This is a genomic window from Paenibacillus phyllosphaerae, from assembly GCF_014192105.1.
Taxonomy (GTDB): Bacteria; Bacillota; Bacilli; order Paenibacillales; family Paenibacillaceae; genus Paenibacillus_Z; species Paenibacillus_Z phyllosphaerae.
In genome coordinates this window covers 403,701-461,216 of sequence record NZ_JACHXK010000001.1, presented here as the reverse complement: position 1 = coordinate 461,216, position 57,516 = coordinate 403,701, and the positions used below count along the sequence as shown (strand labels likewise).

The 57,516-nt window shown below is 55.8% G+C and carries 54 protein-coding genes and 1 pseudogene (2 of these 55 running past the window's edge); 31 read left to right on the top strand and 24 right to left on the bottom strand.

Features of this window, described 5'->3' with window-relative positions:
• Together FHS18_RS01780 and FHS18_RS01775 are read right to left on the bottom strand one after the other, a co-directional pair.
• Window positions 1–1,413, bottom strand: partial view of an MMPL family transporter gene (locus FHS18_RS01780; RefSeq protein WP_183596286.1) — the 5' end (the start) only. It extends 1,767 nt beyond the left edge of the window; only the first 1,413 of its 3,180 coding nucleotides appear in the window; its start codon is at window positions 1,411–1,413; its stop codon lies beyond the left edge, outside the window.
• A 24-nt stretch (window positions 1,414–1,437) separates the two neighbouring features.
• On the bottom strand, window positions 1,438–1,887 hold the full coding sequence (locus FHS18_RS01775; protein ID WP_183596284.1) for a MarR family winged helix-turn-helix transcriptional regulator: 450 nt from the start codon (window positions 1,885–1,887) through the stop codon (window positions 1,438–1,440).
• A gap of 310 nt (window positions 1,888–2,197) precedes the next feature.
• Here FHS18_RS01775 and FHS18_RS01770 point away from each other — a divergent pair, with 310 nt between their 5' ends.
• Window positions 2,198–2,587 carry a hypothetical protein gene (locus FHS18_RS01770; RefSeq protein WP_183596282.1) on the top strand — a complete coding sequence of 130 codons (390 nt, stop codon included), beginning with the start codon at window positions 2,198–2,200 and terminating at the stop codon, window positions 2,585–2,587.
• A gap of 136 nt (window positions 2,588–2,723) precedes the next feature.
• On the opposite strand, the gene FHS18_RS01765 is transcribed toward FHS18_RS01770, so the two are convergent.
• From FHS18_RS01765 to FHS18_RS01730, 8 genes are all read right to left on the bottom strand, one after another.
• Window positions 2,724–3,965 carry an MFS transporter gene (locus FHS18_RS01765; protein WP_183596280.1) on the bottom strand — a complete coding sequence of 414 codons (1,242 nt, stop codon included), beginning with the start codon at window positions 3,963–3,965 and terminating at the stop codon, window positions 2,724–2,726.
• Between the two features lie 101 nt (window positions 3,966–4,066).
• Complete coding sequence (locus tag FHS18_RS01760) at window positions 4,067–4,912, bottom strand: carbohydrate ABC transporter permease (RefSeq protein WP_183596278.1); 846 nt, start codon at window positions 4,910–4,912, stop codon at window positions 4,067–4,069.
• A gap of 32 nt (window positions 4,913–4,944) precedes the next feature.
• Complete coding sequence (locus FHS18_RS01755) at window positions 4,945–5,847, bottom strand: carbohydrate ABC transporter permease (protein WP_183596276.1); 903 nt, start codon at window positions 5,845–5,847, stop codon at window positions 4,945–4,947.
• Window positions 5,848–5,935: 88 nt separating this feature from the next.
• Window positions 5,936–7,333 carry an ABC transporter substrate-binding protein gene (locus tag FHS18_RS01750; protein WP_183596274.1) on the bottom strand — a complete coding sequence of 466 codons (1,398 nt, stop codon included), beginning with the start codon at window positions 7,331–7,333 and terminating at the stop codon, window positions 5,936–5,938.
• Between the two features lie 650 nt (window positions 7,334–7,983).
• A complete protein-coding gene (locus FHS18_RS01745) occupies window positions 7,984–9,270 on the bottom strand; it encodes an extracellular solute-binding protein (protein ID WP_183596272.1) in 1,287 nt (428 codons plus the stop codon).
• 39 nt (window positions 9,271–9,309) lie between these two features.
• Window positions 9,310–10,317, bottom strand: coding sequence for a substrate-binding domain-containing protein (locus FHS18_RS01740; RefSeq protein WP_183596270.1), 1,008 nt, complete (start codon window positions 10,315–10,317; stop codon window positions 9,310–9,312).
• Between the two features lie 17 nt (window positions 10,318–10,334).
• A complete protein-coding gene (locus FHS18_RS01735; RefSeq protein WP_183596268.1) occupies window positions 10,335–12,149 on the bottom strand; it encodes a cache domain-containing sensor histidine kinase in 1,815 nt (604 codons plus the stop codon).
• Complete coding sequence (locus FHS18_RS01730) at window positions 12,149–13,765, bottom strand: response regulator (protein ID WP_183596266.1); 1,617 nt, start codon at window positions 13,763–13,765, stop codon at window positions 12,149–12,151. The genes FHS18_RS01735 and FHS18_RS01730 overlap by 1 nt, the downstream gene beginning before the upstream one ends.
• A gap of 374 nt (window positions 13,766–14,139) precedes the next feature.
• Between FHS18_RS01730 and FHS18_RS01725 the strand changes: the two genes are divergently transcribed.
• The gene (locus FHS18_RS01725; RefSeq protein ID WP_183596264.1) at window positions 14,140–15,249 is read left to right on the top strand and encodes a M24 family metallopeptidase; all 1,110 of its coding nucleotides are present in this window, start codon (window positions 14,140–14,142) and stop codon (window positions 15,247–15,249) included.
• Between the two features lie 119 nt (window positions 15,250–15,368).
• Here the strand turns inward: FHS18_RS01725 and FHS18_RS01720 are convergent, their stop codons facing one another.
• Entirely contained in the window at window positions 15,369–16,601 is a 1,233-nt protein-coding gene (locus tag FHS18_RS01720; RefSeq protein ID WP_183596263.1) for an aminopeptidase, read from the bottom strand.
• 182 nt (window positions 16,602–16,783) lie between these two features.
• On the opposite strand from FHS18_RS01720, the gene FHS18_RS01715 reads away from it, so the two are divergent.
• On the top strand, window positions 16,784–17,740 hold the full coding sequence (locus tag FHS18_RS01715; RefSeq protein WP_183596262.1) for a 3'-5' exoribonuclease YhaM family protein: 957 nt from the start codon (window positions 16,784–16,786) through the stop codon (window positions 17,738–17,740).
• Window positions 17,741–17,943: 203 nt separating this feature from the next.
• Here the strand turns inward: FHS18_RS01715 and yhbH are convergent, their stop codons facing one another.
• Together yhbH and FHS18_RS01705 are read right to left on the bottom strand one after the other, a co-directional pair.
• Window positions 17,944–19,098, bottom strand: coding sequence for a sporulation protein YhbH (gene yhbH / locus FHS18_RS01710; protein WP_183596261.1), 1,155 nt, complete (start codon window positions 19,096–19,098; stop codon window positions 17,944–17,946).
• Window positions 19,099–19,400: 302 nt separating this feature from the next.
• The gene (locus FHS18_RS01705) at window positions 19,401–19,868 is read right to left on the bottom strand and encodes a hypothetical protein (RefSeq protein ID WP_183596259.1); all 468 of its coding nucleotides are present in this window, start codon (window positions 19,866–19,868) and stop codon (window positions 19,401–19,403) included.
• A gap of 123 nt (window positions 19,869–19,991) precedes the next feature.
• Here FHS18_RS01705 and FHS18_RS01700 point away from each other — a divergent pair, with 123 nt between their 5' ends.
• Window positions 19,992–20,372, top strand: coding sequence for a DUF423 domain-containing protein (locus FHS18_RS01700; RefSeq protein WP_183597297.1), 381 nt, complete (start codon window positions 19,992–19,994; stop codon window positions 20,370–20,372).
• Window positions 20,373–20,526: 154 nt separating this feature from the next.
• Here FHS18_RS01700 and FHS18_RS01695 read toward each other — a convergent pair whose 3' ends face one another.
• Window positions 20,527–21,054: a hypothetical protein gene (locus FHS18_RS01695; RefSeq protein ID WP_183596257.1), complete on the bottom strand. Its 528-nt coding sequence runs from the start codon at window positions 21,052–21,054 to the stop codon at window positions 20,527–20,529.
• Window positions 21,055–21,224: 170 nt separating this feature from the next.
• Between FHS18_RS01695 and FHS18_RS01690 the strand changes: the two genes are divergently transcribed.
• Complete coding sequence (locus FHS18_RS01690; protein ID WP_183596255.1) at window positions 21,225–21,530, top strand: YunC family protein; 306 nt, start codon at window positions 21,225–21,227, stop codon at window positions 21,528–21,530.
• Window positions 21,531–21,794: 264 nt separating this feature from the next.
• Here FHS18_RS01690 and mtnA read toward each other — a convergent pair whose 3' ends face one another.
• Window positions 21,795–22,877 carry an S-methyl-5-thioribose-1-phosphate isomerase gene (gene mtnA, locus FHS18_RS01685; protein WP_183596253.1) on the bottom strand — a complete coding sequence of 361 codons (1,083 nt, stop codon included), beginning with the start codon at window positions 22,875–22,877 and terminating at the stop codon, window positions 21,795–21,797.
• Between the two features lie 16 nt (window positions 22,878–22,893).
• On the bottom strand, window positions 22,894–24,114 hold the full coding sequence (gene mtnK, locus FHS18_RS01680; RefSeq protein ID WP_183596251.1) for an S-methyl-5-thioribose kinase: 1,221 nt from the start codon (window positions 24,112–24,114) through the stop codon (window positions 22,894–22,896).
• A 185-nt stretch (window positions 24,115–24,299) separates the two neighbouring features.
• Between mtnK and FHS18_RS01675 the strand changes: the two genes are divergently transcribed.
• The 6 genes from FHS18_RS01675 (at window position 24,300) to sufB (ending at window position 30,220) form a co-directional block, all read left to right on the top strand.
• Window positions 24,300–24,881, top strand: a complete 582-nt coding sequence (locus FHS18_RS01675) for a DUF1802 family protein (RefSeq protein WP_183596249.1) — start codon at window positions 24,300–24,302, stop codon at window positions 24,879–24,881.
• Window positions 24,882–25,038: 157 nt separating this feature from the next.
• Window positions 25,039–25,818 carry a Fe-S cluster assembly ATPase SufC gene (sufC, locus tag FHS18_RS01670; RefSeq protein ID WP_183596247.1) on the top strand — a complete coding sequence of 260 codons (780 nt, stop codon included), beginning with the start codon at window positions 25,039–25,041 and terminating at the stop codon, window positions 25,816–25,818.
• A gap of 21 nt (window positions 25,819–25,839) precedes the next feature.
• Window positions 25,840–27,147, top strand: a complete 1,308-nt coding sequence (sufD, locus tag FHS18_RS01665) for a Fe-S cluster assembly protein SufD (protein WP_183596245.1) — start codon at window positions 25,840–25,842, stop codon at window positions 27,145–27,147.
• Window positions 27,144–28,370, top strand: a complete 1,227-nt coding sequence (locus FHS18_RS01660) for a cysteine desulfurase (RefSeq protein WP_183596243.1) — start codon at window positions 27,144–27,146, stop codon at window positions 28,368–28,370. The genes sufD and FHS18_RS01660 overlap by 4 nt, the downstream gene beginning before the upstream one ends.
• Entirely contained in the window at window positions 28,357–28,779 is a 423-nt protein-coding gene (gene sufU / locus FHS18_RS01655) for a Fe-S cluster assembly sulfur transfer protein SufU (RefSeq protein ID WP_183596241.1), read from the top strand. Before FHS18_RS01660 ends, sufU begins: the two co-directional genes overlap by 14 nt.
• Before the next feature lie 43 nt (window positions 28,780–28,822).
• The gene (sufB, locus tag FHS18_RS01650) at window positions 28,823–30,220 is read left to right on the top strand and encodes a Fe-S cluster assembly protein SufB (protein WP_183596239.1); all 1,398 of its coding nucleotides are present in this window, start codon (window positions 28,823–28,825) and stop codon (window positions 30,218–30,220) included.
• 87 nt (window positions 30,221–30,307) lie between these two features.
• On the opposite strand, the gene FHS18_RS01645 is transcribed toward sufB, so the two are convergent.
• On the bottom strand, window positions 30,308–31,378 hold the full coding sequence (locus tag FHS18_RS01645; RefSeq protein WP_183596237.1) for a ThiF family adenylyltransferase: 1,071 nt from the start codon (window positions 31,376–31,378) through the stop codon (window positions 30,308–30,310).
• Between the two features lie 61 nt (window positions 31,379–31,439).
• On the bottom strand, window positions 31,440–32,174 hold the full coding sequence (moaD, locus tag FHS18_RS34830) for a molybdopterin converting factor subunit 1 (protein WP_183596234.1): 735 nt from the start codon (window positions 32,172–32,174) through the stop codon (window positions 31,440–31,442).
• A 106-nt stretch (window positions 32,175–32,280) separates the two neighbouring features.
• On the opposite strand from moaD, the gene moaA reads away from it, so the two are divergent.
• From moaA to FHS18_RS01555, 18 genes and pseudogenes are all read left to right on the top strand, one after another.
• Window positions 32,281–33,282: a GTP 3',8-cyclase MoaA gene (gene moaA / locus FHS18_RS01635; protein WP_183596232.1), complete on the top strand. Its 1,002-nt coding sequence runs from the start codon at window positions 32,281–32,283 to the stop codon at window positions 33,280–33,282.
• A 60-nt stretch (window positions 33,283–33,342) separates the two neighbouring features.
• Window positions 33,343–33,828 (top strand): hypothetical protein, encoded by a 486-nt coding sequence (locus tag FHS18_RS01630; protein ID WP_183596230.1) that lies wholly within the window; start codon window positions 33,343–33,345, stop codon window positions 33,826–33,828.
• A gap of 24 nt (window positions 33,829–33,852) precedes the next feature.
• Window positions 33,853–35,301, top strand: a complete 1,449-nt coding sequence (locus FHS18_RS01625; protein ID WP_183596228.1) for a bifunctional metallophosphatase/5'-nucleotidase — start codon at window positions 33,853–33,855, stop codon at window positions 35,299–35,301.
• Window positions 35,302–35,359: 58 nt separating this feature from the next.
• Window positions 35,360–36,199, top strand: coding sequence for an undecaprenyl-diphosphate phosphatase (locus tag FHS18_RS01620; protein WP_183596226.1), 840 nt, complete (start codon window positions 35,360–35,362; stop codon window positions 36,197–36,199).
• Window positions 36,200–36,374: 175 nt separating this feature from the next.
• Window positions 36,375–37,487: an HD-GYP domain-containing protein gene (locus tag FHS18_RS01615; RefSeq protein ID WP_183596224.1), complete on the top strand. Its 1,113-nt coding sequence runs from the start codon at window positions 36,375–36,377 to the stop codon at window positions 37,485–37,487.
• Between the two features lie 200 nt (window positions 37,488–37,687).
• On the top strand, window positions 37,688–38,029 hold the full coding sequence (locus FHS18_RS34010; RefSeq protein ID WP_221401167.1) for a hypothetical protein: 342 nt from the start codon (window positions 37,688–37,690) through the stop codon (window positions 38,027–38,029).
• 12 nt (window positions 38,030–38,041) lie between these two features.
• Window positions 38,042–38,824: pseudogene (locus FHS18_RS01610) on the top strand (extracellular solute-binding protein); the annotation flags it as partial.
• A 4-nt stretch (window positions 38,825–38,828) separates the two neighbouring features.
• Window positions 38,829–40,526, top strand: coding sequence for an ABC transporter permease (locus FHS18_RS01605; protein ID WP_183596222.1), 1,698 nt, complete (start codon window positions 38,829–38,831; stop codon window positions 40,524–40,526).
• Complete coding sequence (locus FHS18_RS01600; RefSeq protein ID WP_183596220.1) at window positions 40,523–41,659, top strand: ABC transporter ATP-binding protein; 1,137 nt, start codon at window positions 40,523–40,525, stop codon at window positions 41,657–41,659. Before FHS18_RS01605 ends, FHS18_RS01600 begins: the two co-directional genes overlap by 4 nt.
• A gap of 23 nt (window positions 41,660–41,682) precedes the next feature.
• Window positions 41,683–42,309: a metallophosphoesterase gene (locus tag FHS18_RS01595; RefSeq protein WP_183596218.1), complete on the top strand. Its 627-nt coding sequence runs from the start codon at window positions 41,683–41,685 to the stop codon at window positions 42,307–42,309.
• A gap of 197 nt (window positions 42,310–42,506) precedes the next feature.
• On the top strand, window positions 42,507–43,448 hold the full coding sequence (locus tag FHS18_RS01590; RefSeq protein WP_183596216.1) for a LysR family transcriptional regulator: 942 nt from the start codon (window positions 42,507–42,509) through the stop codon (window positions 43,446–43,448).
• Window positions 43,449–43,564: 116 nt separating this feature from the next.
• Complete coding sequence (locus tag FHS18_RS01585; RefSeq protein ID WP_183596214.1) at window positions 43,565–44,428, top strand: hypothetical protein; 864 nt, start codon at window positions 43,565–43,567, stop codon at window positions 44,426–44,428.
• A gap of 195 nt (window positions 44,429–44,623) precedes the next feature.
• Entirely contained in the window at window positions 44,624–45,757 is a 1,134-nt protein-coding gene (gene yfkAB, locus FHS18_RS01580; RefSeq protein ID WP_183596212.1) for a radical SAM/CxCxxxxC motif protein YfkAB, read from the top strand.
• Between the two features lie 39 nt (window positions 45,758–45,796).
• Window positions 45,797–47,155 (top strand): hemolysin family protein, encoded by a 1,359-nt coding sequence (locus tag FHS18_RS01575; protein WP_183596210.1) that lies wholly within the window; start codon window positions 45,797–45,799, stop codon window positions 47,153–47,155.
• 25 nt (window positions 47,156–47,180) lie between these two features.
• Window positions 47,181–48,215, top strand: coding sequence for a sporulation integral membrane protein YtvI (gene ytvI, locus FHS18_RS01570; protein WP_183596208.1), 1,035 nt, complete (start codon window positions 47,181–47,183; stop codon window positions 48,213–48,215).
• Between the two features lie 662 nt (window positions 48,216–48,877).
• Window positions 48,878–49,096 (top strand): spore coat associated protein CotJA, encoded by a 219-nt coding sequence (locus FHS18_RS01565; protein WP_183596206.1) that lies wholly within the window; start codon window positions 48,878–48,880, stop codon window positions 49,094–49,096.
• A gap of 6 nt (window positions 49,097–49,102) precedes the next feature.
• Window positions 49,103–49,372 carry a spore coat protein CotJB gene (locus FHS18_RS01560; protein ID WP_183596204.1) on the top strand — a complete coding sequence of 90 codons (270 nt, stop codon included), beginning with the start codon at window positions 49,103–49,105 and terminating at the stop codon, window positions 49,370–49,372.
• A gap of 35 nt (window positions 49,373–49,407) precedes the next feature.
• The gene (locus tag FHS18_RS01555) at window positions 49,408–49,977 is read left to right on the top strand and encodes a manganese catalase family protein (protein ID WP_183596202.1); all 570 of its coding nucleotides are present in this window, start codon (window positions 49,408–49,410) and stop codon (window positions 49,975–49,977) included.
• A 122-nt stretch (window positions 49,978–50,099) separates the two neighbouring features.
• Here FHS18_RS01555 and FHS18_RS01550 read toward each other — a convergent pair whose 3' ends face one another.
• Window positions 50,100–50,417: a hypothetical protein gene (locus tag FHS18_RS01550; RefSeq protein ID WP_183596200.1), complete on the bottom strand. Its 318-nt coding sequence runs from the start codon at window positions 50,415–50,417 to the stop codon at window positions 50,100–50,102.
• 185 nt (window positions 50,418–50,602) lie between these two features.
• Here FHS18_RS01550 and FHS18_RS01545 point away from each other — a divergent pair, with 185 nt between their 5' ends.
• Both FHS18_RS01545 and FHS18_RS01540 read left to right on the top strand, forming a co-directional pair.
• Window positions 50,603–51,757, top strand: a complete 1,155-nt coding sequence (locus FHS18_RS01545; RefSeq protein WP_183596198.1) for a phosphodiester glycosidase family protein — start codon at window positions 50,603–50,605, stop codon at window positions 51,755–51,757.
• 88 nt (window positions 51,758–51,845) lie between these two features.
• Window positions 51,846–52,523, top strand: coding sequence for an HAD family hydrolase (locus FHS18_RS01540; RefSeq protein ID WP_183596196.1), 678 nt, complete (start codon window positions 51,846–51,848; stop codon window positions 52,521–52,523).
• A 34-nt stretch (window positions 52,524–52,557) separates the two neighbouring features.
• Here the strand turns inward: FHS18_RS01540 and FHS18_RS01535 are convergent, their stop codons facing one another.
• The 5 genes in view from FHS18_RS01535 to FHS18_RS01515 are tightly spaced (at most 34 nt apart) and all read right to left on the bottom strand, a layout consistent with a single transcriptional unit that may run on beyond the window.
• Window positions 52,558–53,775, bottom strand: coding sequence for a YheC/YheD family endospore coat-associated protein (locus FHS18_RS01535; RefSeq protein WP_183596194.1), 1,218 nt, complete (start codon window positions 53,773–53,775; stop codon window positions 52,558–52,560).
• A 34-nt stretch (window positions 53,776–53,809) separates the two neighbouring features.
• Window positions 53,810–54,241 carry a GNAT family N-acetyltransferase gene (locus FHS18_RS01530; RefSeq protein ID WP_183596192.1) on the bottom strand — a complete coding sequence of 144 codons (432 nt, stop codon included), beginning with the start codon at window positions 54,239–54,241 and terminating at the stop codon, window positions 53,810–53,812.
• Window positions 54,242–54,264: 23 nt separating this feature from the next.
• The gene (locus FHS18_RS01525; protein ID WP_183596190.1) at window positions 54,265–55,404 is read right to left on the bottom strand and encodes a YheC/YheD family endospore coat-associated protein; all 1,140 of its coding nucleotides are present in this window, start codon (window positions 55,402–55,404) and stop codon (window positions 54,265–54,267) included.
• A gap of 3 nt (window positions 55,405–55,407) precedes the next feature.
• Entirely contained in the window at window positions 55,408–56,781 is a 1,374-nt protein-coding gene (locus FHS18_RS01520) for a YheC/YheD family endospore coat-associated protein (protein WP_183596188.1), read from the bottom strand.
• Between the two features lie 24 nt (window positions 56,782–56,805).
• Window positions 56,806–57,516 carry the 3' portion of a YheC/YheD family endospore coat-associated protein gene (locus FHS18_RS01515; RefSeq protein WP_183596186.1) on the bottom strand. It continues 492 nt past the right edge of the window, so only the last 711 of its 1,203 coding nucleotides appear in the window; the start codon falls outside the window, past its right edge; it ends in the stop codon at window positions 56,806–56,808.

The window sequence follows — 57,516 nt, the reverse complement described above, 5'->3', positions numbered from 1 at the left end:
GGTCACCTGCAGATCTGCCAGCGCCTCGCCGGTTGGGCGGGTTGCGCTTCGGACCGACTTCACGCCGTCGACCTTCGCCAGCTCGCGGCTGATTTGCTCAATAGCGGCCAGACCTTCCGAATTGTCCATCGGCTGCTCGGACTTCATCACGACCGTGGATGGCAGGGAGTCGCCAGGTCCGAAACTGGCCGAGATGACGTTGAAGCCTTTGACGGAATCGTATTTGTCGCCGATCTCGTCGAGCGAGTTGAACGAAATCGAGCCCTTATAGGCCGCAAGGAAAGGAATGACGAGCACGGCCAGAATGACGATGGCCCATGCCGGGCGCTTCAAGGAGAAGCGGCCGACCGCGCCCCACAAGCGGCTTGGCTTGTGTTCGAGCGATCCTTTGGCCGGCCAGAAGATGGCCTTGCCGAGTACCGACATGAAGAACGGCACGATCGTAATAAGGGCGATCAGCATCACCGCGACGCCGACTGCGACTGCTACCGCAGAGCGATAGAGCACGAAGGTCGACAATCCGATCGAAGCAAAGCCGACCAGGACGGCGAGCCCGGAGTAAATGACCGTTTTGCCGGCTGTACGGTAAGTGGCCACGATGGCCTCGGTGCGATCCTTCGTATGCATCAGCTCTTCCTTATAGCGGCTGATGAGCAGAATGCAGTAGTCGGTGCCGATCCCGAATAGGACGGCGACCATGAAGATCTGCGTAAAGCTCGACAATGGGAAATCCCAATACTTGACGAGGAAGGAGACAACGGACTGGGACACCAGATAGCTGAATCCGACGGTCAAGAGCGGGATGAACGGCGCAACGACGGAGCGGAAGACGAGCAGTAGGATGCCGACGATGAAGACGACGGTGATCATCTCGGTCTTCTTCAGCCCTTCTTCGGAACTCTTGTTCACGTCTTCGGAGATCAGCCAGTTGCCGGTGAAATAATGCTCCACCTTCACGTCCTCGACCGCCGCATAGATGGCCTCGCCGGCTTCCTCCGGCGTTCGTTCGCCCAGGGCAACCGTGGTCAGTACGAGAACGGTCGTGCCGTCCGCCGAGACCATCTGGTCCTTGAGCTCCGCGTTATCGATATGGGACGTCACGCTCGTAATGCCAGAGGCCGAGCCGGCTTGCTTCAGCTCCTCGACCGCATGCTTAATCTCGGCCTGGTCGGCCTCGGTTAATCCTTGCTCATTATGAAAAACGAGGACGGTCGCTTCCCCGCTGTCCTCCTCGCCGGCGCTCATCGACGCTTGCAGGTCGGACGCAAAGGACGACGAGTAGCCGTCCGGAACGTTAATCTGCCCTTTCTCGCGGACCAATTCGGCCATATTAGGCGCAGTCAGCGCGAGTCCTACGGCAGCGGCAACCCACAGCGCCATGATGACCCAGCGCAGTTTAATGATTGTTCTCATCGCAGTTGATTTCTCCCCTAACCTCTATACTTCGTTCTCCGTGCTCAGCACACGGGCCAGCTTCTCGAACGTGGTCATGAACGCTTCCGCTTCAGCGGCGTCGAATTGGTTCAGATACCCTCGGAGCACGTTCTGAATGGAATCTTCCATCTTGGCCGTCGTCGTCAGGCCTGCGGGCGTCAGTTTCAAATACGTCACGCGGCGGTCCTTCTCATCCGGCACGCGCTCAATCAGATGCTTGTCGAACAGCCGGGTAATAATGGCGGTGATGGAACTTTTGCCGACGCAGAACATATCCGCAAGCGCCGAAGACGTACAGGGGCCATGATCGCGTATGTAGCGCAGCGTCGCATACTGGTCGGTCGTCAGTCCATCCGGCAGCTGGTCTTTCAGAATCGCGTTAATTCTCCGATTCACGGTAAAGAAGATGTCTTGGTAGCGTGAAATAAGGCTCTTCAGCTGCTCTTCCTTCATGGGAATCCTCCTTCCTGCGTCAAATAGGTTTCATAATCGTAATGTTCGACGATGAAATGGTTCGATAATAGAACTATATGTGATGAACGAGCTCGGCGTCAATCTATTCGTGGCTGGTAAATTTGACAAACTTGTGATCGGGGAGCGGCAGTTTTTCGTTCCACGATAACGGGGAGGTCTCGGGTATGCAGAAAAGGCGGGATGAGAAACGGACGTTAAGCTGGAAGCGCCTGTTCCAGTCGATGGGGTTCAGAATTGCGCTTATTATGGTCGCGGCCATAATAAGCGCTCGTCGCGGTTAACGGGGGCGGTGTCCTACCGGATTGCCAAGGGGGCGCTGGAACGGAAGGTGGTGGAAGCTTATGAAGCGACGGCGGTGCAGACGAGCAAGAAGCTGGACTTCCTGTACCGAAGCTACGACCAGCTGTTCATGACCATGATGGTTGACAAAGAACTGGTCGGCACCGTCACGGGAATGCTCACTGCGCCCGTTGATTCGTACGAATACGCCTCTTATGCAGAGAACGTCGATTCCCTGCTTCAGAATTATATGTACGCCGATCCGAATATTACCTCCCTGGAGCTGCTGACCATGGAAGGCTCGCTTGTGCCGACCAAATCCGGGCTGCTCAAGAACCGCAGTTATGCGGCAGACGGTTGGCTGCAATCCATTGTGAGCCAAGATGGTCAATCGGTCTGAGCAGTCGCTTGCTTCCTCCGAAGAGTTGGCCTCGCAGAGCGCCGAGCGGCTTGGTATAAGCGCAGAGCTTGTAAGGCTATCCGAGCAGCTCGAACGATTATCGCATGAATTAAAAGACTCCCTTGCCCGGTTTGAACTATAGACCGGGGAGGGAGTCCTCTTTTTGCTGCGAACGGCCGGCAGGGTTAGAAGGATCGAACGGTTCGTCGCCGCTTGCGCGCAAGGCTCGCTGCTGGAAGACCGGGATCAGCAGCAAGCAGGCGATCGTGATGAAGACGATCAGGACGAACAGCCAGCCGTGCATGTCTTCGAGGGCAAAAGCGAGCGTGAGCAGCAGGCATCTTGTGAGGATAAGCAGCGTCTCGCGCCAGACGAGAAAAGCGGCGCGTTCGGTCGGCCCCAGCGGCTGGATGCAGCGGAATTGCTGCGCGGACCAGACGGTGGAGAAGTAGAACATGCCGATCGCCGTAATCAAGTTGGAGGCGATCATCGTTCCTCGGTACGGCAGCAGCACGATGAGGAAACCGGCGGCGAGCAGCAACGTCCCGATCCACAGCCAGCGCGACTCGTTGACCGCCATGCGGCGGTACAGCCATAGTCCCAGTAGGGCGGCTAGCGTATACGCCACGTTGAGCAGGGCGATGAGCAGTTTGTTCTGCGTGACTGAGAAGGTAAAGAGCAAGGTGAACAGGTTCTGGAATTGGAGGAATATGCCGCCGGCCAGCAGGGAGAGGAGCATCCATTTGGCCCCGGGGAAGCCAAAAGCCGCTCGGAAGCGGAATCGTATGCTACCGGCTTGCGCCTTCTGTTCCGACGCATGGAGCAGGCCGATCTGCGGCATTCGCATCGCGAACAGCAGCATCCCGGTCAAGAAAATAAGCATCAGGGCAAACGAACCGCCATAGCCGAACCACTCGATGACGCCCGCCGATAGAATCGGAACGGCGAACGAGAGGATTTGGCCGATAATGCTGACGGCGGCGAAATAGCTTGCAAAATCGCGGCCGCGGCCTTGCAGCGAGACGCCGAGATTCTGCGCGGCGGAGGAGAGGCCGAACATGGCGCCTACGGGCAGCCCGAGCAGGGCGATCCACAATAACCGATTTTCGAGCGTGACGGTCATCAAGTAGGCGAAGGCGATCCCGCCCATCAGCGCGGAGCAGGCAAGCAGGACGCGAATCGACCAGCGCGTCAGCAGCTTCGCCCCAAGCCAGAAGGCCGCCCCCCAGCCGAGGAACATCACCAAGTTATAGAAGGAGACGTCGGATATCCTCGCGCCGTCCTCCCAGATATACAGGTTGACATATATGCCGATGTAGATGGAGATGACCGAGCTGACCGTATTCATGACGAGCAGCTTGCATATGTCTGTAGACACGTGGGCAACATCCTTTGTCGATGAGGATCGGGAATCTAGCGCAAAACAATAACCTTAGCGTAAGGGCGGGTTGCCCGGACTAAGGTTTGTTTGGCTTGCTGCTATTTGACGGCGCCGGCCGTAATGCCGCTGGCGATCTGGCGTTGGAAGATGATATAGACGATCAGGATTGGCACGATCGTGAACATGAGCGCCGCGAACAACGGTCCCCATTCCGTCCGGTATTGCATCTCGGCCTGCATAATGCCGATCTCGACCGGCAGCGTGTACTGCTCCGGGTCATTAATGAGGATCGTGCCGACGATGTATTCGTTCCAAATGTTCAGCACGTTGATGATCGCCACCGTGATCAGGCCCGGCTGGGACAGCGGCAGCATGACTTTGAAGAATGTGCCGTAGTAGCCTGCGCCATCGACGGTCGCCGCTTCCTCGAGCTCCTTCGGCAAGCCTTTGAAGAAACCGACCAGGACGAAGATGCCAAAAGCGAGCACGCTGGACGCGTATACCATCGACAGACCGTACCAGGTGTTGGTCAGATGGAGCGAGTTCATCAAGAAGAACAGCGGGATGAGCGCCAGGACGAACGGCACCATCATCGACGAGATATACAGCAAGTAGAGCGCGTTGCTGCCTCTGAACTTGTAGCGGGCGAGGACGTAAGCGGTCATCGCGGCCAGCAGGAGACCGAGCGTCGTCGATACGGTCGTAATGACGATCGAGTTCATGAAGTACCGGTCGAAGTTGTAGGTCGACCAGACATAAGAGAAGTTCTCCCACAGCAGCGGGAATTCGGGCAACGCCCAAGGCTTCTTGAAGAAGAATTGCTGGTTATCCTTCAGCGCATCCATCATCGTCCAGATGAGCGGATAGATGACGGAGATGCACCAGACGATGAGAATGGCGTAGCAGATGAATTTGATGAAGGGGTTGCGAATGCCCAGGTTCATAGTCGATTTCCTCCTAGTCCTTGCGTCTTCCTTTAGCCGAGCTCGACGGTTTCTTGGCGCATCAGGCGCTGCAGGATCACGGTCGTGACGAGCGAGAGCACAAGGATCAGGACACCGATTGCAGATGCGAAGCCGAAGTGATACTGGCGGAACGCCATTTGGTACAAATATGAGCCCATGACTTGCGTGGTGTTGTCCGGACCGCCCTCGGTCATAATCCAGACGATGACGAAGGAGCCGTTCAGCGTCGTCATCATGATGTTCAAGATCGATACTTTCATCTGCTCCCAGATGAGCGGCAGCGTGATCGTCCAGAATTGGTGCCATTGGCTGGAGCCCTCAAGGCTGGCCGCTTCGTAGTACGATTCCGGTATATTCTGAATGGCCGCGATCAAGAGCAGCATATAGAATCCGATGCCTGCCCAGATGGCCGGCGGAAGCAGCATCCAGATCGTGTGATGCTGGAACCCGAGCCATGTGATCGTAACCTGTTCTTTCGTAAACAGGGACAAGAAGGAGTTCAAGAAACCGATCTGCGGGTTGTAGATAAAGTTCCACAGGACGCCGATAACGACGACCGAGATGATGTTCGGAATGAAGAAGGTCGAACGGAAGAAGCTGGCAAGCTTGAAGTTGAAGCGCGTCAGCGCCACGGCGAAGAAGGTGGCGAGAATCATGATGCCGATGATTTTGCCCAGGACGAGAAAATAGTCGTTGCCGATCGCTCTCCAGATGATCGGATCCTTGAACAGATTGACGAAGTTGTCGAGCCCGATGAATTCCTTGTGCTGGGACATGCCCGACCAGTCGAAGAAGGAGTAGTACAACGCTTGCAGCGTCGGATAGATCGTGAACACGCCGAAGAACAGGAGCGTAGGCACGATGAAGGAAGCGATGAAGATCGTCCGCTGCAGCTTGGCCGTTCCTGAGTTCATAAGGTTCACCTTCCTTTCATGTAAATGGGGAGGATGACCAGGAGAGCCCGGCCATCCTCCGCTTAGCCTGTCATGGATGAACGCTTGCTTATTGCGCTGCTTTCTTCACGGCATCGGTGACGCGCTTGACCCAGTCGGCCGGCTCGATCGTGCCTGCCGCCAGCGCCGCGCTCGCATCTTGCATCGCTTTGTCGACGTCCGCGTTGTACGTGATTGTCGGAATAACGACCGTGTTCGCGTCGGTCAGGAATTTGGCCGCATCTTTAACATGGCTAGGCGCATTGGAAGCGCTGATGTCGCCCTTGATGTTGGAAGGCGCGCCGGACAGCTCCGCCCATTGGGACGCTTGCGCTTTGGAGAAGATGAATTGCAGGAACGCTTTGGCCGCTTCCTTGTTCTTCGCGTTCTTCGCGATCGCAACGGTTGCCGTGGACGTATTCGCTACCACTTTGCCGCCGTTGTCTTGGGCAAGGGAAGGAATGAAGCCGAACTCGAAGCCTTCCGGCACGTCTTTGGACATTTCGTTCGGCAGCCACAAGCCGTTCGCAATGAACGCATCCTTATGCTGCAGGAACAGCATTTGGGAATCGGTGTGGTTGATTTGGACCGAACCTTTGTCGATGAAGCCTTTGTCCCGCAGTTCGACGATTTTATTCAGCGCCGTCATGACCGCCGGGCTCTCGTAAGCTTCGACCTTGTTCGCCGCCATATCTTGCAGCACGGTGTAGTCGTTGTTGTTCGCCGATACGATCGCCGGGAACAGGAACGCGCCGTTGATGTAGTACGGGTATTTGCCGGTATGGATGAACGGCGTAATACCTGCGTCTTTGATCTTCGCGCTGACGTCGAGGAACGATTGGTAATCGGTCGGCTCGGTCCAGCCTTTCTCCGCGAAGAGTGCTTTATCCCAGAAAATGCCCCATGAGTTCAGGACGAGCGGAATATTGTACACTTTGCCGTCATATTGCTGAGGCGCTTGGGCCAGAATGTCGAGGATTTTGTCGCCGTCCACGTTCGTTGCCGTCTCGAGCCATCCGGTCAAATCTTCGAGCTGGCCGTCTTCCACGAGCTGGCGGTCGTTAAGCTCAGGACCGTCGATGTAGACGAAGTCCGGCGGGTTGCCCGCGATCCAGCGCGGTTTGTTCTGCTCGTTGATTTTGGCGCCGCCCATCGCTTTGATCTTCAGATCCGGGTTCGCGGCTTGGAAGTCGGCGATGACTTTCTTCCACCATGCGTCGCCGTAACCGCCGACGAAATATTGAATCTCGAAGTCGCCTGTCAGCTTCGTGCCGGCGTCCGTCGTCTCACCGCCCGTATTGGCGTTGTTCGTGTTCGTCGCCGTGTCGGTGTTCGTACCGCCCGAGTTGGCCGCGTTGTTCGCAGGCTTGTTATTGGTCGTTTCGTTGTTCGATCCACAAGCGGCAAGCGGCAGCGTCAGCATAAGTGCTGCAAGACCCATGGTCGCAATCTTTTTCTTCGAAATCATGGATGCAAACCCTCCTCAACAATTCTCTTAGTCACGCCAGTTGCGCGTTCCCCAGCGCCTAAGATCATCATAGAGAGATTCGCCTCTTCGCTGAATCGAATATCTTACAGGAAATCTTGAATAAATTCTTGAATCCTTGTTTTCGTCGTTTTTTCAAGTTTTTCGCGCAAAAGTGGCAGGATGTGCCAATCTGAAAGGCATGCACGTGAAATACGACGGCAGGATCGACTTCACGAGAGCTTAATTCAAATAGTCAAAAACAACAAAGCCTTAGTTCGGGATACCGGACTAAGGCTTTATTTTGTGGTCAAAACGTAAGCGTGTCCACAAAGTGGACGTCAAGCGAGGAATATTACTTCAGCTAGCTATGTGCTCGATTACATCAGGTCTCCTCCCAAAGGCACCCAAGCCGCGAACGAAGCTCGAACCTAGAGCTTTGTCCTAGCGGAGTGATGCATGCCGACTCTGCATGCAAGCCACTCCACAGGGCAAAAGCGGGCCAACCTCGAAAGGACAAATTGAAGACGGCCGCGTAACGAGCAACGCCACTTACGGGTACCCAGTAGGGCCGTGGCCCTCTGGTTCCCCTCCGATGGAGGGGGAAGGGGGAGGCACAAAACAAGGGGGTTCCAAAGGGGCGCAGCCCCTACTCACCGCACCATTTTGCTGCGCGCCACAGCAAACTCTTGCAACTGGTCAAGCGCCTCCTGCGGCGCCATATCATTCAGCAACACGGCGCTGCCCAGTTTGCGCGCCTTGTCCATAATCGCCTGCCATTCGGGCTGCTGGACCGGATAGAACTTCGCTTGGGCCAGCGCATCGAGGCTTTCCTTCATATACGGGTCGGAGGCGGCGAGCTTGCTGCCGACATCTTTTTTCACCGGGAGGAAACCTTCGCGCACGACCATCTGCTGGTAGATCTCGCTGTCGTACAGGAAGTCGAGAAACTTCGAGAGCGCCTTCGTATTCGTATGGTCGGTCTTGAATGAGACGAGTACGTCGTGCACGCCGAACGCGAGCGGCGCTTGACCGGCCTTGACGGGAATCGGGCCGACGCCCCAATCGAGATTCGGGAATTCCCGGGGGACGACAGTGGCGAAATAAGTGCCGGAGATCATCATGCCGAGCTTGCCGTCGCCAAGGATGCGCTGCTTCTCGTCCCGGATCGTCACCGTAGGCTCGGGATCGGTCAGTCCTTCCTGATACAGCCCTTTCAGGAAGGTAAGGCCCTCTACATTTTCCGGCGAGTTGATCGCCCATGCTCCGTCCTTAATCCAGCCGCCGCCGGCGCCCAGGAAGAAGTAGGAGAGGTACGCCTGAATCTCGTTGTCGGTAAGATCGACCCCGAATCCGCTCGCCTGGCCATTGGCCTTAATGTGCTGCGCAGCCGACTTCAGTTCATCCCACGTGGCCGGAGGCTTGGCGATTCGGGCTTCCGCGAATAGCGATTTATTGTAGTAAAGGCTGCGGATGGAAGCGACATAAGGGATCGCATATTGCTTGCCCTCGATCTGATCCATCTCCATCAGATTCGGATACAGCTTGTCCTTCAGCTCGGGCGACAGAATATCGTTCATATCGCTCAGCAGCCCGTCCGCGGCAAAATGGGCGTACACATTCGTGTTGAGCAAATCCGGCGGCTGATTGTTGCTGATCATCGTCGTGTAGATGCCGTCGAGAATGTCCCAATTCGCCACCTGCAGCTCCACGTTGATCGTCGGATTGTTCCGCTCGAATTCGCGCACGAGGCTCTCGAGCATCGGCTTCGTCTCGGTGCTGTACTCGGAGGCGACGAAGCGGATAAGCGCTGGCTCGGTGGTATTCTTGACCGGTGCGGGTACCGGCTGCTCGCTGGAGCAGGCGGCTAGCCCCAACGTCAGCAATAGACTGACGGTCATGATCGGGACATAGCGGCGTCGATAACGAATGGCTCGCATCGCTCGAATTTCGCCTCCTTTCACGTCTTGTTTGTGGTTCTATTCATTCTCGTTGAACGGGAACAGCAGCTTCTGATTCTCGGGCGAATACATGTTGAGCCGCGTCACGACAGTCGACTCGATATGCGTATCGGGCTCGACCGAACGTCCGGATTCCAGCTTAAGCGCCGACTTGAGCGCCAGATAGCCCATGTTAAAAGGGCGCTGCACGAGCGTGGCGTTCAGCACGCCGGCTTCGAGCAATTGAATCTCCTCGATCGAGCTCTCGAATCCGATCAGCTTCACCTTGCCGGCTTGGCCTTCTTCTTCGATCGCTTTGGCCGTGCCAAGCGTGGCCGATTCCGTCAGCGTAATGAACGTGTTGAAGGGCGTCTCGCCGCTGCTGAGCAGCGACTTGGCGATCAGATAAGCGCGTTCCTCGGAGTCCAGGCTGTAGTAAGTGCCGTAGATGCCGTCCGTATAGCCGAACAGCGCTTCCTCGATCCCTTTCTTCCGTTGGACCGAAGCGAGCACGTCGACATTGTCGCTGATAATGGCGGCCTTCGGATGGCCGCCGTTCATGCTGATCGCCGTCTCTCCGGCGAGCCGGCCGGCCCGCAGATGGTCATTGGAGATCGCGACGGGCGGGGATTCAATCTCGATCGGATTGTCGATCAACACGAGCTGGATGCCGGCCTCGCGGACGCGGCCCAGCACATCCTTCATCCGGTAGTCGTTGATCGGCGCGACGACGATCGCATGCGGCTTACGGAGGATGGCGGCCTCGAGCAAGCCGATCTGCGCGTTCGCGTCGGTCTCGGCGAGCGGTCCTTGAATCTCCGCGTTAACGACCATCTCTTTGGCCGCGGCTTCGATGCCTCCCTTGACCGCCTGCCAGAAGTCCGACCGCACGTTGCTCGTCTTCAGGATGACGATGACGTTCTTGTCCGCTTCGCCGGAAGACAGCGCCCAGTCGGCGACGCCCGTGAAGCGGGCATAGAAGAAGGCATAGATAAAGACAACGAGTACCATGACGGTGAACACGACGGTTAAGCGCGATTTACGCATAGAGGTCCGAATTCCTTTCAATCGAGCTTAGGGATGATAATCGTAACACAGGTTCCGACCTCCAGCTCGCTGCGAATCTGAATGCCGTAGGGTTCGCCGAAGAACAGCTTGATGCGCTCATTGACGTTGCTGATGCCGATCCCTTTGCCACCCGATCCGGACTGCAGGGGATCGGACAGCCCCGAGCCGCCTACAGGCTCAAGCAGCATCTCCAGCTTCTCCTCGGTCATGCCGAGACCGTCGTCCTCCACCTCGAACACGATCCGATCTTCTTCCTCGTAACCGCGAATCGTAATTAATCCCATCTCCGGTTTGTTGCGGATGCCGTGATAGATCGCATTCTCGACGAAAGGTTGGAGCAGAATCTTCAGCGACCGGTACATCATGATCGAAGGGGCGATGTCCAGGCGGTAATCCAGCTGGTTGTTATACCGCATCTTTTGGATGATCAAATAGTTCTTGATATGCTCGATCTCCACGCGGATCGGGACGAGCTCCTTCTCCTTGGAGATACTCGAGCGGAACAGCTTGGCGAGGGCGCTGGTCATCAGCACGACCTCTTCATGCTTCTTCTGCTCGGCCATCCAGATGATCGAATCGAGCGTGTTGTAGAGAAAGTGCGGATTAATCTGCGACTGCAGCAAGGCAAGCTCGCTCTTGCGCTTCTGCTCCTGGGTCAGGATCGCTTCTTCCATCAGGTTCTTGATCTGGCCGACCATCATATTGAACGTGCGCCCGAGCTGGCCGATCTCGTTCATCTGGCCGATCTCCGTCTTGATGTCGAAGTTGCCTTTCTCGACGAGCTTCATATCTTTCTGCAAGTTCTTGATCGGGCGGGACAGCTGATGGGACAGCAGCACGGACAGCAAGAGGGCGATCGCCAGACCGAAGAAGGCGTATAGGAACAGCGAGCGGCTGAGCGTATCTTTGTTCGCGATCAGCTCGTCCCCATAAGCGACGCCGACGATTTTCCAGCCGAAGTTCGTCCCTTGCACGGAATAGATCCGCTTGCCGTCGCCTTCGCCGGTCGTGAAGGAAGCGCCGCTGGCGGCGGCGTTCACTTCGTCGATCTTCTCGCTGGCCAGTCCGCTGTAGATGAGCTGCTGCTGCGGGTGGTAGACGATATTCCCTTCCTGATCGACGATGAATACGTACCCTTTGTTGCCGAGATTGATCTGTCTGCAAATATCGTTAATGACGCTCAAATTCAGATCGACGAGAAATATGCCTTCCGGCGAAATGCCGTCCGTGCTCCTCAGTTCGCGGCTGAGCGAGACGACCCAACGATATTCGTTCTGAATGATATTCTGCACATGCGGCGCGGAGATGACGGACTGGCCGCCGGCGGCCTTCGCGGATTTGTACCATGGCGCGTTCCGCACATCGGCGTTCGGGTTCAGGCTCGTAATTCGCCGGTCAGAGACGAACCGGTCGTTGTAGCCGAACACCATAATGGAGGCAATGTCCTGCCTCGTATACAGAATGGCCTGGAAGAGGTCCGAGATCCGTTTCTCGTAGACGCGGCGCTCTTCCGTACTGATGAAGTCATTGTCCGAGATATAGTATTTGACGTCCTTATTGGTCATGGCGAGCAGCGAGATGTTCTCCATGTTGTCGACATACGACTGGATATTGCTGTTGACCTGCTTAATGATTTCCTCGATATAGCCGGTTGCGTTCTGCTCGACCGCATCGACGGACAGCCGGTAGCTGATCAGGCTGGTGACGACGATCGTGACGAGAATAAGGCAGGAGAAGGCGAACGAGATGCTCGACTGGATGCTCTTGAGCGGGAATAAAGGCAGCAGCGGCCTCCGGTTGCCGAATAGCATCAGCCTGCGCTCCGTTCACGGAATTCCCGCGGCGTCATGCCGGCATGCTTTTTGAACAGGATGCTAAAATAATTCGGATCGCCGTAGCCGACCTTATCGGCAATCTCATAGAACTTGAGCGATGTGTGCGCGAGCAGCTCCTTCGCTTTCTCGACGCGGACGCGGGTAAGGAATTCGACGAACGTCTCGCCCGTATGCTGCTTGAATACAAGGCTAAAGTAGCTGGTGCTCATCAGCACATGCCGACATAGTTCCTGCAGCGACATTTTTTCATTCGCATAGTTGGTCTCAATGTATTCGATCGCGCGGCGAATCTGCATGCCCGTGAAATGGCTCCTGCTGCCCTCGATGACGTTCATCACGGTCTGCACGGCCTGCTTCAGCCACTGTTCGATCTCGTCGACGGTCTTGAAGCGGTAGACGTCGGTTAACATCAGCTGCGGGTCGAACGGTACGCTCTGTTCATGCGCCGATAGATCTTGAATCGTGTTGATGAGCGTCAGCACGATTCTCTGCATATGCAGCACGCAAGACTCGATCGGCACCATGGCCGCCTTGAGTTCCGCGACCATCAGCTCGATGAGGCGCTGCGCTTCCGAGACGGAGCCGGTCTTCACCGCTGAAGCGAGCTTCCGGTCCCAGTCGCTTGCGATCGGCGGCAGGGTGGAGGGCTTGCCTTCCAGATCAAGAATGCTCAGCACCCGGTTCTTGCCGAGCAGAAACCGATAGTCGAGCGCCGACAACGCGCTCTTGTAGGAATGGGGCAGACGCTCCACCGACATACTGGCCCGTCCGATGCCGATCGTAATCGTGAACTTCAGATAGCGCTCGATCTCATGGCGGATCTGTTCGGCCACGCGGAACGCTTTCTCATAGAGGGCGCTTTCCTCCGGAATCCTGTGGACGAGGGCCACCATCCGTTCTTCCCGGGTACGGAAGACGAGCACGTCTTCATTCATGCACACTTCGCTGACGATATCATAGGCGGCGAATCTTAACATCTCTTCATCGAACGCGTCAAAATCGAACGTTTCCCGCTCGCCGAAATCATCGATGTCGATGACCAACGCGACGATCATCGGCGTAAGCGGCGGCAGGCCGAAATAGGCGAAGCGCTCGGCAACTTCGGATTTCCCGAGCCCGTTAATGACCAGACGCTCCAAGAACCGCTCCTTCAGCAGCGGCAAGCTTTGCTTCAACTGGCTTTGCAGCCGGCTCAAGTCTTCGCGCCGCTTGGATTCTTCATCCATCTCCGCCCGGACCTTATTCAGCAGTTGGCGGATCTCAGCGGCGGTAATCGGCTTCACGATGAAGTCGGATACTTTGAGCCGGATCGCCTGTTGGGCATAATCGAATTCGTCGAACCCGGTCAGAATGATGATTTTGATATAGGGATAGCTGGCGCCTACGGCGGCCGTCAGCTCGAGCCCGTCCATGAAGGGCATGCTAATATCCGAAATGATCAGGTCGGGCTTGTGCAGCTCGACCGCTTCGAGCGCTTCACGTCCATTGGCGTAGTCTCCGATCAATTCGAAGCCGTGCTCCTGCCATTGAATCGTATTTTTCAAACCATCGCGCACGACGGCCTCGTCATCGACCAGAATGACCTTATACATTCGGTGTCCCCTCTCTTGCTTCAAGCCTTCAATAATGCGTCAAGTAATATGACATAATTATGCTTATTATAAAAGATGAACCAGCCGATGAACATGACAAAAGACACGCAATTGTTGCAAATACTGGACTAAAAGCTCGTATTTTGCAAATAACGCGATAGGTAATGTGACATATGTGGTTGGATAATCGCTATGCCAAAAGTATGGAAGCGCTCTCTATATGATATAGGAAAATTCGACAAGGTACAAAGCTGTTTTTTTTCCATTCAAGCCCTTCCCGGGCGCTTGCTGTAGCGGTCGCTCCGGATGAGCTATAATAGGAGCATATCGGCCAAGCGCCATCATTAACCTATCGTCACATGGGAGGACAATATATGAGCACAATCTATCGCACGCGCAGAGAACAGCTGCTGACCGCGTTCACGGAGCAGGGAATCGGGGCAGGGCTGATCACGTCGCCCACGAATGTCGCGTATTTGACCGGGTTTATGTGTAACCCGCATGAACGCTTCATGGGACTGCTGCTGAATGCGGACAGCAAGGAAGCGGTCTTGTTCGTGCCGTTGCTCGATCAGGATGCAGCCGTAGAGGCCGGCTTCGAGGGGGAGATCGTCCCGATCTCGGATACGCAGGACGCTTATGCGATCCTTGGCGGCCGCCTGTCGGCATCGCTGGGTACTTTCGGCGTGGAGAAACACGCGCTCAGCATGATCCAAGGGGAGACACTGGGGCTTCTGCTGCCGAATACGGATTTCGAGGATCTCGAGACGGCGATTCTGGGCTTGCGTTTATACAAGAGCGACGAGGAGATCGTGAAGGTTCGTCATGCGATCGATATTATTGAACGGGTCGTCGATTATGCCGCCGTCCATGCCAAGGTCGGCATGAGCGAGATCGATCTGACGGCGGAGCTGGAGTATCAGATGCGCAAGCTGGGCGCGGACCGTCCGGCGTTCGAATCGATCGTCCTGACCGGGACTCGATCGGCGCTGCCCCACGGAAAGCCAGGTGCGGCGAAACTTACGCATGGCGACTACTTGCTGATCGATATCGGCGTTCAGGCGGACGGTTATTGCTCGGATATTACGCGCACATTCGTGATCGGCGAAGCGACCAAGGAGCAGGAGCGGATCTACGAGACGGTACTGGCTGCCAACATGGCGGGAATCGCGCAGGCGGAGGCAGGCGTGACGCTGGCGTCGCTTGATGCGGCCGCGCGCGAGGTCATCGTGGAAGCGGGCTACGGGTCGTACTTCACGCATCGCGTCGGCCATGGCTTCGGCATGGACGTGCACGAGTCGCCTTCCTTGCACGGCAACAATCAAGAGCTCGTCCGGAATGGACTACTCTTCACGATCGAACCTGGCATCTACGTGCCGGAGATCGGCGGGGTGCGGATCGAGGATGACGTCTATATTCGCAGCGACGGCAAGGCCGAGGTGCTGACGAGTTATCCGAAGACGCTGCGCGTGCTTGGCGGTTAGCCTGCGGCCATTGAAAAAGACAGAAACACAAATACCCCTTGCAGGGGTTTGAGGACAAATCGCTGAAGCAGCGGTTCATCCTTCCCTGCAAGGGGTATTCGCTTATCTTGCCGATCTCATTAAATCGCCCAGTTGCCGTCGACGAATACGGCTTCTTCCTTGCCGTCAGCCGTAATGCCGGTTATCGATAGATCTTTCGAGCCGACCATGAAATCGGTATGCGCGAGCGAGCTGTTGATGCCTCGGGCAGACAGTTCTTCGCGCGTCATCTTGCTGCCGCCTTCGATGCATGCGGCATACGCGCTGCCGATCGCCAAGTGGCAGGAGGCGTTCTCGTCGAATATCGTTTTGTAGAACAGCAGGTTCGTATTCGAGATCGGCGAGTCGAACGGCACGAGCGCGACTTCCCCTAAGTAGTGGGAGCCTTCGTCCATCTCGACGAGGCCTTGCAGCGTCTCCGCGCCTTGCTCGGCGGTCCAGCCGACGATCCGGCCCTTATCGAACGTGAACGAGAAGTTGTCGATGATGTTGCCGCCATAGCTGAGCGGCTTCTTGCTGCGGACCGTGCCACTCACGCCGGTTGCGAGCGGAGCGGTGTACACTTCCTCGGTCGGAATGTTCGGCACGAAGGCGATGCCTTGATCGTTCGTCTTGCGTCCGCCGAGCCATACATGCTTATCCGGCAGTTCAATCGTCAGGTCGGTGCCTTCGGATTTGTAGTGCAGCTTCTTGTACGCTTTGTTATTGAGGAATTCCGCTCTGCGCTTCAACTCGCCCAGGTGCTTCTCCCAAGCGGCGATCGGATCGGGCTGATCGGCGCGCACCATGCGGAAGATGGCATCCCACAGCAGATCGACTTGCTCTTCCTGCGGCGCATCCGGGAATACTTTGGCCGCCCAGCCTTGCGACGGCGCCGTCGCAAGGCACCAGCTGAACTTGAACGCCTGGACGTATTCGCGGTACTTCGTCAACGCCTTGCGGGAAGCTTTCTCGGAATTGACGATGCGGTCTTTGGCTACGCCGCGCAGCAGGTCCGGATCCGACGAGCTGATCGTGACGGAAGCGGCGCCTTTCTCGACAAGCGCGATCTTCTCGGCGGCCGACCATGTCGGCTCCTCCAAGAAAGCTTCATCCGGAGCAAGATCATATTTGTAACGGGCAACGACATCGTCGGCCCAGAATACTTTCACTTGTGCGGCTCCCAGCTCGTAAGCTTTCTTCACCACAAGGCGGGTCAGATCCGCCGTATCAATATTCGCGTTCACGATCAGCGTCTGGCCTGGCTGGAGATGAACACCAATCTTGAGTATGATGTCGGCATAATTGCTTAGTTTGGTCTGAAAATCGAGCATCGGTTTCGTCCTCCTCATAAACGGCTATGTATATACCCCTACATGATAGGCGTTCTGCTTCCGTGACGCAACTTGGGCTGAACGATCACTTGCGCACTTTCGCGTATATTTTTGAAAATGATGCGTTAACGGCCGATTTTTCATTGTATAATGAACCTACGTATAGCTCAGGAGGACCCTAGATGACGCTGATTAAGCAGATGCAAGCCCAAGATGAATTTGTCGGGTTTTATTTATTGAAGGAGTGCGAGGTGAAGCAGACGAATGCGACGCCTCCGAAGGATTATCTGGACATCGTGCTGTGCGATGCGAGCGGCCAAATCACGGCGAAGCTGTGGGACGTCTCCGCCGCCGACAAGGAAACCTTCTTCCCGATGGGGCTGGTCAAGGTGCAAGGTCTCGTGCAGACCTATCGCGACAAACTTCAGGCGAAGATTCAACGCATGCGCAAAGCCAAAGACGATGACGGCGTAACGATAACCGACTTTATCCGTTCCGCGCCGATCCGGCCGATCGATCTCGTCTACACCATCAAGCAGGTTGCGGCAAGTATCGAGAACGCCGAAGTGCGGACCATCGTCGACTTTTGCGTTGCCAAAGTGGCCGACGAGCTCATGCATTATCCGGCTGCCAAGACGCACCACCATGCGTATTACGCGGGACTCGCCTACCATATCGTCCGTATGCTGGAGCTGGGGGAGTTCGTGTGCAAGCAGCGCCCGTTCCTCAATCCGGATCTGATCAAAGCGGGCATTATTCTACACGATATCGCCAAGCCCGAGGAGATGACGGCGCAGCTGGGCATCGTCTCCGATTACAGCAATCAAGGCAAGCTGATCGGCCATATCGCGCTCGCGTCCGGATGGATTGTCGAAGCCGCGATTCGGAGCGAGATTCAGCTCGACTCGGAGGTCGTGCTGGCTCTGCAGCATCTCGTGCTCTCCCATCATAATTTGGGCGAGTGGGGCAGCCCCGTCCAGCCGCAGATGGCCGAGGCCGTTGCGCTGCACCATATCGACTCACTGGATGCGAAGCTGCAGATGGTCGAGGATGCGCTCGATACGACGCAGGAGACGGAACCTTGGACGCCGATTATTCGAGGCCTCGAGAACAAGGCGGTCTATCGGACGAAGCTATAGCGCAAGTCCTTAGCACTTATAGATGCACGAAGATACGAAAGGATTGCCGGCGTTCGCGCCGGCAATCCTTTTTTGGATATCTAAGAATGTATAAGTTTCACGCTTATCCATCATCCACTATTCTCCGGAATGAAACGTAATGCGCCGCAAGAGGATGGCGTAAGCCGCTTTACCTTGTGCTCCGATGTATGGAGGCGAATCGATCAGCTCGGCACGCTGTCGCGCTTGCGGAAGAATGACTTCAGCGCGTTATAGACCTCGCCTTTCTCGCGAATGACATAGTGCATGAAGTTCGGGAAGTTAATATGCTTGTAAGCCGACATGAGCGTACTGGAGCGGTTGTACTGGTTGACTTCGCCGTAGCCGAACAGGTTGGCCCGTTTGAGCAGCTCGCCAATCAGCTTCACGCACCGTTCGTTGTCGCTCGTCAGGTTGTCGCCGTCGGAGAAGTGGAACGGATAGATATTGTACTGCGCAGGCGGGTACCGGCTGTCGATGATCTCGATGGCCTTGATGTAGGCTGAGGAGCAGATCGTGCCGCCGCTCTCGCCGCGCGTGAAGAATTCTTCCTCGGTCACTTCCTTCGCCTCGGTATGGTGGGCGATGAAGACGATGTCCACTTTCTCGTATTGATGGCGGAGGAAGCGGGTCATCCAGAAGAAGAAGCTGCGCGCGACGTACTTTTCGAACGAGCCCATACTTCCGGAAGTATCCATCATAGCTATAATGACCGCGTTCGACTGCGGCTTAATGATTTCCTCCCACGTCTTATACCGCAGATCATCCGGCGAGATCCCGTGGATGCCTGGCGTGCCGCTCGTGGCGTTGCGCCGCAGATTCTCGAGAATGGTCCTTTTCTTGTCAATATTGGACATAATGCCTTTCTTGCGGATGTCGTTGAACCGGATTTCCTTCGTCTCCAGTTGGTCGCGGTCCTTCTGCTTCAGATAAGGCAGCTCGAGCTCCTCGAACAGCATCGTCTCCAACTCTGCCAGGCTGATCTCGGCTTCGACCACATCGTCGCCCGGTTGATCGCCGGCGCCTTCGCCCTTGCCGCCCTTCTGGGCCGGCTGCGGATCCGTGCCGAGCACATCGCCTACCTGGCTGTCGCCGTCGCCCTGGCCGACATGTTTATTCTTGTTGAAGTTATAGACAAAGCGGAACTCATCCAGGCTGCGAATCGGAATTTTGATGACATGCTTGCCATCGGACATGACGATGTTCTCTTCGGATACCAGATCGGGCAAGTTCTGCTTGATCGCATCGCGTACTTTCTGTTGGTGCCGGGCTTGATCCTGATGTCCTTTGCGGTGAAGCGACCAATCCTCGCGTGACACGATGAAAGACGGCTCGGTCATGCAAGACACCTCCTCGTAGTGGTGAAGATGTACGAATTTTCGTGAAACTTCAAAAAGCAGGCGGCGTGAAGCTGCAACAAGCCTCTCGTGCCGGCGTAGACCTTAACCCTTCAGCCTTATAGCGAAAAAAGATTGTAACTACATATATTCAATTAAGCGGGGGGATATGTGGTAGTGGACGGGATTTTTGGTGAGCGGGAGGGCGAGCATGCCAAAAACCCGCCTCCGCCAAGATGCGTGCATGGCGGCGTAAAGCGGGTGAAGTGTTAGAGGATGGAGGGACAGTGGACGGTAATGGACCTTTATTGTAAGACGAGTCCGAGGCCAATGATCGAGATCGTCCCCATAACGAGCAGGCCGTTAAATACGACGCCGAGGATGCCGAACACCTTGCGGCGATTCTTCAGGCATACGCCGATAATGCCAAGCACCAGACCGATGAAGGCGAGCGCCAGGCAGCCGATCATCAGCAAGCCGGATAGAACGAGCAACGCGCCATCCGCCGAATCGACCAGCGCTGCAGCGTCCAAGGCCGGGTTGCCGTCCTCTGTAATTTGGTTCATAATGGAGGAGGCCGCGACTACCATGCTGGTAATGAAGGCAAGGATGCTCGTGATGCCGATGATGAACGAAGCGATACCAAGGCCGGCATGTTTCTGCTTGTGCTCCGGCGGGGCTGCGTCCGGCGAATAGCTGCCGAAGCTTTCCGCTGACTGAGCATGCGAATGGTTTTCTTCGGGCTGTTTCTGAAGGTTGAATGGGTCTGTCATTACGGGAAGAACTCCTTTATTAGATGAGAATGGTGATGATTCCAAATGCTTACATCATCGCGATTAGACCACATTGTACCTGATTAATGAACACTTGCAAAGATGAAGGGGCGAAAGATGACGATGTTTTCCAAATTCGGCGCGTTCGGCGCCGCTCATGCAGGCCTTGCCGTAATTCTTGGCGCGTTCGGCGCGCATAGTCTGAAGGACAAGCTGCCTGACGACATGCTGGCTGTATTCGAAACGGGCGTCCGCTATCATATGTATCATGCGCTAGGCCTTATCTTGGTTGCGATTATCGCGGATCGGATTGGGGAAACCAAAGGAATTCGCTGGGCTGGCCGACTGATGCACCTGGGCATCTTCCTGTTCTCCGGCAGCTTGTATGCGCTCTCGATAACCGAGCTTTCGCTGTTCGGACCGATTACTCCGCTGGGCGGCGTCTCGTTCATCGCGGCATGGGTACTGGTTGTGCGTGCATTGTGGACGAGCCGCAGAGCGTAATGTAGAACGAAGTTGAGGCGTACACCTGTGATGCAGGTGTGCGCCTTTTTGTTGTATCTATGCCTATCGGAACGGAATATGACACAATGACCTTGCATCCAATCTCTTTATAAAGAAAGGAGCGCTACTCATGCGAGGCGCTCCTTTAATGTATTCAGACGATGAAATCTTCAATCTCCGTCCACTTAAACGTATAGACCTGTTTCTCATCGACGTGATAAACGGTAGTCGTTTGTTTCTCTTCATCGAAGCTTAGCACCCGGCAAGGGATGCTGAGCATGACGCCTGCGCCGCGATTGACCTTAAGTCGGATCAGCCGTTTCTCGGCAATAACTTTCTCCATCCGGTCGGTAAAGAAGGTATATGTCGTTGGCATAACGGCAGCTTTGGTCGTTGTAGCTGGCTTCGCCGGTGGTGCAGGAGGCGCTGCCTGTTGTGCGCTCTGGTTGGCTGCGAACCGCTGCTCCAACTGCTGGAGACGTTGGCCGAGCTGGCTCAGTTCTTGAATTCTCAGCCCCAGATTGACGCCGGATTTTATTTTGAAATCATGAAAGTGAGCTTGATTAAGTATATGAAGAAGCCTCTCCATTGCAACCGCATTGGTTTCGCCCTCTACCATAATATCCACGTTGAACAAAAAGGCAGTCTGTCCGCTATGAGCCTCGTGATCGTTTGTTTTCATAATGCCTCCATATGACATGAATATCTCTAATCATACCATTTTCGTACTAGGAATCCTACAGGAGAAGTGAGGCTTTTATGCCAGCGCAACACCGAATCCAAACGTCCCGCATATAGTAGGGGGGAGTGGAAAATCGCTCGACATGCCCGCTATAAAGGAGGTGGTTTCGGATGATGCGAATGGTTCCAATCGTGCTCGACAATGGCGCAACCGTCCTTGGCGTGGAAGTGAAGCTGCCAAAGACGACGCTGCTCGCTGTTACAACGGATAAAGGCTACATCATGTGCGGTGCCTTGGACGTTGGCTTGCTGAATGAGAAGCTCAGCGACAGGAACATTATTGCCGGCCGTGCTGTCGGTGTCCGTACTTTGGAAGATCTGATGGCCGCTCCGCTCGAATCCGTCACCGGCGCGGCGCTCGCGCTCGGGATCAGCCCGGGGATGAAGGGTTCGGACGCAGTGGCGTTAATGCTCTAGACGATCTGTCGCTTAGCACATAACAGGGTTGCCGCCATGGTGCTAATTTATGCTCCAATGACGGCAACCCTTCTTAATTCTTTATTCTTGAAATAGAAGCATTCATAAGTTTCACGCTTATCAATCATCTTCTATTTCTCCGGAGTGAATCTTACTACGCCGCTAGAGGTCGGCGTCAGTCGTTTCACCTTGAAATAGAAGCATTTATAAGTTTCACGTTTATAAATTATCTTCTATTTCTCCGGAATGAAACTTACTACGCCGCTAAAGGTCGGCGTCAGTCGTTTCACCTTGTTCGAACAGTTTCTTCAAGTTGACATCGAATGGCGCTTGGACGATGCCCTTCTCGGTAATGATGGCAGTTACATATTCATGCGGCGTTACGTCGAACGCCGGGTTGAACACTTTCACGCCCACCGGAGCGGTCCGTTTGCCGAAGCCTTCCGTTATCTCTTCGGCGCCGCGCTCCTCGATCGGAATGAGATCGCCCGACGGTGTGTTCAGGTCGATGGTGGACAGCGGGCAAGCCACATAGAATGGAATGCCATGTGCCTTCGCAAGAACGGCAACGCTGTACGTGCCGATTTTGTTGGCGACATCGCCGTTCGCCGCAACGCGGTCGGTGCCGACGATTACGGCATTGACCCATCCTTTGTTCATCACCATGCCGGCCATGTTATCGCAGATGAGCGTCACATCAACGCCTGCTTGCTGCAGCTCGAAAGCCGTAAGGCGTGCGCCTTGGAGGACCGGACGCGTCTCGTCAGCGAACACTTTCAGGCTGATGCCGCGTTCTTGCGCGAGATAGAACGGTGCCAATGCGGTACCGTACTTGGCTGTTGCAAGTCCGCCTGCATTACAGTGCGTGAGCACGCCCATGCCATCTTCGAACAGTGACAGCGCATGCTCGCCGATGAGGCGGTTCGTCTCTTCGTCTTCGCTTTGGATCGCGATGGCTTCATCGAGCAGGGCGCGCTTCGCCGCTTCCAGCGGGGCGCCGCTCTCGACGATACGATCTGCCGCCGCTCTCATGCGGTCGAGCGCCCAGAACAGGTTAACGGCTGTCGGACGGCTCGTCGCCAGATGCGCGGAAGCAGCCTTGACCGCTTCGAGCCATTGCTCGATCGTCTCGCTGTTGCGGCCGCCGAGCACGACGCCGTAAGCCGCGGAGATGCCGATGGCCGGCGCGCCGCGAACTTTCAGGTGACGGATGGCTTCCCATACGTCCTCTACGGTGACCAGGGGAAGGTAGACGATCTCCTCTGGGAGTAGGCGCTGGTCGAGCAGATCAAGATGTTCGCCTGCCCAGATAACGGATTGCAGGGCGGTTGATGTCGATTGTGTCATGTTTACTTTCCTTTCCTTATGCCTTTACTGCCGAAGAGGCAGTAACTGCAGCGTCTATCAATTGTTCGATCGACTCTGCGCGACGATTCAGTTTAATGAGTGATTTGCCGATGGCAAGAGCTGTGCGTTGAGCGCGTTCGCGAACGGCTGCATCTTCAATGCGGTCGATATCTGCTACATGGGCAAGGCCAACGATGCGGCGGACCATCTTCGCGCCGGCGAATCCGATCGTGTCTTGAAGCAATCGCTTCATATATAGTTCCTTGTAGCCAGGGGCTGCCGATGCGATCCGGTCGATGCCGTGCTCATCCCATAGCTTGAGGAACTTGGCTTCGAATTGCGTCCAGATGTCACGGATCGTCGTAATCAGATATTCGCGATAATCGGCCGCTTCCGAATCCGATGCATGCCAACCGTCACGCGATGCGTAGTTCAGCAGCAAGTTCGCAAGAACGGCGCCGATGTCAAAGCCCATTGGCCCGAAGTAAGCGAATTCCGGGTCAATGACTTTAGTCGACTCCGGCGTGATGAAGATGCTGCCCGTATGCAGGTCGCCGTGCAGTAGCGCTTGCGCTTGCGTCAGGAACTTCTCGCGCAGCAGCGCAACTTCCAGATGAAGCTCGCCGTCGGTGCGCAGCTCTTCGGCTTCATCCTCGATGGCCGCATCGTAGCTATTGTTCGCCGACACCGTGTATGGATCATCGAAAATAAGATCTTCGGTTATTTTGCACAATTCAGGGTTAATAAAGTCGCGCACGCGAAGCTTCTTCTCTTGTTGGTTCATGCCCAGATCCGAGGTGAAGAACAACGTCTGCGCGAGGAAGGTGGAGATGTCCTCGGCAAAACGCGGATAACGTCCGCCTTCGATCAGGCCGCGGCGCATAATGACATGGTCGCTTAAGTCCTCCATGATCGTCAGCGCAAGCTCCGGATCATATTTGTACACTTGCGGGACGAGCTCTGGCGCAAGCTTCCCTTCGATAATGAGCGATTCGCTCTCGATGCGCGCGCGGTCAAGCGTAAGCGGCCATGATTCGCCAACTACCTTGGCGTAAGGCAGCGCTTGCTTCATGATCAGGCTCCGACCGCTATTCGGGTCGGTAATGTGGAACACGAGATTCAAGTTGCCGTCGCCGATCTCGCGGCAATGAAGCGTCTCCGCATTCGGCAGCACGCTCGTCAGAGAACGGGCGATCTCGATCGCTTCATTCTCGGTCAATGGATGATAAGTAGACATGGTTGTCCACCTCCGGTTCGTAAGGGTAGGGAAGAAGCTTGCATCGCCCCTTAAGAGAGGTAGAAGGCTGCTGCTTCCTGATGTGGTTTTGATCTGCAACAAGTATACCGAATATTGGTTCGCGTTGGAATACCTGCTCTGTTATAATGGGTAGGCACTTGTGTCAGGACGTGGGGGGATGGACGATGACGAGCCCGGAACAACGGTTGCCAGTCGCGCTTAAGGAATGGGCGGTCGCGGTTAAGGCGCTTTCCGAGGGGGAACAGATCATGGTGCTTCGCAAAGGCGGCATCGCGGAGGAGACTCGCGACTTTCAGCTGCGCAGCCCGCAATTTTACTTGCTGCCGGCTTACGAGCATCAGAAACCTGAGCTGCTGAAGGCGCCCTACCAGAGCGGAATACAAGAGACGCTGCAAGGCTATGCGCCCGGCGGCGATACGGTGAAAATAAACGCTTACGCGGAGGTCGTGGATGATATTGAAATCCGCGATCAGGATACACTGGATAAAGTCAGGGAATTCCATATCTGGACCGATACGTTCGCCGAGGAACGGCTAAAGTGGAAGCGGACGAAGCCGCTGCATCTGCTGCTGCTGCGCGTCTATGTGCTCGAGGAGACCGAGATTCCGCAGCGCCCGGCATATACGGGCTGCAAGTCTTGGGTAACGCTGGAAGACGGGATTCCGGCACGCGCGTTCAAGCCGGTGCTGGACGACGACATTTTCGCTGCGAAAGTGCAGGAAATCCGCTTGGCGCTAGGACTGTAGCGAGTCACCGGGAAGGTTGTAAGCAGAGGCGAAAGTTGATTTGGACACATATTTGTAATAAAATTAGATTGATAATCACTGAGAATCAGATTAGAATAATTATCAATAAGGAATTGTCACAAATGGGACAACCGACTAACGGAGGGAGCAGCACATTATGGCAACGCATTTCGTGATCGAAGGCTTGAAGGCTTCGATCGAAGATAAAGAGATTCTTAAAGGCATCAACATTGAAATTAAAGGTGGCGAAGTTCACGCCATCATGGGTCCGAACGGTACTGGTAAGAGTACGCTCGCTTCGGCACTGATGGGCCACCCGAAATATGAAGTAACAGAAGGCACTGCAACGCTTGACGGCGAAGATCTGATGGAGATGGATACGGACGAGCGCGCACGTGCAGGCCTGTTCCTCGCTATGCAGTATCCGAGCGAAATCGCAGGCGTAACGAACTCCGACTTCCTGCGCAGCGCAATCAACGCTCGCCGCGGCGAAGGCAACGAGATCTCGCTCATCAAGTTCATTCGCCAAATGGAAGCTAAGATGAAAGAACTCGACATGAACCCTGAGTTCGCGCACCGTTACCTGAACGAAGGATTCTCCGGCGGCGAGAAGAAGCGTAACGAAATTCTGCAAATGCTGATGCTGGATCCGAAGATCGTCGTACTCGACGAGATCGACTCCGGTCTTGACATCGACGCACTGAAAATCGTTGCAGCCGGCGTGAACAGCATGCGTTCCGAAGAGCGCGGCTTCCTGATCATTACGCACTACCAACGTCTCCTCAACTACATCAAGCCAGACTTCGTACACGTAATGATGCAAGGCCGCATCGTGAAATCCGGCGGTCCTGAACTGGCAGAGCGTCTGGAGAACGAAGGTTATGATTGGGTTAAAGAAGAACTGGGCATCGTGGACGAAACCGTCGGCCAGGCTTAAGCGGAGGAGGAGTAATCGACAATGAGTACACAACTATCAACTCCGGTTAACCGCCAAGCCGCCGAGGCGCTTTCCCTCAGCAAGGGCGAGCCGGAATGGCTCACGGCGCTGCGCGTTCAAGGCGCTGAGCTTACGGAAACGCTGGAATGGCCGAAACCGGAGAAAGTCCGGATCGACCGCTGGAATTTGAATGCAGTAGGCGAATACAAAGCACCGGCAGTCCTTGCGTCGGCAGACGAGCTTCCGGAGTCGCTGCGCACGTTGACCGGTGAAGGACAGGCAGGGTTCGTTGTTCAACGCAACTCTGGCGCTGTATTCAAGCAGCTGTCCGCCGAGCTACAAAGCCAAGGCGTCATTTTCACTGATCTCGAGACGGCAGTGCGCGAGCATGGCGATCTCGTTCAACAATATCTGTTCAAGGCTGTCGCGCAGGATGAGAACAAGCTGTCCGCGCTTCATTCCGCAATATGGAATGGCGGGGTGTTCCTGTACGTGCCGAAGAATGTTGAAGTAGCAGTACCGCTTCAAGCGCTTCTGTACAGCGACGATGCGCAAGCAACGTTCGCTCCGCACGTGCTCGTCGTAGCTGACAATAACTCCCGCGTGACTTACGTGGATAACGCAAGCAGCCTCTATGAAGGCGAGCAGCAAGCGCTCGTGCTTCAGAACATCGTCGAAGTATTCGTTAAGCCGGGGGCACATGTTCGCTTCGCAACTGTGCACCATATGGCTGAGAACATCATCGATCTGTCGATCCGCCGCGCTGTCGTTGAGAATGACGGCCGCATCGAATGGATCGTCGGCGATCTGCATGACGGCAATACGCTGTCCGAGACGCGTTCCGTGCTTCGCGGCAACGGTTCGACTTCGGATGCGAAAGTCATCAGCATCGGTTCCGGCAAACAGCAGATGTCGCTTACGACAGGCGCTGTTCACGTCGGCCGCAGCTCCGACAGCCAGATGGTAACCCGCGCGGTTATGAAGGATTCCGCAACGGCGATCATCAATGGCATTACCAAGATCGAGAAAGGCGCGACCAAAGCTAACGGCGAGCAGACCGAGAAAGTGCTCATGCTCAGCCCGAAAGCGCGCGGCGACGCGAACCCGATCCTTCTGATTGACGAGGATGACGTTACTGCGGGCCACGCAGCATCGGTCGGCCAAGTGAATCCAGAGCAAGTGTACTACCTGATGTCCCGTGGTATTTCGAAGCGTGAAGCGGAGCGTCTGATCATCAACGGCTTCCTGGCACCTGTCGTATCCGAAATTCCGATCGATGCTGTACAGGAACAGCTCCGACTGCTTCTTGAAAGGAAGCTGCAGGCATGAACATTGAGGCGATTCGGGAGCAATTCCCGATTCTGCATCAAAATATAAACGGGCATCCGCTCGTATATTTGGACAGCGCGGCGTCTTCGCAGAAGCCGCGTTCCGTCATTGATGCGGTCAAACGTTACTATGAGCTTGATAATGCGAATGTGCACCGTGGTGTTCATACGCTCGGTTCACGGGCGACTGACGCATACGAGGGAGCACGGGAGAAAGTTCGTGCTCTGCTGAACGCAGCGAGCGCACAGGAAATTATTTTCACGCGCGGCACGACGACGGCACTGAATCTGGTAGCCAGCAGCTATGCCCGCTCGGTCTGCGGCGAAGGCGACGAGATCGTCCTTACCGCGATGGAGCACCATAGCAACCTGATCCCGTGGCAGCAAGTTGCCAAGGCGACAGGCGCAACGCTTAAGTATATTCCGCTTCAGGAAGACGGAACACTCCGGATTGAAGATGTGGAGCAGACCATTACGGACCGGACGAAGATCGTATCCGTCGTCTATGTATCGAACGTACTCGGCGTTATCAATCCGATCAAGGAAATTACGGCGATCGCGCACCGTCACGGAGCGAAGATGGTTGTCGATGGCGCACAGAGCACGCCGCATATGAAGGTTGACGTACGCGATCTGGATTGTGATTTCTATGCTTTCTCCGGCCACAAAATGTGCGCGCCTACGGGCATCGGCGCATTATATGGTAAGAAGGAGCTGCTCGAGCAGATGGAGCCGGTCGAATTCGGCGGCGAGATGATCGACCATGTGGATCTGTACGATTCGACATGGAAGGAGCTGCCGTGGAAATTCGAAGGCGGCACCCCGATTATCGCCGGAGCTGTCGGCCTCGGAGCGGCGATCGATTTCCTGAACGAAATCGGTCTGGATGAAATCGCGCGCCATGAGCATGAATTGACAACCTATGCGTATAATCGACTAAGCGAGGTTAACGGGATTACGATCTACGGACCTGAACAGGACCGTGCGGGACTCGTCACGTTTAATCTGGATGACGTTCATCCGCATGATTTGGCAACCGTGCTTGACACGAAAGGCATCGCAATTCGTGCCGGCCACCATTGCGCGCAGCCGCTGATGCGCTGGTTGGAAGTTTCTTCTACTGCACGGGCTAGCTTTTATTTATATAATACCGAAGAGGACGTTGACCGGCTTGTGGACGCCCTCCACCAAACAAAGGAGTTCTTCGGTTATGCAATTGGATGATTTGTACCGCCGCGTCATTATGGATCATTACAAAAATCCGCGTAACCGCGGGACATTGGATGAGCAGGCTGTCACGATTAACCTGAACAATCCGACCTGCGGCGACCGCATTCAGCTTCAGCTTCAAGTCGAAGGCGATGTCGTCAAACAAGCGAAGTTCACGGGCGAAGGCTGCTCGATTAGCATGTCGTCCGCTTCGATGATGACCGAAGCCGTTAAGGATAAAACGCTTGGCGAGGCACTCGCTATGGCCGAGAAGTTCTCTTCCTTTATAAAAGGCGAGCAGGTTGAATTCGATGAGAACGAAGATATCGAGGCACTGTCCGGCGTAAGCAAATTCCCGGCGCGGATCAAGTGCGCGACACTTGCGTGGAACGCGCTCCGCAAAGGGATCGAACAGCAGTCTTAACTCGCGTGCCTAAGTACGCGCAGCATAGAAAGGGAGGCTTACCATGGCTAAAAGTATGCCTGAGATGGAAGAGTACAAATACGGCTTTCGCGATGAGCATAAAGCGGTATTCCAATCCGGTAAAGGATTGACGCCTGAGATCGTACGCACGATCTCGGAAATGAAAGGCGAGCCAGAATGGATGTTGGAATTCCGTCTGAAATCGCTCGAACAGTTCAACAAAATGCCGCTGCCGCGTTGGGGCGGAGAGCTCGACGATCTTGATTTCAATGATATTCAGTACTATGTCAAGCCTTCGGAGAAGCAAGGTAAAACATGGGAAGAAGTACCGCAAGAAATCAAGGAAACGTTCGACAAGCTCGGTATTCCTGAAGCGGAGCAGAAGTTCTTGGCAGGCGTATCGGCTCAATACGAGTCCGAGGTCGTTTACCACAGCATGCAGGAAGACCTTGAGAAGCAAGGCGTTATCTTCACGGATACGGACACTGCGCTTCGCGAGCATCCAGAGATCTTCAGGGAGTACTTCGGTACCGTTATTCCGCCGGCTGACAATAAGTTCGCCGCGCTGAATAGCGCTGTATGGTCCGGCGGCAGCTTCATCTACGTGCCAAAGGGCGTGAAGTGCGAAATTCCGCTTCAAGCTTACTTCCGGATCAACTCCGAGAACATGGGCCAATTCGAGCGTACGCTCATCATCGCGGACGAAGACAGCTTCGTTCACTACGTTGAAGGCTGTACAGCTCCCGTATACAGCACGAACTCGCTCCACAGCGCGGTCGTTGAGATCATCTGCAAGAAGAACGCGCGCGTTCGCTACACGACGATCCAGAACTGGGCGCCGAACATCTACAACCTCGTTACGAAACGTGCGGTTGCAGAAGAGAACGCTACGATGGAATGGGTCGATGGCAACATCGGTTCCAAGCTGACGATGAAATACCCTGCGGTTGTCCTTAAAGGCCGCGGCGCGAAAGGCATGGTCCTCTCGATCGCCGTTGCCGGCAAAGGCCAGCACCAAGACGCAGGCGCGAAGATGATTCACCTGGCACCAGACACGACTTCCACGATCATCTCGAAGTCGATCTCGAAGCATGGCGGCAAAGTAACATACCGCGGTCTGGCTTCGTTCGGACGCAATTCCGAAGGCTCCAAAGCGAACATCAAGTGCGATACGCTCATCCTCGACAACCAATCGACATCGGACACGATTCCGTACAACGAAATCTTGAACGATAACATTACGCTCGAGCATGAGGCAACTGTATCCAAAGTATCCGAAGACCAGCTCTTCTACCTGATGAGCCGCGGTCTGTCGGAGAACGAAGCGACACAGATGATCGTCATGGGCTTCATCGAACCGTTCACTAAAGAGCTGCCGATGGAGTACGCGGTCGAGATGAACCGTCTCATCAAGTTCGAAATGGAAGGCTCGATCGGCTAAGATCGCGCCTTACAAAATAAAAACTCCGGATTGCCTACTGCACGTGCAGCGGCGATCCGGAGTTTTCTTCTATTATGTGACTTGCGATCATAGACTAAATAACTCGGCGTAGACGCGTTTGGCAAGGATCGGATCTTCGGTCCCTTGGATGAGTGCCCGGCCATTCAGGAAGATGACCATCGTGATGTCTGCGTCACGCCGATACTTGAGGAGGAACGGATTCCGTTCCACTTCGCCAATGCGCCCGAGGCGTTGTTCCAACTCGTCGAAGGACAGGCTGGCCGGTTGGCCCGGCGTCACTTGAACGGTCATGCGGCCGCATAGCGCGACGGCCGCCGGCTCGAAGGTATGCTGCTCGAGAAATTCGTAGTGTCCCTTCGCGCAAGCCGGGCAGTCGTCGCGATGCGAATTGCCGACCTTCAGCGGCATCCATTGTTGATGCCACAGGTCCAGCTGCAGCAGCGTGTCGCGCATGGCTTGAGCGTTGCCGCTGAGCCACTTCAGCGCTTCGGCAGATTGCAGCGAAGCGACGACATCGACCGCCGGCGAGATAACGCCTGCCGTATCGCAGGTGTCGACCGCGCCGGATTGCGGCGGATTCGGGAACAGGCAGCGGAAGCATGGCGTCTTGCCCGGAATATAGTTCATCGTCATGCCGGTCGAGCCGACGACGCCGCCGTAGATCCAAGGGATACCGTGCTTAAGGCTGACATCGTTGATCAGATAGCGGACGGTGAAATTGTCCGAGCCGTCCACGATCAGATCCACCTCGCTGAGCAGCTCCTCGGCATTGCTGCTCGTCACGTCGGTCACATGCGGTTCGATCGTTACCGTGCTGTTCATGCTTTGCAGTCGGGAAGCCGCAGCTTCTGCTTTGGGCAGCATACGGAGCACATCGTCCTCCGTGTATAGCACCTGCCGCTGCAAATTGCTCCACTCCAGCACGTCACGGTCGATAATCCGAACGAATCCGACGCCGGAGCGGACCAGATGCTGTGCAGCTACCGAGCCGAGCGCGCCTAGCCCGACAACGGCGACGCGGCTGCCGGTCAATCGCTCTTGACCGGAGGGGCCGATCGGGGCGTAACGAATCTGCCGGGCGTAGCGTGATACTGCGGAAGCGTTAAGGTTGTCTTGCGAAGATTCATATGTAGTCAAGGGCGGATTACGCCTCCTTCTTGCGAGCGAGTCACTCCGTAAGCGGGTCGGATGGCTGAAACTACTTGAGGCTGACCGTAGGATCCCATGGACCCAACTGATGTCCTTTCCATTCCGAGCCGTCCTCCCAGATCTCCTTCTTCCAGATCGGGACGATCTGCTTCAATCGTTCAATGGCGTACCGGCTTGCCTCGTAGCATGTATCGCGATGCGGCGAGGAAACGGCGATGACGACGCTGATCTCGGCGATATCCACGACGCCGATGCGATGCGCGATGGCGGTCAAGGTGCCGGGCCACCGCTCGGCGATTTCATCTCCGATCTGTTCGAGCGTCTTCACGGCCATCGGTACATAGGCCTCATACTCCAACTTGACGGTACGCACGCCGTGCGTCCATTCGCGGGTTGTGCCGGTAAAGGTCAATGTAGCTCCGTTCGCGGCGGCGATGACCTGGCGCGTCACAGCATCGACGGACAACGGCTCGTCCGTAACGACAAAGCGGGGTGTCTCCGCGAGCGTCGGCTGCGGAGCTGCGGTCTCTTCGCCACCGGATACCGGCGGCAGCAATGCGAGCTCATCCTGAGCGCGGATAACGGCATCATCGGTTGCGTAGGACTGGTTGCAGGCGACGAACGATATGGACAGCAGCGAGGCCTGCTCGGGATACTGCTCGCTCAGAGCCTGCTTCAACTCGCTTACGGTAAGCTTCTCTTCAGGTAATGCAAGAGCTAAGGCAGGCGTGCCGAATCGGTCGGCCAAGCCGGCAAACAATTGGATCTTCCATTCTATAGTCATGGCAGTAAACCTCTCATTGTCGGATGTTAATGGTTCTATCTAGCATACCATAATCAAATTAAAAATGTTATGCTATTAGAAGTTCTAGAAAGGAGTGAGCCTGCTCATGACCGTTTTGACCGATCGATTTGGACGCGTCCATAATTATTTGCGCATATCGGTTACAGACCGTTGTAACCTGCGCTGCCTATATTGCATGCCGGAGGAAGGCGTCGAATTCGCGCCGTCCGAAGACTTACTTAGCTATGATTCGATTGTCGAAGTGGTGGAGACCGCAGCCAGCCTCGGGATCTCGAAGCTGCGTATTACGGGAGGCGAGCCGCTCGTCAGGCCCGGATTGGCTGGGCTAATCGCGCGCCTGTCCGCGATCGAAGGCATCCGCGATATCTCGCTGACGACGAATGGCGTGTTGCTGGCGGCACAAGCACAGGCGCTGAAGGACGCGGGACTTAACCGGGTCAACATCAGCCTTGATACGCTCGATCCGACACGGTTCCGTTTCATTGCCCGCCGCGGTGACTTGAAGCGCGTCATGGAAGGGATCGAGGCTGCCGCGAAGGTCGGCTTCTCGCCGATCAAGCTCAATTGCGTGCTGCTCAAAGGCGTTAACGAAGACGAGATCGCGTCCTTCCTGAAGATGAGCTACGAGCAGCCGCTGCACGTGCGGTTCATCGAATATATGCCGATCGGCCATGCCGACGAAGGTTGGCGCAATCATTACCTGCCGTTGTCGCGGGTACTCGAGATCGCCGAGGAATCCGGTTACAAGTTCGCGCCGAAGAGCGACGTGTTGGGCAACGGCCCGTCGGAGGATTATTTGATCGAGGGGGGCGTAGGCTCGTTCGGGCTTATCCATCCGATCAGCGACCATTTCTGCAAGAACTGCAATCGGCTCCGCTTGACGTCGGACGGCGGCATCAAGCCGTGCCTGTACTGGATTGATGAGCTCAATGTGAAGCCGGCGCTGGGCAATCCGGAGGCGCTGCATGAGCTGTTCATGCGTGCGATGGATATTAAGCCGCTCAATCATGAGATGGCCGAGAAGCTGGCGAATCAAGTGCAGACCCACGAGCCGACTGCTAGGCGCATGTCGCAGATCGGCGGATAACGCCGGACATCTCTAAACTTGCGAACACGCGCGTATGGACCGATGAGAGGACGGGGAAAGATGGGAGAACGCAATACTGGAGTTCCGGAGATCATCATCGATCACTTCGGATTGGAGCAGCAAGCGAGCACGCCTGAAGCGATGGCCAAATTGGCTGGCAGCACGTTTGCGCTCAGTGAGCGTGTCGATGATGCTGCAGGAGAGGCATTCGATTTTGCGGCATGGTATGCCGCTTGGAGGCTTGAACAAGGGATCGGCGCGGATCAGCCTCATCCGACGCATCTGAAGGTCGAAGCTGTCGATTCGTTCGAGGCGGTCATTCCGTGGAAGCAGTTGGAGTCTGCTGCCTTCCTGTTCCGAGTGGATGGAGCGCCGTTGGCAAAGGGCGGACCGCTTCGGTTGTTTACCCCGAATGGCAGCAGCGAATGCTTGAATGTCAAAAGCGTCGTCGTGTGCCGTTTTATCCAGGACGAGACGTTGGGCGACGAGTCGGTGTACGGCTTCAAGAGTACGTTCTCGCCGCAAGAGCTATTCATGAAACGATAACGAATCAGTATGCCGGAGGCTATCATGAACGAAACGAACTTTGACGAGCCAGCGGTCGTTCTTCTGCATAGCAATGATATTCATAGCCGCTTGGAGAATGCAGCGCGCATGGCCTCATATATCGCCGATACAAGGCGGCAATACGGCGCGGAGCATGTCCTGCTGCTGGATATCGGCGATCATATGGACCGGATGCGGCTGGAGACAGAGGGCAGTGACGGGGATGTCAATATTGCGCTCATGAACGCGGCTGGGTACGAAGCGGTGACAGTCGGCAATAATGAAGGGCTGACCTTCACGATGGAGCAGCTCGCGAACGCCTATGCGCTGGAAGCGAGGTTCCCCGTTATTTGCGCCAATATGAAAAGGTCGGGAGCATCGGATCTTCCGGAATGGATGCAGCCTTCCATTATTGTGGACAAGGGCGGACTGAAGATCGGCTTAATCGGTGCGACGGCGGCCTTCTCCGAGTTCTATACGCTGCTCGATTGGGAAGTGACCGAACCGCTGGCGGCTATCCGCACGGAAGTAGAACGTCTCCGCAGCCAAGTCGACGTCATCGTAATCATGTCGCATCTGGGCATACTGCTCGACCGGAAGATGGCGGAATCGATCCCTGGTATCGACCTGATCCTGGGTGGCCATACGCATCATCTGCTCGAAGAACCGGAGATTATCGGTCAGACGTATGTGTGCGCTGCCGGCAAATTCGGAGAATACATAGGACGCGTGGAGATTGCCGTTGACCCGGCCTCGGGGCGTCCGCGTTACCGTGTTGCCTGCGTGCCCGTTGCAGCATGGGAGCTGGAGCAATCGGCTGCCGAGATTATCGAGCAGTATCATACGCTGGCCTCGGAGCGGCTCAGCCATGTCGTCGCGTATCTGGAGCAGCCGCTGGAGTCGCGCACGTCTCATGAATCGCCACTGGCCAATTTGCTCGCGGCCGGATTAAGAAGCTGGACGGATGCCCAGATCGGGATCGTGAACGCCGGCCAGTTGCTCGGGAGCCTTGCCGTCGGCGAGGTCACTGCGGGTCAGCTTCACGCGTTGTGCCCGTCTCCGATTAATCCGTGCCGCATGCAGCTCAGCGGCAGCGCGATCCGCCAAGCATTGGAGGAGTCGCTGCTTACGGAATTCAAGGAGAAGCCGATTCGCGGCTTCGGCTTCCGCGGGCTGGTGCTGGGCACGCTTGCCGTCGACGGTCTGGAGATCGATTTTGACCCCGATGCACCGCCTTATGAGAAAATCACAGCCATTCACGTCGATGGCGCCGAGCTTGACCTTGAGCGTAACTATATTGTAGGAACGATCGACATGTTCACGTTCGGCGTCGGCTATCTGTCGATCAAGAGCGGTACCGACATCCAATATTACTTGCCGGAATTCATTCGCGGCGTGCTGGCAGAGCAGCTGAAGGACGAAGCGTTGATCGCGGACAGCGGCCGCAGCCGTTGGCACTCGGTGCGCGATTAATTCCAAGCAAGCAACGAGCTAACGGGTATAGGATGAAAGGAGCGATCAGGACAACGTTATGGGCGACATAATGAATGCGATCATACTGGCAATTGTCGAGGGTTTAACGGAATTTCTGCCAGTCTCGTCTTCCGGCCACATGATTTTGACGAACAAGCTGTTAGGCTATTCACCGGATGATCAGCAAATTATTACGTTCGAGATCGTCATTCAACTCGCGGCGATCCTGGCGATGGCGATCGTGTACCGGGCAAGGATTGCGAATCTGCTCGGTCTCTCCCGCACGCCGGAGACGATCGGCAAGCTATCGGGCAAGTCCGCCCCCCGCGGAAGGCTTAATCTGGTCCATATTGCGCTCGGGATCGTGCCGGCTATGGGTCTGGCCTTCCTCCTTAAGGACGTGATTAAGGGCGATGGCTTCAATCAGGCCCCGGTGCTGTTCGCCCTGGTCGTCGGCGGGATCTACATGTGGACGGCGGAGTGGCTGGTCGAGAAGAAAAAAATCCGCACCGTATCCGAAACGGTGGACGATATTACATACAAGCAGGCTTTCCTCATCGGCTTGCTGCAATGCTTGTCGCTGTGGCCTGGCTATTCGCGCTCGGGCTCGACGATCGCCGGCGGGATGCTCGTCGGCACGAGCTATAAGGCAGCGGCTGATTTCTCCTTCATCATGGCAATCCCGATTATGGCTTGCGCGACCGGTTACGAGATGCTCGACAATTACCGGTATATCGGCGACAATCTGCCTTTCTTCCTCATCGGATTCATCGCTTCCTTCCTGGTCGCTTGGCTCGTCATCGTGATCTTCCTTCGGTTCATCCAACGCATCAAACTCAAGCATTTTGCCATTTATCGATTTTTGTTAGCCGCGCTGTTCTGGCTGCTCGTCATGTAAGACGAATTTCGATCATAAGTCCTGCATATGACAGTTGGAATGTGTCGTTTGAAGGAATATATTGTCGAGAATTGTAGGTGGAAGTTCTTGCTCTTTTGCCTAAAATCCCTTACATTAACATTACGAACATCATTGTGAACCTGATTAAGGGAAGAAGCGAGGACCGAGTACTCCGATGCGACTAATACCGACACATCTCTGTATGCCTGGCATGAGGCTGGCGAAGAAAATCTATTCTGAGGAAGGACAGGTCCTTCTTACGGAACATTCCGAGTTAACGAGTAAGATTATTCGCCGTCTATCGGACTTCGGCGTTCACTTTATTTATATTGAAGACCCGCGCACATCGGATTTGCAGGTGCCGGATCTGATCAGCGAAGAGACAAGGCGCAAGGCGCTCTCCGAGATACGAACACAATTCAGGCAGTTGATGAACCGGTCGAACCAGCGGAGCACAGCGCCTTATCCTTATATCGCCAAGCCATTCCGCGAAGTGATGGAGCTCGTGCTCGACGATCTGCTCGAGAGCAAGGATGGACTCATCATGCTGATGAATATGGGCATCGTCGATGATTATTTGTATCAGCATTCGCTCAATGTGTGCATCTATTCGACGATGCTCGGCATCGCGAGCGGCTACTCGCGCGCGGAACTGATGAATCTGGGGATGGGCGCGATGCTGCACGATGTCGGCAAGACGCAGATCAGCGTGGGGGTCCTGAAGAAACCGGGATCGCTCACCCGCGAGGAATATGAAGAGATGAAGCGGCACGCGGAACGGGGCTATCTATTATTGAAGGATGAACCGAACATTCCGCTGCTTGTCGCGCATTGTGCCTTCCAACACCATGAACGGATAGACGGCAGCGGCTACCCGCGCGGCATAGCGGGCGACAACATCCACGAGTATGCCAAATGGATTGGACTCGTCGACTCTTATGACGCGATGACGACGATGCGCGTCTACCGGACGCCTATGCTCCCGCACGAGGCAATGGAGGCGCTCTATGCCGGATCCGGCACGATGTACGAACAGAGGATGCTGCAATGTTTCCGCGATAAGGTGGCTATTTACCCGATCGGCGTTACCGTCAAGCTCGGATCTGGCGAGATCGGCGTCGTCTCCCGCTTGAACGACCTGATCCCGCATCGCCCGGTCGTTCGGGTGCTGTACGATCAGGAAGGGCAAGAAGTGGCTGTCCCCTACGAAGTGGATCTGTCCACGGCGTATAGCAGTTTGATTATTAGCGTTGGCGATGAGCAGCAGCTCAGAGAAGCCACAAGCTGATTTTATTTTTAGACCTCTGTGTCATTCGACGCGGAGGTCTTTTTGCGCGTGGGACTCTATAGAAAAATTCTATGGAACCCCCAATTTATATCGAGATTATTTAATAAACTCTTATTGTCCGGTTAATGGCTTCCTTACATACATCTCGTAATCTAGTTGATGTAGACGATAGAACGAAAGATGAATAGGGAGGATCTACCATGCATAACCGGTATAATCGCACGTCACTGGCCGCGCTTGCGCTGACGCTGACCTTGACGTTGTCCGCTTGCGGCAGCACGAATCAGGCTGACAACAATGGGGCGAACACGGCTGAGGCCGAGACGACCGCCGCTGCAGGCTCGAATGCGAACACGCAAGCAGAGACAGATACATCGACCAATACGGCAACGGAGCCGGCCAAGTCTGACGAGCCGCTTGTCGTGTACTTGAACGACTTTGACGAGATCATCCAACCGCTCTTCGAACAGGCAACAGGTTACAAGTTGGAGCTCGTAACGGGTAACGGCGCTGAACTTGCTTCCCGGATCGAAGCCGAGTAGGGCAATCCGCACTGGGATGTCATCTGGATGGATTCGATGCCGATGATCGACCAACTGGGCAAGAACGGCCAACTGTTGGAGAACTGGGCGCCGGGCAACAAGGATGGCCTGACCGACTTCGCCAAACAACAGATCCCTGCTAATGGTACCTATTATCCGACCGGCGCACATGCCGCTTCGGTCATTGTCTATAACACGAAGGCTTATGACGCATCTACCGCTCCCAAGACGTGGGCTGACCTGGCGGCTGCCAAGTTTAAGGATGTAGTCGGGATGGCGGATCCGGCCGTCGCCGCGCCGGCATACCCGTTCGTTGCGTGGTTCTTCCAGTCGCAAGGGACGGAAGCGGCTCAATCCTACTTTACGAGCTTGATGAAGAACGGCCTGCATGTCTACCCGAAAAATCCGAACGTCGCCAAAGCGCTCACGGGCGGCGAGATTAAAGCGGCGGCGCTTCAAGAAAGCAATGCGTACACCTTGAAGGCGCAAGGGGAGCCGGTGGACATCATTTGGCCGGAAGAAGGCGCTCCGGCTTCGGTGCGGGTAGCGGCGATCCAGAAGGAAACGGACCATAAGGACGCCGCCAAAGCGTTCGTCGAGTTCCTGCTCGATCCGAAGACGCAGCAGGCGCTGATCGATCAAGGCGAAGAAAGCTATTTCGAACCTTCGGCAACCGGCGTAACGCCGAAGCAAGATCGCGCGGCGAATGCGAAGCTCGTCGTAGCCGAAGCAGCCTGGGCCGGCGAACATGAGGGCGAGATTAAGCAGTGGTTCGCGGATCAAGCGGTGAAGTAATCTGATGTTCCGTCCAATTAAGCACGAGAATCAAGCAGGATGGCTGATGCTGGCCATCCTCTTCCTTCTTATTCTGCTTCCGCTCGCTGCTGTCATCATTCAGGTTCTGCTGCCTGGCGTCTTCTTCGGGAGCTTGAAGATCGGCGATCTGTCACTGCTGCTGGATGTGTTCCGGCGTCCGCTCTGGTACGCCTCGCTCCAAAATTCGGTCTATCTCGGCATCGGCACGACGCTGCTCGCAACGATCCTCGGCGGAGCGCTTGCAACCGTCCGGGCACGGTATACGTTCGCAACGGCCCGACTACTGGACGTGTCCATTTGGCTTCTGCTGGTAACTCCATCGTTCATTCTGGCGCAAGGATGGGTCATGTTCGCCTCGGCGGACGGACTTGCCGCTTCGTGGTTCGGTTGGAGCGGTTTGACCGATTTGATATTCCGGCCGTCCGGTCTGGTATTGGTCATGACGCTCAGCAAGTTCCCGCTCGCTTATTTGGCGATCTTCGGCGCGATGGAATGGCGGGCGAGCCGGCTCAGCGAGGCTGCGAGGATGTCCGGGGCAAGTCCGTGGACGGTCTGGCGCACCATTGAGGCGCCGCTATTGCTGCCGGCCATCTGCTCCGGTGCGATGCTGGTGTTCATGGATACGGTTGGCGACTTCGGCCTTCCTGCATCCATCGCGACCGTGTTTCGTTTTCCGACGCTGCCGTATTCCATCTACTCGGCATTATATACGTCGCCAATCCGGTTCGATATGGCCGGGGCGCTGTCGTTCTATCTCGTCGTGCTGATAACGCTGGCGATGACGGTTCAACTGCTGGTCATGCGCAAAGCGCGGTTCGACGTGTTATCTTCCCGGGCGACGAAGCGTGAGGTCCGAAAGCCTAGACGAGGCGCGTGGCTCTTCACGCTCTCCAATCTCGTGTTCTTGGCCGTCACGCTCGGCATACCGCTTGGCTCGAATGTACTGATGTCCGTCACGGATGGCGCGGGATCCGGGGTAAGCGGACTTACTTTGACGCACTATCGGACGTTGTTCAGCGAGGGCAGCACGCTGCTCAGCGGGCTCGTTCATTCCCTTGAGCTCGCCTCGGTTGCCGCCGTACTTTCTCTCGTCATCGGCTTCCTCGTCGCTTACGTGCTTACCTATTCGCAATTCAAGCTGCGACGGACGCTGGACGTTATCTCGCTTGTCTCGCTCGCCGTACCGGGCATCGTGCTTGGCATTGGCTATATTTTCATCTGGAATCAATCTTGGTTGGAGTCGATCGGCCTGCTGCTATACGGGACGCCTTGGATTCTCGTATTAGCCGGTGTGGCCGGCGCGATTCCGGTGGTGACGCGCATGATCTCCGGCGCGATGGCCCAGGTGCCGGGCCAGCTGCTCAATGCGGCCCAGATGCAAGGCGCTTCGTTCCATCAGCGGCTGCTCACGATTCTGGCTCCGCTCACCAAAGGCGCGCTGCTGACGGCGGCGTTAACCGCCTTCGGTTCCAGCATCTTCGATCTGGCGATCTCTTCGATTCTGTACCCGCCTAACTATATGACGCTCCCGGTGGTCATTAACAAGGCGTTCGAGGATCTGAAATTCGGTTATGCCGCTGCGGCTACGCTTGCAGGTGCCGGGCTCGTCATTCTCATTATCGTCGTGCTGGAGCTGATCGTCAGGCCCGCGCGCAAACAGGCAAGGGGAGTTAGCGAATGAAATCGATATTAGAAGCCGATCGGTTAAGCAAGTCGTTCGGCAACCATACAGCGCTGTCCGAGATCAGTTTCGAGGTGCATGCCGGCGAAATCATCAGCGTGCTCGGTCCATCCGGCTGCGGCAAATCAACGCTGCTGCAGCTGATCGCAGGGCTTACGCAGCCAGACGGCGGCGAAATCCGGATGCGCGGGAAGACCATTGCAAGCCGCAGCCAGATGGTGCCGCCCGAGAAACGCGGGATGAATATGGTCTTCCAGGATTACGCGTTGTGGCCGCATATGAGCGTCTATGACAATATGGCCTACGGGATGCGCCGGCAGAAAGCATCCGCTTCCGTGATCGCCGCTCAGCTGGAAGAGCTGATGGAGCTGCTGCATCTGAAAGGTCTTGAGCGCCGGCTGCCGCCTCAGCTGTCCGGCGGACAGCAGCAACGCGTGGCCATTGCCAGAGCGCTCGCCACGAAGCCGGATTTGCTGCTGCTCGATGAGCCGTTGTCCAACCTCGATCAGGGTCTGCGGATCGAGATGAGGACCGAGATGGCCTATCTGTTCCGCAAGCTCGGTACGACCGTATTCCACGTGACCCATGATCCGGATGAAGCATTCTCGATGGCGGACCGCCTTATTATTATGCGCGCCGGCGGCATCGATCAGATTGCTCGGCCGGAGGCGTGCTATAAGCTGCCGGCTACCCGGTCTGCGGCCAGATTGCTCGGAGCGGGCAATCAGCTTAAGGGCAAGCTTACGCGCATCGGTCAGCATGCAGTCGTGCGGGTGGATGGCATGGAGTTGACCGGAACGGCCACGACCGACTGGAAGGGGTCGGCCGGCGATGACGTCGTGCTGCTGCTGCGTCCGGATGTCGCAAGCTGGCTCGGGCAAGCGGCCATAGGCTATCATGCCGCCGAGCTGGAGACGGCTGCGGCGCTTGAGCCGTCAACGGACCCGGCAGGAAGCGGCAATCGGCTGCCCGCGGCCGTGCTGCACAGCGTATTCGAGGGCAAACATTGGCGGGTTCTCGCGGAAGCGGGCGACGGCCAGAAGTTGTCCTTCCTGCACGAGCGCAAGCTGGAAGCCGGCGAGCGGGGCAGCCTGATCATTCCCCCCTCGCATCTGTTCGTCTACCCTACTTAGAAGAAGGAATGGTACAAACGTAAATGTCACGCTTATTCGCACTATCCGATATTCACGGCCATGTGGAAGGAAGCAAGCTGCTGTTAGCTGAAGCGGGCTATACCCCTGTCCTAGACCGGCTGGTCTTGGTGGGAGATTATGTCGATCAAGACCCGTCGACTTATGAGGCGCTGCCGTTCATACGCGAACTGACCGAGGGCGGAGCAATGGCCGTTACCGGCAATATGGAGCAGGCGCTGCTCCAACACAATAAGCTTGCATCAGCAGGAAGCCGGTTGGCGCAGTACGTCCCCTTCCTGGAACAGCTGCCATACTACGTGGAGCTGGAGCACTATTTGTTCGTCCATGCCGGCATTCGTCCCGGCGTACCGCTTGCGCAGCAGCGGGAAGACGATATGATCGGCATCCGGAGCGAGTTCTGGAGCAGACCGGCAGCCGAGCCATATACGATCGTGTTCGGGCATACGCCTACGCATCGGATCGGAGCTTCTCCCGGGGAGCTATGGCTGCAGGAGAAGCGGCTCGGAATCGATACCGGAGCCAAACATGGGCTGCGGCTCACGCTCGTCGAACTGACGGAGCGCAAGGCATACTCCTGCTCGACGAACCCGAAGAACCGGTACGGTGATGTTCGCACGGTACGGTGGTAAACCAGCTGATTGGTTTGCGTTCAAAATCGTAAGATTGGAAATGCAGCATTCAGCGTTGTTTGGAAATGCAGCATTCAACGAAGGATTGGTTTGCGTTCACAATCGCAGCACCTCTTTACGATCGGCATTTGCCTTTCCGTACGGAGGTGCTTCGTCCGTTTCGCTACGGTCCGTTAGATGAAGCAAGAAGGGATGGGATGAGCTTGAATCTGTTGAAGCTGCAAATCGTGGAACTAATCGAGAAGCATCGCCGGATTACGGCCGTGGCCGATCAGCTCGGCCTCAAGCAGCCGACGGTCACTTACCATATGAAGACATTGGAGCAGGAGATGGGGGTCAGGCTGTTCGAGCCGCGCATGGACAAAATCATTCTGACCGAAGCGGGCAAGGCGCTGCTCCATTATGCGGTCAAAATCAATTCGCTCTCTTCCGAAGCGCAGCGGATCGTCGGGGAGTTCGGCCGGATGAGCCGCGGCTCCCTCAGGATCGGAGCCAGCTACGTGCCTGCGACTTATCTGTTGCCGCGTGTGTTGCGCGAGTTTGCCGCCCAGTATCCGGGGGTTACCGTTTCCCTCTCGGTCAAGCCCTCTCCGATCATTACGAACATGCTGCTCAACCACGAAGTCGACCTTGGCATCATATCAACGGAAGTATTCCGCCAGCCGCCGATCGAGCTTCGTACGATCTGCGAGGATGAGCTTGTGCTCGTCTGCGCGCCGGGCCATCATCTGGCGAGCTATAGCGAACTCAGCCCTGCTTTGATATCAACGGCCAATCTCATCCTCCACGGCAAGGAATCCAGCACGCGCCAAATGACCGACAGGTGGATGGAGTTATGGGGGATACGCGTCCAAGGTTTCCTGGAGCTCGATTCGCTTGAGGCGATCAAGCAGGCGGTCATGCAAGGCGGCCATGCTTCGTTCGTCTCCCGGCTTGCCGTGCAAAGCGAGGTGGAGCGCGGACTATTGGTCGTCAAGGACATTCCGGATTTCGAATATGTGCGCAACGTCTGTTACGCCTATAACAAGGACCGCCATTATTCGCAGCTGCTGGAGCAATTTATCGGATTCTTGCATGCGGATAGGAGCAGCACCGCCCCTGTGAGCGGTGTGAACAAGGAAATGTTGGGGAGCATATAGATTTTCTTCCCAGAATTGACCAAACCGCCTATCGTCGTTCATCTGCCAATGACATCCCTTATCTAAAGTTAGAAGTGTCAGGAACACCACTTCAATCGATAAGGGAGCTGAAATTAATGATGAATTTGGGTTGGAAGAGCAAGGCGGTTATGCTGTTGACGGGACTGGCGCTTGTGTTGCCGACATTGCCGCAGTCGCAGCCGGCGAATGCCGCGTCCGCGAACATGGTGCCAGGATACGAAGTGAAGTTCTTGCTCAAATCGGGCAGCGTGCTCGGATCCGACTACAAACCGACATCCGCCCTCAAGAGCGCATTCGGGCTCGGTTCGGCGACCAGCCTTGGCGTCGAATATTTCGATACGGACGCGCTGGAGCTGGATGAGCAAGGCTGGGATGTTCGTTTCCGCAAGAAGTCGAACAAGTCGAATTTCGAAATTAACTATAAGAAGCGCTACCCGATCGTGAACGGCGATATTAACGCTGCGCTTGCTTTGGCGAATCAAGACGGGTTCGATGCGGGCAGCGATGATTTCGAGGCCGAAGTGGATTGGGGCTACGGGAAGCAAACGCTCAGCATCGCCACCGAAGAGACGAAGAGCGCATCCGGCTACAGCGGCACTTCGCTGCCAACGGAGTCGAAGGCGCTGGAGATCGCGCTGGACAAAATGCCGGGCGAGTTGGCCGATTGGGGCAGTAACGGCTGGGGCGAGGATACGCTGGAAGCTTCCCGCGCGCATGGTCCGGTGACGGTGAGTAAATACGAGGGCGAATTTAACGATCTGGAGACGGATTTGGAGATTTGGCCGATCCTGAATGCCGCCGGCACAGGTACCGAGTATATCGTCGAAGTCTCGTTCAAAACGGATAGCTACAGCGAAGCTTCCACGGAGCGCGTGGCGCTGCTTAGCTACCTGCAGGGCAAAGGCTGGCTGCAGACGGAAGACTCGCTCAAGACCCAACTGATTCTGGAGCGGTACTAATCTTCCGCTTGCGGCAAGCCAAATAATGGAGGGAATGCGCTGTTCTTACGGTCAGGAATGACTGTGGGAGCAGCGCTTTTTGCCTTGCGGCTCGCCAACTCTGCGCAAAGAGAATTGTTTGCAACCGATGCTGTTGAAGTTTACAATGAAGAGTAGTTCTTTATACTAAGTACAGTTAAGGTGTTGACACGACTTATGAAAGCTTTACATGACTTTACTACTGCTCCGCAAGCTCCGGTATCCCCGCAGGACGATCCTTGGGATCCGATTACATCGCTTCGGGCTTTTGGCCGTCACCGGTTAACTAGCGTCGAGATGACCGTCTCGAATTTATGCAATATGCGTTGCGAGCATTGCGCGGTTGGCGACACGCTCGTCCTGCGCGAGCCCCAGAAGATGCCGCTCGATTTGATGCTGCGCCGCCTTGAAGAGGTCGAGCATCTGCAGACGATCAGCATTACCGGCGGAGAGCCGTCTTTTGCCGACAAAACCGTCCGCGAGTATATCATCCCGCTCTTAAAGTACGCGCGCAGCCGCGGCGTGCGCTCCCAGATCAACTCGAATGTAACGCTGGATTACAGCCGTTACGAAGCGATCGCCCCTTACCTGGATGTCATGCACGTCTCGTTCAACTATACGACCGCGGCTGACTTCCACGAGATCGGGTTTGCCAAGAGCAATCATCCCGTCGCGTTCGAGACGGCGGAGAAGATGTATAACCGAATGGTGGATAATATCGAACGCCTTGCCAAGGGCGGTCTGTACGTATCGGCCGAATCGATGATCAATTACCGGACGCACACGAAGATTGTGGATATTCACAAACTTATCGTGGAGATGGGCTGTCTCCGCCATGAAGTGCATCCGATGTACCCGAGCGCTTTCGCGGCCAATCTGCCTGTGCTGAGCAACGGCGATATGAGACAAGCGATCGTGGATCTGCTCGATGGCCGCGATAAGTCGATCTGGATGCTGTTCGGCACGCTGCCGTTCTACCACTGCAGCGACGAGGCGCGGGACCGCGCGCTGCTTACGCGTCTTGCGAACGAGCCGATGGTGACCGTGCGCAATGACCCGGACGGCCGCAACCGGTTGAACGTCAATTTGTTCACCGGCGACGTGTTCGTCACCGACTTCGCCGATGTGCCTTCTTTCGGCAACGTAGAGAATGATCGGTTGGAGGATCTGTTCGAACGCTGGCTCGGCAATTCGCTGGCGAAGAGCGTCAGCTGCCACTGTCCGGCGGCTGCTTGCTGCGGACCTAATCTGCTCGTGAAAGACATGTACTACAAGGAGATCGATTTCACGAAGCGTCAAGCGGTTATTTAATTGTAAAAAGGCGCGCCCAGAGAGGAGCGGATTTCATCCTTGCCACATACCGAATTTGAACTGGTTCCCATTGTACTCAATCTGCTGCTTGTCGTCGTACTCGTATTTCTCAATGGTCTCTTTGTCGCCGCTGAATTCTCGCTCGTGAAGGTGCGCCAGTCCCGCCTGACTCAGCTGACCAATGAAGGCAATAAGCGCGCGCGTTATGCGCTTAAAGTTAATCAGAAGCTGGATGCCTATCTGTCCGCGACGCAGCTGGGCATTACGCTCGCTTCGCTCGGTCTTGGCTGGGTCGGCGAGCCGGCCATCTCCGAGCTGATCGTCGAACCGCTGTTCCATCAGATCGGCATTGCGGATGGTCCGTTAGTCGAGACGATATCGGTCATTATCGGCTTCGTGGTCATTACGTTCTTGCATATCGTGCTGGGCGAGCTTGCGCCGAAGTCGCTGGCCATCCGCAAGTCGGAGGAGACCTCGCTGTGGCTGTCCATTCCGCTGCTCTGGTTCTACCGCTTGTTCCTGCCGGCGATTTTCGTTCTGAACGGAACGGCTAACCGACTGTTGCGTATAATTGGGATTGAGCCTGCGAGCGAACACGATTCTGCACATACCGAGGAAGAAATCCGAATATTGATGGATCAGAGCGCCAAAAGCGGAATCATTGACAGCGACGAGATGAAGCTGTTCGATAATATTTTCGAATTTTCGGACCGTCTTGCACGGGAAATTATGCTGCCGCGGACGGATATGGACTGCTTGAACGTGATGATGCCTTTTGATGAGAATATGAAGCTGGTCTATCAGACGAGGCATACGCGTTTCCCGGTATGCGTGGACGACAAGGACCAAATCATCGGTTTCGTCCATATTACGGACTTGCTCACTGCCGATCCGGATGAAGATCACCAGCTGACCAAGTTTCTGCGGCCGATCTTGAATGTGCCGGAATCGATGGAGATCAGCCAGGTACTTCGCCTCATGCAACGCAAGCACTCGCAGCTGGCCATCGTCGTGGATGAGTACGGCGGTACGGCCGGGATGCTCACGACCGAGCTCATTCTGGAAGAGATCGTCGGCGAGATTCATGATGAGTTCGATACCGAGCAGCCGAGTGTGGTCGTGAACGGCGAAATCACTTCGGTCGATGGCCGTATGCTTATCGAAGAAGTGAACGACATGTTCAACCTGGACATTGAGGATGAGGATGTGGATTCGATCGGCGGCTGGTTGTTCACCAAGCTGGAGGGGAATCCGGTCAAAGGCAAGAAGATTGAGTATGACGGCTTCGTGTTCGAAGTTGCGGAGAGCGCTAAGCTGCGCGTTCATCGCGTACATATTTATCGCCAAGCGCCGATCAGGCTCGTACCGCCGATAGATAAAGAGGCGGAATTGGAATAGGAATGAAGGGGGGAGGGCATGACAGATGTCCCTTAAACAGTTATTGATTGCCGCTGCATGCTTACTCTTCATGTATCTGCTGTTCACAGCGGGCGCGCCATTCTTGCTCGCGCTAATCGTGGCGATCTTTCTCGAGCCGCTGAACCGGCTGTTCATGCAGAAGTTCAAGCTTAACCGGCTGGCGGCCGGCACGATCTCGAGCACCCTGTTTACGGTGGTCCTAATCGGACTCATGATCGGGGTCGGCGTGAAGGTGTTCGCAGAGGTTATTGCCTTCTGGGATCGAGCACCTCAAGTGGTGAGTGAAGCGAATACATATTTGCAAGATACGATCGACAGCGCGAAGGAACTGTACGCGCATATGCCGCCTGACGCGGCGGTTCAGCTCGAGAGCTGGCTGAAAGGCATGACGAATACGCTCATGAACATTATCACGAGCATCTCGCATACGTTCGTTAACTTTGCCAAAGGCATTCCGGGCATGTTTATCTTCTTCATCGTCTTCCTGGTGGCTGTCTATCTGTTCTCTTACAGCCTGAACACAATGAAGATGTCGTTCTTGTCCATCTTCCATGATAGCTCGCGCAATCAGGTGGATGAGGTGCTGCAGAACTTGCGCAGATCGGTTCTCGGATTCCTGCGCTCGCAGCTGATTCTCAGCGTGCTGACCTATATCTTGACCTTGATCGGGCTGTTGATTCTCGGGCTCAAATACCCGCTTGCGATCGCGCTCTTGGTCGTCATCGTCGACATCATGCCGATCCTCGGCACCGGTTCGGTGCTCGTGCCCTGGGCGTCGTACCTGCTGTTGACGGGCAACGTCTATCAAGGCGTCGGCCTTATCGTCCTGTTCCTCGTCATCACCGTGTTCAGACGGATTGTCGAGCCGAAGGTACTTGGCGATGCAGTCGGGATCGGAGCATTGTCTGCCCTGATCAGCTTATATGTAGGTTTCAAGCTGGTCGGCGTGATCGGCGTCTTCCTCGGCCCATTGGTCGTGATCGTCTACATGGCCGCGCGCAAAGCGGGGCTGTTCCAGATGAAAATCAAATTGGATTAAGGTTGAGCTTCCCTTCGGAAACGAGGGGGAGTTTTTTCGTTTAAATGCTGTGTTGGTTAAACAGGGGCACTGCGCAGTCGAAATGTTCTTCCGCTCGCTGTTGTTCAGGGACTCCTTGAATCAATAGTCTAAGGTAGGAGTCCCTTCACAAAGGCGAACGTTATCACTGCTTCAGAAACATTTGTCTGCTCCGTTTTGGGGTTTAACCAATGGTTATTAAAACGATTTCGTCCCGCGCAGATAAGCAGTGGGACGAGAAGAAAAAAAGCGTGTCCACGAAGTGGACGTCAAGCGAGAGTCAGCTCGCAGCAATATGTATCCGCCTAGCCCATCAGGTCTCCACCCCGAGGCAAAAAGCCGCTAACGAAGCTCGAACCCAAAGCTTTGTCCCAAGCCGAATTGGACAATATCGTCCAATTCGGCCGGGACAAAAGCGAGCCACGCTCGAAGGACACATCGAAGACGGCCGCGTTCCATGCCACGCTAATTACGGGTGTCCTAAGAGTTTTCCGAACGGAAAACTCACTTCGGAAGCATAAGCTGGGCGGTTGCCCTCGGGGTCCCCTCCTCAGGAGGGGATTTAGGGGAGGTGCTATTGGGAATAGGACAAATCAGCCACCGCATACGATGGATAGAGGATAAGGCTACGAGGAGGTTTTCACGTGAGCAATAATCAACTGCGAGAATGGTACCCGTTCGTTGGTCCATTCGATCCTTGCCCGCCGCAGATTGTTAAGACGTATGTGGTTCCCCCGAATCAATTCATTCCGTATCAACCGATGAATTTGCCGCAATTTCCGCTCAATCAGGCGTTGAAGCTGGGCACGTTGTGGCCGGCTCTTTACAGTCCGTATGAGTCCAAATGTCCGCCGAGGGGGTAGACTTCCATGAGCAGCAGAGCACAGATCGACGAGAACTATTATAAGAAGCTGGAGGAACTGCAGCAGCTCGATTTTGCGCTGGTGGAGCTGACGCTTTATTTGGACACTCACCCGAACGATATGCAGGCGCTGCAGCAGTTCAATCAGCTGGCCCAACAGCGTCATCAGTGCGCCTTTCACTTCGAAGCGCAGTATGGCCCGCTGCTCCAGTACGGTCACAGCTACTCGAAATATCCATGGCAATGGGCCGAGAGCCCTTGGCCGTGGCAGGTGTAGGAACGCAACCGATCGTATAAGGAGGCGGGTATCCGATGTGGGTATATGAGAAGAAGCTGCAATATCCGGTTCGTGTCAGCAAATGCGATCCGAGAATGGCGAAGTTTCTGACCGAGCAGTATGGCGGCGCGGACGGGGAGCTGTCTGCAGCGCTGCGCTATCTAAATCAGCGGTATACGATTCCGGACAAGGTCATTGGTTTGCTGACCGACATCGGAACGGAGGAATTCGCGCATCTCGAGATGATCGCGACGATGATCTACAAGCTGACGAAGGACGCGACGCCGGAGCAGCTGATCGCGGTTGGACTGGGGCCGCATTATGCGAACCATGATCATGCGCTGTACTACGAGAATGCAGGCGGCGTGCCATGGACGGCAGCTTATATCCAAGCCAAAGGCGATCCGCTCGCCGATCTCTACGAGGACATTGCCGCGGAAGAGAAAGCGCGCGCAACCTACCAGTGGCTGATCGACATGACGGATGACGTCGATCTACAGGATAGCCTGAAATTCCTCAGGGAGCGGGAGATCGTGCACTCGCTGCGGTTTAAGGAAGCGGTGGAGATCATCAAGGCCGATCGGGACACGAAAAAAGTGTTCTAGCGCAAATCGGCGCGGCGAGCACCAAGGGCATCTTATCAGCAAGACCGTCATGAACATAAGAAAGCCCGGAAGAGATCGCGAGCGAACTCTTCCGGGCTATAGGCATATCTGGAGAGCGTATATTAGTTCGTCTGCATCATCACGGTTAACGCGACGAGGGCAACGGTATAAACGATCGAGAACCACAGTACAGCCGTATGCTGAATCCGTGTGCGGCGCGACACAGGAGAGCTGTTCATCGAATTAGCAGAGGCGGCGGTCAGTTCGACGACGAGCGCTTTTTGCAAGCCGAAGGAATAAATGGCCAGACCAGCCAAGAACACGCCCAGATGGTTCATCCCAAGCGAAGTGAGGGCTGCCATCGCAATGACATTGACGATCAGCACGATCGAGTAGTAGGTAGTCCGTGCTTCATAATAGTGCCTTGCTTTGTCCAACATAGCAGCAGCTCCTTCCATAAATCCTTGATGAGCTTACTATATCACCAGGGGAAAGATCAGGGAGCGCAAGGATTTGAACGTTTTGCAAACTCAAGTTCAACGTTCGAGGTTTTGTAACAACTGAAACCTTCCTCGCTTCCAGGTCGTCTACGATTGTAGTCAGATGGAAAGCGGGGAAGGTTAAGATGGCAGCGAATACGCCGCAAACGCAGACGCAACAAAGGACCAAGACGAACCTGCCGGCAAGAGGGCCCAACCGGCAACAACGACGCAGACGGCGCCCGTTCCGGGCTTTTTTATATGTGCTAACGTTCTTCATGCTGCTCAGTTCGGTTGGATTGGGCTGGTTATTCCTAACGCCGTCCGGGACAAGCTTGCGATATTTGGCAGCGGACTCGATTATTATTACCCAGCATCGGCATTGGGCAAAATACATGATCGGACAAGAACAGCTGGATAGGCGCGTGGCCGAGAAGCTGGCATTGGAAGAACGGATGGGCGATGAACGCGATACGCATGAAATCGAGTTGCAGCATGAGGTCGAGACGCTATCCTCGCCAGCGGAAGAGGAGCAACCGCTTGTCGAAATCGAATCCATTGAAGGCACCGGTTATAAAGGCTACGTGATGACGGTGAACGACCCGACCAAAATCCGTCTCGGCGTCCCGTCCAAGGCAGGGCGGGGCGAGCGTGTCCTGAGCATGGTGGAGCGGACTGGCGCGATTGCAGGCGTCAATGCCGGAGGATTCTCGGATCCGAACTGGCAAGGGAACGGGTTCCAGCCGATTGGGGTCGTCATGACGCACGGACAAGTCTATTACAGCGATCTCGGGAATAAGACGACGACCCAGATCGTCGGCATCGACTACGAAGGCAGAATGGTCGCCGGCAAATATTCGCTGAGCGAAATGCAAGAGCTCGGCGTCCGGGAAGCGGTCACTTTTCAGCCAAGGCTGATCGTGAACGGCAAGGGCCTCATCAAGAGTGCCAAAGACGGCTGGGGGATCGCGCCGCGTACGGCGATGGGCCAGCGCGAAGACGGGGCAATCCTATTCGTGGTGATCGACGGCAGACAACCGGGACACAGCATAGGGGCCAATCTGTATGACGTTCAGCAAATTCTGCTCGAGCGGGGCGCAGTCATCGGGGCGAACCTGGACGGCGGCTCGTCCAGCATTCTGGTCAACGATCATCAAATTCTGAACTCGCCTTCCTCGAAGAGCGGCGAAGGACGTTATCTCCCGACGGCCTTCCTCGTATTCGAGAATCCGGAGCTGGTCGATATGCCGAATGTGTGGAATGGCTTAGGACCAGGCGATATCGACGCGAGCAAATGGTAATCCTTAGCGCAAGGCTAACCTTGCGGCATCGTATGCTTTCTTAGTATCATAGGGGCAGACTAACAGAGGATAGGGAGAGAGACGTACGATGGGTGATGTGCAACAGCAGTACAAACCGGAAGCCTTTATTTTCGATATGGATGGAACCTTATTCGAGACCGATACGCTGCTGCGCGGCGTGCATGAACGCATTTTCGAGACGCTCCGCCAAGAGGGGCTGTACATGGGGCCGACGCCTCCGGTCGACAAACTGCTCGGCTGTCTCGGCATGCTGCTGTCGGATATTTGGAACAATGTGATGCCTAACTCCTCCGAAGCGGCTCGGAACCGGGCCGACGAGCTGATGCTCCAGTATGAGCTGGAGGGACTTGAGGCGAATGAGGGTACGCTGTATCCGCATGTCGAAGACGTGCTGCAGGAGCTGAAGGCGAGAGGGTACAAGCTGTTCGTAGCCAGCAACGGGCTTGAAACGTATGTCAAAGGCGTCGCGAAGCATCGCGGCATCGCCGCCTTGTTCGATGGCTTGTACAGCGCGGGCGAATACCAGACGTTATCGAAAGTCGATCTCGTCGCAAGGCTATTGAAGGATCACAAGATTAAGTCGGCCTGGATGGTCGGCGACCGCTCCTCAGACGTCGAGGCAGGCAAATCGAACGGCCTTATGGTCGCAGGCTGCGCCTATGCCGTCTATGGCAAGGCGGAGGAGCTCAAGGGCTCCGATGTGCTGCTCACCGATTTCCGCGAGCTGCTGAAGCTTATCCCATAACATCGCATAAAAAAACGGTCCAGCGCGAACCAGCTTATGACAGGCTGGGATCGTCCTGGACCGTTTTTTCTTTCGTATAGGTGCTCGTATTCGTCTTGTGAACCGATTGGCTCGGTTGATTGGCCGAAGAAAGCGAGGAGCTCGCGGTCTGTCGGCGCTTCTTCTGGCCATAGAGCCAGACCGCATACTCCAGCGGACGGGTAATCGCCGTACGGTAGATTTCCTTCTCGCCGGCTTGAACGAACACTTCGCGTGCCGGCTTCGGATTCACCTCGATCAGCCATATATGGCCGCTGCGGTCGATCGCAAGGTCAAGCGCAAGCTCGCACAGCCTTCCATACGTACTCTCGAGATGCGCGGCGATCTTCAGGCTGATGTCTTCCGCCTTTTGTTTGGCAGTATCGATAACGTCCTCGCTGCTGATCCACTGCCTCATCAGATCGAGCATCGTCACCGCTTCGCCGCCGCCATGCAAATTCGAGGTTATGCTGCCCTGCGGGCCGACCCGCCCGGCGCAGCCGGTAACCTCCCATTTGCCTTGCCCGTTCTTCTGCACGAGCATCCGGTAATCATGGACGCGGCCGCTAGGAAGCTTCAGCTGGATGCCTTGCTGGACCAAATACCGGTTCTCTTTCAGGTTCCAGGAAGCGAGCCTGCTGTTCAGCGAGGACAGCGGAACGCGTTGGGGGCTGATGATGCGCCGGCTTTGATCGCGTCCCTGAATCAGGTAGGTATTATCCCGCTGCTTCTCGATGCGCAGAATGCCGCGCCCGCCCGTGCCGTTGATCGGCTTCAAGTAGACGAGCGGATATTTGCGGATCATATAGGACAGATCGGAGCTGCTCTCATACAGCCGCGTATCCGGGAGATGCGGACGAAAGACGCTCTCGAGCTTGAGCGTGCGATAGACCGTATACTTGTTGCGCAGGACGCGGTTCAAGAACGTCAGATGGCCGTACTGTTTGCGGAACTTCTGCAGACGTTCGAACCTTGGGCTGCGCTGAATGCGGCACCGGTCAAAGATCATATGCGGGAAGGAGCGCCATTTGCGGCTCCATGTTTTCAGCTGCGAATCGTAGATATGGGCGTGTATTTTGTTGGTTTCGTAGTTTACGTCATCTGGCGTGAAGACAAAGATGTCGAGTCCCAGCCTCCGGCCAACAATCGACATTTTCTGGTAGATCGATCTCTCCTCAAGGCGGCCGGCATCATTCAAATATAAGGTCATAATTCCGAGCACGGGCTGAACCATTGGTTTCCTCCTCAAGAGCCATACATATCCGTTATTAGCGGCCGGATTCGAACCGAAGCGTCGGCTTTCCTGTTGGCCCCCGCTCCAGAGAGACAGCAGTCAGGCCAGCGCGGAAACACATCTGCATGCTGGACGGGTTATCGGCGGCGACGTGGCAGACGATACGCCCGAAGCGAGTTTGAAGCGCGCGCAGTAGAGCGCAGCCGATGCCGCGGCCGCGCAGGTCGTCGCGCACGACGATCAAACATGCCTTCTCGCCGTTCTCCAGAATGAAGGCAAAGCCCGCGAGCTCGCCATCCTCTATGGCGACGGCGATGCCGGCCTCCGGATGTTTAGCCGGATCCAGCTTTCGCAGCAAAGCGATGCCGGAGGCGGTCAGGCGTTTCTCGCCGTACTTGCCGGCGAAGGCGATAAGCTTCTCTTTTATCGCATCCCAGCGTTCGGGAGCAAGCAGCAGTACTTTCACCTTAGACCGCCTCCAGACGTCGATTATTTGACTTTGGTCTGCATCAAGTAACGGCTGTATTGAAAAATGCGGATGAGCGACAGTTTGCGAATTTCAGGCTCATCGAATTTCATCGGCTTGGCATTGGCTTCGAAGAACCAGATGTTCCCCGCCTCGTCGATCCCCAGATCCATCGACATCTCGGCATGATTCATCCCGGCGCCGCGCTCGATTTGCTTGGCAATGACGACTGCGGCTTGACGCGCTTTTACTAGAATATTACGCGCTTGTTCTTGGCCGAATACGCTGACAAGCAGTTTTTCGGGATCTTCGATGCTTCCTCCGCGGGGCACATGGGTCGTGATGCTTAAGTGGCCGGCGATCCGGGCGCCGATCCCCGTAATATCCCACTGGCCGCGATTGTTCTTCTGCACGAGCACGCGAAGGTCGAACTGCCGTTCCTCGAAGGAGGCAAGCTGGATGCCTTGTTGGGCAATGTAACGCTCGCCGCCGCTTTCCCTTTTCACGCGCATCCACAGCTTGCTCAGCGTTCCGCAATTGTAGGAGAGGCTTTTCTTGCTGGCCTGCACTTTGAGCCGGTAAGGCAGTACATTGCCGGGACGGACCTTGATCGTCATGATCCCTTTGCCTGCTTTGCCGCTCACCGGCTTCAGGTACAGATAAGAGTGCTCGGCGATCATTAGGCCTAGCTCCTCGCGGTTCAGCATGCGGCGCGTGGAAGGCACGTAAGGGCGGGTGGTCTTCGACTTCTCCAGCCATTTGAACAACGACCACTTATTGAAGAACTTCGGATTGAACAGCTGGAGCGTCGGGTGCGCCTGGCAGGCGGCAAGCTTCGCCCGAACATGCGGTTGAAGCTCATCCTCGCGCAGCGGAATCCGGTTGTAGATCAAGTCCGGAAAAGGGAAACTCTGGGACATCCAGGTATTGGTCCTCTCGTCATGCGTATAGCCGATGAGCTGTTTGCGCTTGAACTTCAGCTGCTTGACGGTCAGGACGTAAACGAGGAAGCCCTGCTCCTTGCCTGTACGGATGAGGTCGGCAAAATTGCTCAGGTTTCCCCGGAACAGCTGGAGGTCATCCTCGATGGTCAGGATGGCAAGCACGGGCGGCTTCGCCAGCACCTCCGCATCAGCTCTGGATTCAAGGGTGTCCTGCTCCATCGGTTACTCCCTCCCTTTGAAGCGGGTCAAATACAAGCAGTAATCGATGATGTGGGAGTAGGAATCGCGGCCTTGGCTCTTAAGCGCGGGGTGACCGAAGATCGACCGTCCCGGTTTGGCATTCGCTTCGAACATCCAGATCTCGCCGTCTTTGTCGATGCCGATATCCAGCCCGAGTTCGCCGAGCGTATGCGGGAAGTTGCGCTCGATTGCTTCGCACAACTTGATCGATACCTCTTTGGCTTTCTCGAGCACCTCATCCGATCTGCTGCCGAACGTAGCTTTGAGCGCTTGCTCCGGCGTCAGCAGCTGGCCGCCGTTCTTGATATGGGTCGTGACGCTGCCTTTGCCGGCCTTCTTGGCCCCGATTCCGACAGGAACCCACTCATTATTGCCGTCCTTGTGCATATGGAAGCGGAAGTCGATCGGGCATCCGTCGATCTCGATCAGCCGAACGCCTTGCTGGCATACATATTGGCTAAGCGTGCTGCCGTGTCTGGCCTGCAGCATGCGCATCAGGGAATTGAATGTCGTAAAACGCAGCAGCACATTGCCGCCGTTGCGGCGGTAACGGGCGAAGTAGCCGCGGGTCGGGTGGTAGGTCAGCCGATAGATGCCGATTCCGAGGCTGCCGGCTGTTGGCTTGAAGTAGATGAATTGATGCTTCTCGAGCATCTCCTTGATCTTCTCCGGCTTCGGATTGTTCACCGATTCCGGCAGATGCTGCAGCGCTTCAACGTCCTCGTCGAGCATTTTATACACGTCGGATTTATTGAAGAAGCTCCAGTTGAAGAACGGGATCTTGTTCTTGATGAACTTCTCCCGCAAGTTCATGATCGTCGAGGAGTGCTCGGCTTTGCGGCTTGGCAGGCGGTTGTACACGACGTCGGGAAGCGGTACCTGCTGGCGGTACCAGCCGCCGCTGCTGTTGAGGAAGTAGCCGTTCACCAGATTGTACTGCCAATTAATGTCCCGCGGCGTAAAAGCGAACAGATACGCTTTGCTCTCGCCCGTCTTCAACAATTGACGGATGTAGCCGGTCCGTCCGGCGAACGGGCTGTTCGGATTGCTTTTGTCGCCGGCATCCGTCAATATGCCGATGAGCGGACCGAATTGCAGTTCGCCTTCCTCGACTTGCATCAGGGAGACCTGGCCTCTCTTAGGCACGCGCATCGACTGGCGGATGCCGGCGGACAAATAGAGATGGTGGCCCGCCTTGCGGATCGGCCGGACCGTCGCGCGTATGGTTTCTTTCCCAAGCTTAAGCTGAACGGTTTTCTTGCCGGCGAACTTGAGCGATTTAAGGAGCGGACTCGACAAGTGGATGACTTTGTCGCTATGCGGTGAGAAGTGGACGTGACACGATGTCAAACTCATGGATGAACCTCCTGGTTGGATCTCCTAAGGATTCGGGTGGACGGTGGACGATTGCTCCGGATTGGCGGCGTTCGGAAGCGGCGGAGATAGGCTTAGGTGAAGCGGCAAACTGCGCTTGCAGAGATATCGGGCATAGGCCAGCGGCTTAAGCATCGCCTGCCGGCTAAGGCCCTCATCATGCTCGAAGGATTGCCGTCCGGGTTTGCCGTTCAGCTCGAGCAGCCATAAGCGGCCCTTGCGATCGATACCGAAGTCGGCGCCAAGCTCGCCAATGCGGCCAATCTGCTGCTCTAGAATCGCTGCCGCGCGAAGGCAGCTCTGTTGCACCTGCGTGAGCAGGTACCGAGCCCTTGCTTCGCCGAAGCGCAGGGTGAGCTGCTTGAGCGCAGGACTTGCCGCGCCTCCGCCATGCAGATTAGCCGTAATGCTGCCGGGGGCGCCTACTCGGACTGCAATGCCGGTCATGGTCCACCTGCCCAGCCCGTCTTTCTGTAAGAGGGATCTAAGATCAAAGGCGTTGCCGTCTTCGCCGGTTAACTGCAAATAGGGTTGAACGATATAGCGGGTAGATCGGACGAAGCGGTCGGTCCATGCGGACATGGCGTCGAAGTTAGCGAAAGTCTGACTGACCGGACGATTCGTTAGCTGACGTCCATCGGCCTGCCAGCCTTCCCCGCTTGGGCGCAGCCAAAGCGTGCCTCTTCCTTGGAAACCGGCGGCCGGCTTAAGGAATAG

Excerpts from the sequence above, each read along its gene's own strand:
- FHS18_RS01705 (WP_183596259.1), bottom strand. The coding sequence starts at position 19,868 with ATGACAGACCCATTCAACCTTCAGAAACAGCCCGAAGAAAACCATTCG.
- FHS18_RS01740 (WP_183596270.1), bottom strand. The coding sequence starts at position 10,317 with ATGCGTAAATCGCGCTTAACCGTCGTGTTCACCGTCATGGTACTCGTT.
- FHS18_RS01615 (WP_183596224.1), top strand. The coding sequence starts at position 36,375 with ATGCGACTAATACCGACACATCTCTGTATGCCTGGCATGAGGCTGGCG.
- FHS18_RS01590 (WP_183596216.1), top strand. The coding sequence starts at position 42,507 with ATGAGCTTGAATCTGTTGAAGCTGCAAATCGTGGAACTAATCGAGAAG.
- FHS18_RS01545 (WP_183596198.1), top strand. The coding sequence starts at position 50,603 with ATGGCAGCGAATACGCCGCAAACGCAGACGCAACAAAGGACCAAGACG.
- moaA (WP_183596232.1), top strand. The coding sequence starts at position 32,281 with ATGACCGTTTTGACCGATCGATTTGGACGCGTCCATAATTATTTGCGC.
- sufD (WP_183596245.1), top strand. The coding sequence starts at position 25,840 with ATGAGTACACAACTATCAACTCCGGTTAACCGCCAAGCCGCCGAGGCG.
- FHS18_RS01525 (WP_183596190.1), bottom strand. The coding sequence starts at position 55,404 with ATGGAGCAGGACACCCTTGAATCCAGAGCTGATGCGGAGGTGCTGGCG.
- FHS18_RS01560 (WP_183596204.1), top strand. The coding sequence starts at position 49,103 with ATGAGCAGCAGAGCACAGATCGACGAGAACTATTATAAGAAGCTGGAG.
- FHS18_RS01750 (WP_183596274.1), bottom strand. The coding sequence starts at position 7,333 with ATGATTTCGAAGAAAAAGATTGCGACCATGGGTCTTGCAGCACTTATG.
- FHS18_RS01555 (WP_183596202.1), top strand. The coding sequence starts at position 49,408 with ATGTGGGTATATGAGAAGAAGCTGCAATATCCGGTTCGTGTCAGCAAA.
- FHS18_RS01520 (WP_183596188.1), bottom strand. The coding sequence starts at position 56,781 with ATGAGTTTGACATCGTGTCACGTCCACTTCTCACCGCATAGCGACAAA.
- yhbH (WP_183596261.1), bottom strand. The coding sequence starts at position 19,098 with ATGACCGAGCCGTCTTTCATCGTGTCACGCGAGGATTGGTCGCTTCAC.
- FHS18_RS01715 (WP_183596262.1), top strand. The coding sequence starts at position 16,784 with ATGACGCTGATTAAGCAGATGCAAGCCCAAGATGAATTTGTCGGGTTT.
- FHS18_RS01535 (WP_183596194.1), bottom strand. The coding sequence starts at position 53,775 with ATGGTTCAGCCCGTGCTCGGAATTATGACCTTATATTTGAATGATGCC.
- FHS18_RS01625 (WP_183596228.1), top strand. The coding sequence starts at position 33,853 with ATGAACGAAACGAACTTTGACGAGCCAGCGGTCGTTCTTCTGCATAGC.
- FHS18_RS01700 (WP_183597297.1), top strand. The coding sequence starts at position 19,992 with ATGTTTTCCAAATTCGGCGCGTTCGGCGCCGCTCATGCAGGCCTTGCC.
- FHS18_RS01630 (WP_183596230.1), top strand. The coding sequence starts at position 33,343 with ATGGGAGAACGCAATACTGGAGTTCCGGAGATCATCATCGATCACTTC.
- sufC (WP_183596247.1), top strand. The coding sequence starts at position 25,039 with ATGGCAACGCATTTCGTGATCGAAGGCTTGAAGGCTTCGATCGAAGAT.
- moaD (WP_183596234.1), bottom strand. The coding sequence starts at position 32,174 with ATGACTATAGAATGGAAGATCCAATTGTTTGCCGGCTTGGCCGACCGA.
- FHS18_RS01690 (WP_183596255.1), top strand. The coding sequence starts at position 21,225 with ATGATGCGAATGGTTCCAATCGTGCTCGACAATGGCGCAACCGTCCTT.
- FHS18_RS01735 (WP_183596268.1), bottom strand. The coding sequence starts at position 12,149 with ATGCTATTCGGCAACCGGAGGCCGCTGCTGCCTTTATTCCCGCTCAAG.
- FHS18_RS01595 (WP_183596218.1), top strand. The coding sequence starts at position 41,683 with ATGTCACGCTTATTCGCACTATCCGATATTCACGGCCATGTGGAAGGA.
- FHS18_RS01600 (WP_183596220.1), top strand. The coding sequence starts at position 40,523 with ATGAAATCGATATTAGAAGCCGATCGGTTAAGCAAGTCGTTCGGCAAC.
- sufB (WP_183596239.1), top strand. The coding sequence starts at position 28,823 with ATGGCTAAAAGTATGCCTGAGATGGAAGAGTACAAATACGGCTTTCGC.
- FHS18_RS01745 (WP_183596272.1), bottom strand. The coding sequence starts at position 9,270 with ATGCGAGCCATTCGTTATCGACGCCGCTATGTCCCGATCATGACCGTC.
- mtnK (WP_183596251.1), bottom strand. The coding sequence starts at position 24,114 with ATGTCTACTTATCATCCATTGACCGAGAATGAAGCGATCGAGATCGCC.
- FHS18_RS01725 (WP_183596264.1), top strand. The coding sequence starts at position 14,140 with ATGAGCACAATCTATCGCACGCGCAGAGAACAGCTGCTGACCGCGTTC.
- FHS18_RS01660 (WP_183596243.1), top strand. The coding sequence starts at position 27,144 with ATGAACATTGAGGCGATTCGGGAGCAATTCCCGATTCTGCATCAAAAT.
- FHS18_RS01585 (WP_183596214.1), top strand. The coding sequence starts at position 43,565 with ATGATGAATTTGGGTTGGAAGAGCAAGGCGGTTATGCTGTTGACGGGA.
- FHS18_RS01755 (WP_183596276.1), bottom strand. The coding sequence starts at position 5,847 with ATGAACTCAGGAACGGCCAAGCTGCAGCGGACGATCTTCATCGCTTCC.
- sufU (WP_183596241.1), top strand. The coding sequence starts at position 28,357 with ATGCAATTGGATGATTTGTACCGCCGCGTCATTATGGATCATTACAAA.
- FHS18_RS01775 (WP_183596284.1), bottom strand. The coding sequence starts at position 1,887 with ATGAAGGAAGAGCAGCTGAAGAGCCTTATTTCACGCTACCAAGACATC.
- FHS18_RS01605 (WP_183596222.1), top strand. The coding sequence starts at position 38,829 with ATGTTCCGTCCAATTAAGCACGAGAATCAAGCAGGATGGCTGATGCTG.
- FHS18_RS01550 (WP_183596200.1), bottom strand. The coding sequence starts at position 50,417 with ATGTTGGACAAAGCAAGGCACTATTATGAAGCACGGACTACCTACTAC.
- FHS18_RS01760 (WP_183596278.1), bottom strand. The coding sequence starts at position 4,912 with ATGAACCTGGGCATTCGCAACCCCTTCATCAAATTCATCTGCTACGCC.
- yfkAB (WP_183596212.1), top strand. The coding sequence starts at position 44,624 with ATGAAAGCTTTACATGACTTTACTACTGCTCCGCAAGCTCCGGTATCC.
- FHS18_RS01730 (WP_183596266.1), bottom strand. The coding sequence starts at position 13,765 with ATGTATAAGGTCATTCTGGTCGATGACGAGGCCGTCGTGCGCGATGGT.
- FHS18_RS01540 (WP_183596196.1), top strand. The coding sequence starts at position 51,846 with ATGGGTGATGTGCAACAGCAGTACAAACCGGAAGCCTTTATTTTCGAT.
- mtnA (WP_183596253.1), bottom strand. The coding sequence starts at position 22,877 with ATGACACAATCGACATCAACCGCCCTGCAATCCGTTATCTGGGCAGGC.
- FHS18_RS01695 (WP_183596257.1), bottom strand. The coding sequence starts at position 21,054 with ATGAAAACAAACGATCACGAGGCTCATAGCGGACAGACTGCCTTTTTG.
- FHS18_RS34010 (WP_221401167.1), top strand. The coding sequence starts at position 37,688 with ATGCATAACCGGTATAATCGCACGTCACTGGCCGCGCTTGCGCTGACG.
- ytvI (WP_183596208.1), top strand. The coding sequence starts at position 47,181 with ATGTCCCTTAAACAGTTATTGATTGCCGCTGCATGCTTACTCTTCATG.
- FHS18_RS01675 (WP_183596249.1), top strand. The coding sequence starts at position 24,300 with ATGACGAGCCCGGAACAACGGTTGCCAGTCGCGCTTAAGGAATGGGCG.
- FHS18_RS01720 (WP_183596263.1), bottom strand. The coding sequence starts at position 16,601 with ATGCTCGATTTTCAGACCAAACTAAGCAATTATGCCGACATCATACTC.
- FHS18_RS01620 (WP_183596226.1), top strand. The coding sequence starts at position 35,360 with ATGGGCGACATAATGAATGCGATCATACTGGCAATTGTCGAGGGTTTA.